81 protein-coding genes and 8 pseudogenes (1 of these 89 running past the window's edge) are annotated in these 51,290 nt (G+C 52.9%); 49 read left to right on the forward strand and 40 right to left on the reverse strand.

Annotation, left to right across the window (positions count from 1 at the left end):
* Positions 1-292 precede the first annotated feature (292 nt).
* Genes JCM10550_RS20655 through JCM10550_RS20670 form a run of 4 tightly spaced genes read right to left on the reverse strand, consistent with a single transcriptional unit; the run spans position 293 to position 2,122 of the window.
* Positions 293-1,009 carry a pyridoxal-dependent decarboxylase gene (locus tag JCM10550_RS20655; RefSeq protein WP_218185185.1) on the reverse strand — a complete coding sequence of 239 codons (717 nt, stop codon included), beginning with the start codon at positions 1,007-1,009 and terminating at the stop codon, positions 293-295.
* Between the two features lie 53 nt (positions 1,010-1,062).
* Positions 1,063-1,656, reverse strand: a complete 594-nt coding sequence (locus JCM10550_RS25085; RefSeq protein WP_062399165.1) for a pyridoxal-dependent decarboxylase — start codon at positions 1,654-1,656, stop codon at positions 1,063-1,065.
* Positions 1,617-1,850 (reverse strand): hypothetical protein, encoded by a 234-nt coding sequence (locus JCM10550_RS20665; RefSeq protein ID WP_062399167.1) that lies wholly within the window; start codon positions 1,848-1,850, stop codon positions 1,617-1,619. Before JCM10550_RS20665 ends, JCM10550_RS25085 begins: the two co-directional genes overlap by 40 nt.
* The gene (locus tag JCM10550_RS20670) at positions 1,847-2,122 is read right to left on the reverse strand and encodes a hypothetical protein (RefSeq protein ID WP_062399169.1); all 276 of its coding nucleotides are present in this window, start codon (positions 2,120-2,122) and stop codon (positions 1,847-1,849) included. Before JCM10550_RS20670 ends, JCM10550_RS20665 begins: the two co-directional genes overlap by 4 nt.
* Before the next feature lie 357 nt (positions 2,123-2,479).
* Between JCM10550_RS20670 and JCM10550_RS25090 the strand changes: the two genes are divergently transcribed.
* The gene (locus tag JCM10550_RS25090) at positions 2,480-3,214 is read left to right on the forward strand and encodes a CRISPR-associated DxTHG motif protein (protein WP_157200189.1); all 735 of its coding nucleotides are present in this window, start codon (positions 2,480-2,482) and stop codon (positions 3,212-3,214) included.
* Entirely contained in the window at positions 3,190-3,723 is a 534-nt protein-coding gene (locus JCM10550_RS25095; RefSeq protein WP_172673867.1) for a TM1812 family CRISPR-associated protein, read from the forward strand. The genes JCM10550_RS25090 and JCM10550_RS25095 overlap by 25 nt, the downstream gene beginning before the upstream one ends.
* Positions 3,724-4,084: 361 nt before the next feature.
* On the opposite strand, the gene JCM10550_RS11130 is transcribed toward JCM10550_RS25095, so the two are convergent.
* Both JCM10550_RS11130 and JCM10550_RS19725 read right to left on the reverse strand, forming a co-directional pair.
* Positions 4,085-4,315, reverse strand: coding sequence for a hypothetical protein (locus JCM10550_RS11130; protein ID WP_245619084.1), 231 nt, complete (start codon positions 4,313-4,315; stop codon positions 4,085-4,087).
* A gap of 60 nt (positions 4,316-4,375) precedes the next feature.
* Positions 4,376-4,585 (reverse strand): hypothetical protein, encoded by a 210-nt coding sequence (locus JCM10550_RS19725; protein WP_172673865.1) that lies wholly within the window; start codon positions 4,583-4,585, stop codon positions 4,376-4,378.
* Between JCM10550_RS19725 and JCM10550_RS20675 the strand changes: the two genes are divergently transcribed.
* The gene (locus JCM10550_RS20675) at positions 4,578-4,739 is read left to right on the forward strand and encodes a hypothetical protein (protein ID WP_172673866.1); all 162 of its coding nucleotides are present in this window, start codon (positions 4,578-4,580) and stop codon (positions 4,737-4,739) included. The genes JCM10550_RS19725 and JCM10550_RS20675 overlap by 8 nt on opposite strands.
* Before the next feature lie 24 nt (positions 4,740-4,763).
* On the opposite strand, the pseudogene JCM10550_RS23050 reads toward JCM10550_RS20675, so the two are convergent.
* The 10 genes and pseudogenes from JCM10550_RS23050 to JCM10550_RS11155 all read right to left on the reverse strand — a co-directional run.
* A pseudogene (locus JCM10550_RS23050) lies at positions 4,764-4,847 on the reverse strand (HRDC domain-containing protein); the annotation flags it as partial.
* Between the two features lie 131 nt (positions 4,848-4,978).
* The gene (locus JCM10550_RS23055) at positions 4,979-5,152 is read right to left on the reverse strand and encodes an RQC domain-containing protein (protein ID WP_245619102.1); all 174 of its coding nucleotides are present in this window, start codon (positions 5,150-5,152) and stop codon (positions 4,979-4,981) included.
* The gene (locus tag JCM10550_RS23060; RefSeq protein ID WP_245619104.1) at positions 5,145-5,225 is read right to left on the reverse strand and encodes a hypothetical protein; all 81 of its coding nucleotides are present in this window, start codon (positions 5,223-5,225) and stop codon (positions 5,145-5,147) included. Before JCM10550_RS23060 ends, JCM10550_RS23055 begins: the two co-directional genes overlap by 8 nt.
* 116 nt (positions 5,226-5,341) lie before the next feature.
* A pseudogene (locus JCM10550_RS23065) lies at positions 5,342-6,283 on the reverse strand (RecQ family ATP-dependent DNA helicase); the annotation flags it as partial.
* Positions 6,207-6,380 (reverse strand): hypothetical protein, encoded by a 174-nt coding sequence (locus tag JCM10550_RS23070; RefSeq protein WP_177326926.1) that lies wholly within the window; start codon positions 6,378-6,380, stop codon positions 6,207-6,209. The gene JCM10550_RS23070 and the pseudogene JCM10550_RS23065, both read right to left, overlap by 77 nt.
* Before the next feature lie 247 nt (positions 6,381-6,627).
* Positions 6,628-7,005, reverse strand: a complete 378-nt coding sequence (locus JCM10550_RS11145; protein ID WP_062399180.1) for a NifB/NifX family molybdenum-iron cluster-binding protein — start codon at positions 7,003-7,005, stop codon at positions 6,628-6,630.
* 83 nt (positions 7,006-7,088) lie between these two features.
* Positions 7,089-7,259 carry a hypothetical protein gene (locus JCM10550_RS23075; protein WP_245619086.1) on the reverse strand — a complete coding sequence of 57 codons (171 nt, stop codon included), beginning with the start codon at positions 7,257-7,259 and terminating at the stop codon, positions 7,089-7,091.
* Positions 7,260-7,272: 13 nt separating this feature from the next.
* Positions 7,273-7,479 (reverse strand): co-chaperone YbbN, encoded by a 207-nt coding sequence (locus JCM10550_RS23080; protein ID WP_245619088.1) that lies wholly within the window; start codon positions 7,477-7,479, stop codon positions 7,273-7,275.
* A 111-nt stretch (positions 7,480-7,590) separates the two neighbouring features.
* Positions 7,591-7,731 (reverse strand): hypothetical protein, encoded by a 141-nt coding sequence (locus tag JCM10550_RS17290; protein WP_245619089.1) that lies wholly within the window; start codon positions 7,729-7,731, stop codon positions 7,591-7,593.
* Entirely contained in the window at positions 7,719-8,258 is a 540-nt protein-coding gene (locus tag JCM10550_RS11155; protein ID WP_062399183.1) for a hypothetical protein, read from the reverse strand. Before JCM10550_RS11155 ends, JCM10550_RS17290 begins: the two co-directional genes overlap by 13 nt.
* 539 nt (positions 8,259-8,797) lie before the next feature.
* Here JCM10550_RS11155 and JCM10550_RS20680 point away from each other — a divergent pair.
* From JCM10550_RS20680 to JCM10550_RS11260, 26 genes and pseudogenes are all read left to right on the forward strand, one after another.
* Positions 8,798-8,980 (forward strand): hypothetical protein, encoded by a 183-nt coding sequence (locus JCM10550_RS20680; RefSeq protein ID WP_218185186.1) that lies wholly within the window; start codon positions 8,798-8,800, stop codon positions 8,978-8,980.
* The gene (locus JCM10550_RS20685; protein WP_218185187.1) at positions 8,980-9,387 is read left to right on the forward strand and encodes a DEAD/DEAH box helicase family protein; all 408 of its coding nucleotides are present in this window, start codon (positions 8,980-8,982) and stop codon (positions 9,385-9,387) included. Before JCM10550_RS20680 ends, JCM10550_RS20685 begins: the two co-directional genes overlap by 1 nt.
* Before the next feature lie 322 nt (positions 9,388-9,709).
* On the forward strand, positions 9,710-10,084 hold the full coding sequence (locus JCM10550_RS23085; protein ID WP_245619091.1) for a hypothetical protein: 375 nt from the start codon (positions 9,710-9,712) through the stop codon (positions 10,082-10,084).
* Complete coding sequence (locus JCM10550_RS20695; RefSeq protein ID WP_218185188.1) at positions 10,062-10,964, forward strand: type I restriction-modification enzyme R subunit C-terminal domain-containing protein; 903 nt, start codon at positions 10,062-10,064, stop codon at positions 10,962-10,964. The genes JCM10550_RS23085 and JCM10550_RS20695 overlap by 23 nt, the downstream gene beginning before the upstream one ends.
* A 62-nt stretch (positions 10,965-11,026) precedes the next feature.
* Entirely contained in the window at positions 11,027-11,932 is a 906-nt protein-coding gene (locus JCM10550_RS11165) for a hypothetical protein (RefSeq protein ID WP_062399185.1), read from the forward strand.
* A gap of 131 nt (positions 11,933-12,063) precedes the next feature.
* On the forward strand, positions 12,064-13,488 hold the full coding sequence (locus tag JCM10550_RS11170; protein WP_062399187.1) for an AAA domain-containing protein: 1,425 nt from the start codon (positions 12,064-12,066) through the stop codon (positions 13,486-13,488).
* A gap of 133 nt (positions 13,489-13,621) precedes the next feature.
* Positions 13,622-14,506: an AAA domain-containing protein gene (locus JCM10550_RS11175; RefSeq protein WP_062399189.1), complete on the forward strand. Its 885-nt coding sequence runs from the start codon at positions 13,622-13,624 to the stop codon at positions 14,504-14,506.
* A complete protein-coding gene (locus JCM10550_RS11180; RefSeq protein ID WP_062399190.1) occupies positions 14,503-14,820 on the forward strand; it encodes a hypothetical protein in 318 nt (105 codons plus the stop codon). Before JCM10550_RS11175 ends, JCM10550_RS11180 begins: the two co-directional genes overlap by 4 nt.
* Positions 14,783-15,478, forward strand: a complete 696-nt coding sequence (locus JCM10550_RS11185; protein WP_218185189.1) for a hypothetical protein — start codon at positions 14,783-14,785, stop codon at positions 15,476-15,478. The genes JCM10550_RS11180 and JCM10550_RS11185 overlap by 38 nt, the downstream gene beginning before the upstream one ends.
* Positions 15,432-16,130 carry a helix-turn-helix domain-containing protein gene (locus JCM10550_RS11190; RefSeq protein ID WP_172673868.1) on the forward strand — a complete coding sequence of 233 codons (699 nt, stop codon included), beginning with the start codon at positions 15,432-15,434 and terminating at the stop codon, positions 16,128-16,130. Before JCM10550_RS11185 ends, JCM10550_RS11190 begins: the two co-directional genes overlap by 47 nt.
* Positions 16,131-16,137: 7 nt before the next feature.
* Complete coding sequence (locus JCM10550_RS11195; RefSeq protein ID WP_062399196.1) at positions 16,138-17,082, forward strand: TrmB family transcriptional regulator sugar-binding domain-containing protein; 945 nt, start codon at positions 16,138-16,140, stop codon at positions 17,080-17,082.
* Complete coding sequence (locus JCM10550_RS11200; protein WP_062399198.1) at positions 17,079-17,399, forward strand: hypothetical protein; 321 nt, start codon at positions 17,079-17,081, stop codon at positions 17,397-17,399. The genes JCM10550_RS11195 and JCM10550_RS11200 overlap by 4 nt, the downstream gene beginning before the upstream one ends.
* A 107-nt stretch (positions 17,400-17,506) precedes the next feature.
* Entirely contained in the window at positions 17,507-17,827 is a 321-nt protein-coding gene (locus JCM10550_RS11205) for a hypothetical protein (protein ID WP_062399201.1), read from the forward strand.
* A 1-nt stretch (position 17,828) separates the two neighbouring features.
* Complete coding sequence (locus JCM10550_RS11210; protein WP_062399203.1) at positions 17,829-18,041, forward strand: DUF2997 domain-containing protein; 213 nt, start codon at positions 17,829-17,831, stop codon at positions 18,039-18,041.
* Between the two features lie 59 nt (positions 18,042-18,100).
* On the forward strand, positions 18,101-18,523 hold the full coding sequence (locus JCM10550_RS11215; RefSeq protein WP_157200191.1) for a hypothetical protein: 423 nt from the start codon (positions 18,101-18,103) through the stop codon (positions 18,521-18,523).
* A 359-nt stretch (positions 18,524-18,882) separates the two neighbouring features.
* Complete coding sequence (locus JCM10550_RS11225) at positions 18,883-19,128, forward strand: hypothetical protein (RefSeq protein ID WP_062399209.1); 246 nt, start codon at positions 18,883-18,885, stop codon at positions 19,126-19,128.
* A 57-nt stretch (positions 19,129-19,185) separates the two neighbouring features.
* A complete protein-coding gene (locus JCM10550_RS11230; protein ID WP_062399210.1) occupies positions 19,186-19,992 on the forward strand; it encodes a hypothetical protein in 807 nt (268 codons plus the stop codon).
* A gap of 204 nt (positions 19,993-20,196) precedes the next feature.
* Positions 20,197-20,724, forward strand: a pseudogene (locus JCM10550_RS11235) (AAA family ATPase); the annotation flags it as partial.
* A gap of 28 nt (positions 20,725-20,752) precedes the next feature.
* A complete protein-coding gene (locus JCM10550_RS20700; protein ID WP_218185190.1) occupies positions 20,753-21,061 on the forward strand; it encodes a type I restriction-modification system subunit M N-terminal domain-containing protein in 309 nt (102 codons plus the stop codon).
* Between the two features lie 5 nt (positions 21,062-21,066).
* Complete coding sequence (locus tag JCM10550_RS25100; protein ID WP_218185191.1) at positions 21,067-21,378, forward strand: N-6 DNA methylase; 312 nt, start codon at positions 21,067-21,069, stop codon at positions 21,376-21,378.
* A 19-nt stretch (positions 21,379-21,397) separates the two neighbouring features.
* Entirely contained in the window at positions 21,398-21,769 is a 372-nt protein-coding gene (locus JCM10550_RS25105; RefSeq protein ID WP_281175376.1) for a class I SAM-dependent DNA methyltransferase, read from the forward strand.
* A gap of 73 nt (positions 21,770-21,842) precedes the next feature.
* A pseudogene (locus tag JCM10550_RS25110) lies at positions 21,843-22,220 on the forward strand (N-6 DNA methylase); the annotation flags it as partial.
* Positions 22,217-22,801 (forward strand): restriction endonuclease subunit S, encoded by a 585-nt coding sequence (locus tag JCM10550_RS11245; RefSeq protein WP_062399214.1) that lies wholly within the window; start codon positions 22,217-22,219, stop codon positions 22,799-22,801. The pseudogene JCM10550_RS25110 and the gene JCM10550_RS11245, both read left to right, overlap by 4 nt.
* Before the next feature lie 182 nt (positions 22,802-22,983).
* The gene (locus JCM10550_RS11250) at positions 22,984-23,574 is read left to right on the forward strand and encodes a hypothetical protein (RefSeq protein ID WP_062399216.1); all 591 of its coding nucleotides are present in this window, start codon (positions 22,984-22,986) and stop codon (positions 23,572-23,574) included.
* A gap of 17 nt (positions 23,575-23,591) precedes the next feature.
* Positions 23,592-23,975, forward strand: coding sequence for a restriction endonuclease subunit S (locus tag JCM10550_RS11255; RefSeq protein ID WP_062399218.1), 384 nt, complete (start codon positions 23,592-23,594; stop codon positions 23,973-23,975).
* Positions 23,956-24,255, forward strand: a complete 300-nt coding sequence (locus JCM10550_RS11260) for a hypothetical protein (protein WP_157200193.1) — start codon at positions 23,956-23,958, stop codon at positions 24,253-24,255. The genes JCM10550_RS11255 and JCM10550_RS11260 overlap by 20 nt, the downstream gene beginning before the upstream one ends.
* Before the next feature lie 307 nt (positions 24,256-24,562).
* Here JCM10550_RS11260 and JCM10550_RS18885 read toward each other — a convergent pair whose 3' ends face one another.
* The 17 genes from JCM10550_RS18885 to JCM10550_RS25120 form a co-directional block, all read right to left on the reverse strand.
* Positions 24,563-24,727 carry a hypothetical protein gene (locus tag JCM10550_RS18885; RefSeq protein ID WP_157200194.1) on the reverse strand — a complete coding sequence of 55 codons (165 nt, stop codon included), beginning with the start codon at positions 24,725-24,727 and terminating at the stop codon, positions 24,563-24,565.
* 113 nt (positions 24,728-24,840) lie between these two features.
* Positions 24,841-25,476, reverse strand: a complete 636-nt coding sequence (locus tag JCM10550_RS11265; RefSeq protein ID WP_157200195.1) for a PD-(D/E)XK nuclease family protein — start codon at positions 25,474-25,476, stop codon at positions 24,841-24,843.
* 56 nt (positions 25,477-25,532) lie between these two features.
* Positions 25,533-25,835: a hypothetical protein gene (locus tag JCM10550_RS18890; protein ID WP_157200196.1), complete on the reverse strand. Its 303-nt coding sequence runs from the start codon at positions 25,833-25,835 to the stop codon at positions 25,533-25,535.
* 178 nt (positions 25,836-26,013) lie between these two features.
* Positions 26,014-26,604 carry a hypothetical protein gene (locus JCM10550_RS11275; RefSeq protein WP_062399226.1) on the reverse strand — a complete coding sequence of 197 codons (591 nt, stop codon included), beginning with the start codon at positions 26,602-26,604 and terminating at the stop codon, positions 26,014-26,016.
* A complete protein-coding gene (locus tag JCM10550_RS11280; RefSeq protein WP_062399228.1) occupies positions 26,580-27,158 on the reverse strand; it encodes a UvrD-helicase domain-containing protein in 579 nt (192 codons plus the stop codon). Before JCM10550_RS11280 ends, JCM10550_RS11275 begins: the two co-directional genes overlap by 25 nt.
* A complete protein-coding gene (locus tag JCM10550_RS25115; protein WP_172673869.1) occupies positions 27,107-27,328 on the reverse strand; it encodes a UvrD-helicase domain-containing protein in 222 nt (73 codons plus the stop codon). The genes JCM10550_RS11280 and JCM10550_RS25115 overlap by 52 nt, the downstream gene beginning before the upstream one ends.
* Before the next feature lie 10 nt (positions 27,329-27,338).
* On the reverse strand, positions 27,339-27,569 hold the full coding sequence (locus JCM10550_RS19740; RefSeq protein WP_062399230.1) for a hypothetical protein: 231 nt from the start codon (positions 27,567-27,569) through the stop codon (positions 27,339-27,341).
* An 80-nt stretch (positions 27,570-27,649) separates the two neighbouring features.
* Positions 27,650-27,826, reverse strand: coding sequence for a hypothetical protein (locus tag JCM10550_RS19745; RefSeq protein ID WP_172673870.1), 177 nt, complete (start codon positions 27,824-27,826; stop codon positions 27,650-27,652).
* The gene (locus JCM10550_RS11290; protein ID WP_083475467.1) at positions 27,823-29,577 is read right to left on the reverse strand and encodes a PD-(D/E)XK nuclease family protein; all 1,755 of its coding nucleotides are present in this window, start codon (positions 29,575-29,577) and stop codon (positions 27,823-27,825) included. The genes JCM10550_RS19745 and JCM10550_RS11290 overlap by 4 nt, the downstream gene beginning before the upstream one ends.
* The gene (locus JCM10550_RS17305; protein WP_083475468.1) at positions 29,553-29,828 is read right to left on the reverse strand and encodes a hypothetical protein; all 276 of its coding nucleotides are present in this window, start codon (positions 29,826-29,828) and stop codon (positions 29,553-29,555) included. The genes JCM10550_RS11290 and JCM10550_RS17305 overlap by 25 nt, the downstream gene beginning before the upstream one ends.
* Before the next feature lie 117 nt (positions 29,829-29,945).
* Positions 29,946-30,245: a hypothetical protein gene (locus JCM10550_RS18900; protein WP_157200198.1), complete on the reverse strand. Its 300-nt coding sequence runs from the start codon at positions 30,243-30,245 to the stop codon at positions 29,946-29,948.
* A gap of 92 nt (positions 30,246-30,337) precedes the next feature.
* Complete coding sequence (locus tag JCM10550_RS11295; protein ID WP_062399234.1) at positions 30,338-31,153, reverse strand: hypothetical protein; 816 nt, start codon at positions 31,151-31,153, stop codon at positions 30,338-30,340.
* Entirely contained in the window at positions 31,150-31,539 is a 390-nt protein-coding gene (locus tag JCM10550_RS11300) for a hypothetical protein (protein WP_062399236.1), read from the reverse strand. Before JCM10550_RS11300 ends, JCM10550_RS11295 begins: the two co-directional genes overlap by 4 nt.
* Positions 31,540-31,662: 123 nt before the next feature.
* Positions 31,663-32,202, reverse strand: coding sequence for a flavodoxin family protein (locus JCM10550_RS11305; protein WP_062399237.1), 540 nt, complete (start codon positions 32,200-32,202; stop codon positions 31,663-31,665).
* Between the two features lie 31 nt (positions 32,203-32,233).
* Entirely contained in the window at positions 32,234-32,656 is a 423-nt protein-coding gene (locus JCM10550_RS11310) for a DUF123 domain-containing protein (protein WP_157200199.1), read from the reverse strand.
* A gap of 67 nt (positions 32,657-32,723) precedes the next feature.
* Positions 32,724-33,101, reverse strand: a complete 378-nt coding sequence (locus JCM10550_RS11315; RefSeq protein WP_281175377.1) for an MBL fold metallo-hydrolase — start codon at positions 33,099-33,101, stop codon at positions 32,724-32,726.
* Complete coding sequence (locus JCM10550_RS25120) at positions 33,101-33,334, reverse strand: MBL fold metallo-hydrolase (protein WP_281175378.1); 234 nt, start codon at positions 33,332-33,334, stop codon at positions 33,101-33,103. Before JCM10550_RS25120 ends, JCM10550_RS11315 begins: the two co-directional genes overlap by 1 nt.
* A 26-nt stretch (positions 33,335-33,360) precedes the next feature.
* Between JCM10550_RS25120 and JCM10550_RS25125 the strand changes: the two genes are divergently transcribed.
* From JCM10550_RS25125 to JCM10550_RS11355, 11 genes and pseudogenes are all read left to right on the forward strand, one after another.
* Positions 33,361-33,801: a phosphomethylpyrimidine synthase ThiC gene (locus JCM10550_RS25125; protein WP_281175379.1), complete on the forward strand. Its 441-nt coding sequence runs from the start codon at positions 33,361-33,363 to the stop codon at positions 33,799-33,801.
* Positions 33,722-34,669 (forward strand): annotated as a pseudogene (locus JCM10550_RS11320) (phosphomethylpyrimidine synthase ThiC). The gene JCM10550_RS25125 and the pseudogene JCM10550_RS11320 overlap by 80 nt, the downstream one beginning before the upstream one ends.
* Before the next feature lie 308 nt (positions 34,670-34,977).
* Positions 34,978-35,049, forward strand: a pseudogene (locus JCM10550_RS23095) (hypothetical protein); the annotation flags it as partial.
* Entirely contained in the window at positions 35,050-35,472 is a 423-nt protein-coding gene (locus tag JCM10550_RS23100; protein ID WP_245619108.1) for a hypothetical protein, read from the forward strand.
* A gap of 64 nt (positions 35,473-35,536) precedes the next feature.
* Positions 35,537-36,301 carry an FMN-binding glutamate synthase family protein gene (locus JCM10550_RS23105; protein ID WP_245619106.1) on the forward strand — a complete coding sequence of 255 codons (765 nt, stop codon included), beginning with the start codon at positions 35,537-35,539 and terminating at the stop codon, positions 36,299-36,301.
* Between the two features lie 211 nt (positions 36,302-36,512).
* A complete protein-coding gene (locus JCM10550_RS11330) occupies positions 36,513-37,262 on the forward strand; it encodes a cyclic nucleotide-binding/CBS domain-containing protein (RefSeq protein ID WP_172673871.1) in 750 nt (249 codons plus the stop codon).
* The gene (locus tag JCM10550_RS11335; protein WP_083475470.1) at positions 37,171-38,352 is read left to right on the forward strand and encodes a PAS domain-containing sensor histidine kinase; all 1,182 of its coding nucleotides are present in this window, start codon (positions 37,171-37,173) and stop codon (positions 38,350-38,352) included. Before JCM10550_RS11330 ends, JCM10550_RS11335 begins: the two co-directional genes overlap by 92 nt.
* 86 nt (positions 38,353-38,438) lie before the next feature.
* Entirely contained in the window at positions 38,439-38,861 is a 423-nt protein-coding gene (locus tag JCM10550_RS20075) for a DUF5683 domain-containing protein (RefSeq protein WP_175020535.1), read from the forward strand.
* Between the two features lie 81 nt (positions 38,862-38,942).
* Entirely contained in the window at positions 38,943-39,443 is a 501-nt protein-coding gene (locus JCM10550_RS11345) for an MBL fold metallo-hydrolase (protein ID WP_172673872.1), read from the forward strand.
* Positions 39,401-39,823, forward strand: coding sequence for an MBL fold metallo-hydrolase (locus JCM10550_RS11350; protein WP_062399248.1), 423 nt, complete (start codon positions 39,401-39,403; stop codon positions 39,821-39,823). Before JCM10550_RS11345 ends, JCM10550_RS11350 begins: the two co-directional genes overlap by 43 nt.
* Before the next feature lie 38 nt (positions 39,824-39,861).
* Positions 39,862-40,044 (forward strand): hypothetical protein, encoded by a 183-nt coding sequence (locus tag JCM10550_RS11355; protein WP_062399250.1) that lies wholly within the window; start codon positions 39,862-39,864, stop codon positions 40,042-40,044.
* Between the two features lie 233 nt (positions 40,045-40,277).
* On the opposite strand, the gene JCM10550_RS11360 is transcribed toward JCM10550_RS11355, so the two are convergent.
* From JCM10550_RS11360 to JCM10550_RS11380, 5 genes are all read right to left on the reverse strand, one after another.
* Complete coding sequence (locus JCM10550_RS11360) at positions 40,278-40,583, reverse strand: response regulator (protein WP_062399252.1); 306 nt, start codon at positions 40,581-40,583, stop codon at positions 40,278-40,280.
* Positions 40,584-40,754: 171 nt separating this feature from the next.
* Positions 40,755-41,717: a sensor histidine kinase gene (locus JCM10550_RS11365; protein ID WP_062399254.1), complete on the reverse strand. Its 963-nt coding sequence runs from the start codon at positions 41,715-41,717 to the stop codon at positions 40,755-40,757.
* Positions 41,714-42,490 carry a hypothetical protein gene (locus JCM10550_RS23110; protein WP_062399256.1) on the reverse strand — a complete coding sequence of 259 codons (777 nt, stop codon included), beginning with the start codon at positions 42,488-42,490 and terminating at the stop codon, positions 41,714-41,716. Before JCM10550_RS23110 ends, JCM10550_RS11365 begins: the two co-directional genes overlap by 4 nt.
* Positions 42,474-42,788, reverse strand: a complete 315-nt coding sequence (locus tag JCM10550_RS11375; RefSeq protein ID WP_062399258.1) for a hypothetical protein — start codon at positions 42,786-42,788, stop codon at positions 42,474-42,476. The genes JCM10550_RS23110 and JCM10550_RS11375 overlap by 17 nt, the downstream gene beginning before the upstream one ends.
* Positions 42,789-42,895: 107 nt before the next feature.
* Positions 42,896-43,285: an AIR carboxylase family protein gene (locus JCM10550_RS11380; RefSeq protein ID WP_062399307.1), complete on the reverse strand. Its 390-nt coding sequence runs from the start codon at positions 43,283-43,285 to the stop codon at positions 42,896-42,898.
* 259 nt (positions 43,286-43,544) lie between these two features.
* Here JCM10550_RS11380 and JCM10550_RS11385 point away from each other — a divergent pair.
* From JCM10550_RS11385 to JCM10550_RS11430, 7 genes and pseudogenes are all read left to right on the forward strand, one after another.
* Positions 43,545-44,683: pseudogene (locus tag JCM10550_RS11385) on the forward strand (alanine--glyoxylate aminotransferase family protein).
* A complete protein-coding gene (ribC, locus tag JCM10550_RS11390) occupies positions 44,680-45,147 on the forward strand; it encodes a riboflavin synthase (protein WP_062399260.1) in 468 nt (155 codons plus the stop codon). Before JCM10550_RS11385 ends, ribC begins: the two are co-directional and overlap by 4 nt.
* 134 nt (positions 45,148-45,281) lie before the next feature.
* Positions 45,282-45,689, forward strand: a complete 408-nt coding sequence (ribH, locus tag JCM10550_RS11395) for a 6,7-dimethyl-8-ribityllumazine synthase (RefSeq protein ID WP_062399262.1) — start codon at positions 45,282-45,284, stop codon at positions 45,687-45,689.
* Positions 45,686-47,278: an aminotransferase class I/II-fold pyridoxal phosphate-dependent enzyme gene (locus tag JCM10550_RS11400; RefSeq protein ID WP_245619093.1), complete on the forward strand. Its 1,593-nt coding sequence runs from the start codon at positions 45,686-45,688 to the stop codon at positions 47,276-47,278. The genes ribH and JCM10550_RS11400 overlap by 4 nt, the downstream gene beginning before the upstream one ends.
* A gap of 153 nt (positions 47,279-47,431) precedes the next feature.
* Positions 47,432-48,278: pseudogene (locus JCM10550_RS17315) on the forward strand (cation diffusion facilitator family transporter).
* 99 nt (positions 48,279-48,377) lie between these two features.
* Positions 48,378-49,307: a cation diffusion facilitator family transporter gene (locus tag JCM10550_RS11425; RefSeq protein ID WP_083475473.1), complete on the forward strand. Its 930-nt coding sequence runs from the start codon at positions 48,378-48,380 to the stop codon at positions 49,305-49,307.
* Between the two features lie 23 nt (positions 49,308-49,330).
* The gene (locus tag JCM10550_RS11430) at positions 49,331-50,038 is read left to right on the forward strand and encodes an arsenate reductase ArsC (protein WP_172673874.1); all 708 of its coding nucleotides are present in this window, start codon (positions 49,331-49,333) and stop codon (positions 50,036-50,038) included.
* 436 nt (positions 50,039-50,474) lie between these two features.
* Here the strand turns inward: JCM10550_RS11430 and JCM10550_RS11435 are convergent, their stop codons facing one another.
* The gene (locus tag JCM10550_RS11435; protein ID WP_218185194.1) at positions 50,475-50,702 is read right to left on the reverse strand and encodes a hypothetical protein; all 228 of its coding nucleotides are present in this window, start codon (positions 50,700-50,702) and stop codon (positions 50,475-50,477) included.
* Between JCM10550_RS11435 and JCM10550_RS11440 the strand changes: the two genes are divergently transcribed.
* Together JCM10550_RS11440 and JCM10550_RS11445 are read left to right on the forward strand one after the other, a co-directional pair.
* Positions 50,692-50,994, forward strand: coding sequence for a hypothetical protein (locus tag JCM10550_RS11440; protein ID WP_062399277.1), 303 nt, complete (start codon positions 50,692-50,694; stop codon positions 50,992-50,994). The genes JCM10550_RS11435 and JCM10550_RS11440 overlap by 11 nt on opposite strands.
* Positions 50,979-51,185, forward strand: coding sequence for a helix-turn-helix transcriptional regulator (locus JCM10550_RS11445; RefSeq protein WP_062399279.1), 207 nt, complete (start codon positions 50,979-50,981; stop codon positions 51,183-51,185). The genes JCM10550_RS11440 and JCM10550_RS11445 overlap by 16 nt, the downstream gene beginning before the upstream one ends.
* A 68-nt stretch (positions 51,186-51,253) precedes the next feature.
* On the opposite strand, the gene JCM10550_RS18905 is transcribed toward JCM10550_RS11445, so the two are convergent.
* On the reverse strand, positions 51,254-51,290 hold the 3' end of the coding sequence (locus tag JCM10550_RS18905) for a hypothetical protein (protein WP_157200202.1). Its footprint extends 131 nt past the window's final position; 37 of the gene's 168 nt are visible here — the last part of the coding sequence; its start codon lies off the right edge, out of view; the stop codon is at positions 51,254-51,256.

A 51,290-nucleotide genomic window follows, 5' to 3' on the forward strand; every position in this document is an offset into this window, starting at 1 on the left:
AAAAGAGAAAAATCTGTTCTGTAACTGTTATATCAACGAGCGAGAGCTCTTGTCTGTGATTCTTTGCCTGCAATGAAAAACCATTCTGTTCTGTATATACGATACAAAAGAGCGTGAGTGGTTGTATTCATTCGCTGCAGGTGTTATGGGAATAACGGATATATGGGTGAGCGGAAGCGCTCGTTGAAATCGTTTATCTGCTCTCCGAAGGGATGAACTGATTTTCTTTGATCTTCAGATTACCTGTGCGGCTTCCTCAAGAGAGATCTCTGTGATGATTTTCTTCATTGAATCAATAAGCCTGCCCCCAGTATTCCACATAGGTGGATGTTCTTGCAAGATATGGGGGGGTCAGAACACATGAACGGAGAAGATATACTGTTTTCACCCTCTCCCACTCATCCTTTGACATCCCGAATTGTTCTATAAACGGTAACGGTGCCTCTCCATAGGTTTCTGCATCCAGTGATGTCTTTGACGTAATGAAATCATCCTGATAAACCGGTCCTGATACGTATGAACATTTTTCGTAGATCTTCCGGTTCAGATCATTCATCCTCTCCAGATTCGTATTGTCGGCCTCGTTGAACGCAAACATCACAATATTGAAATCCGGGCGGACAAGAGGATGAATACAAAATGGTATCCCTTCAATCTCGAATTCACCCATCTTTTTTATCGAGTGATATAACCGTGCCGCACCTTCGACACTTCGTGCAATAATCCTGCCATATCCGGAAACATTCAATGGAACCGCCTTATGGGATGCCCATACCGCCGCTGCCGTCGCACCGGGTTTTGAGCCCTCCAGAATATATGAACCGAGAAGCATCGGGTTGTCCTGTTCCTTCTCAAAGACATAGGCCGCAAAATAGGATATCAGATCAAGAATTCTTTTATCCCGAATAACGATTGCACCTGCAGCATACGGGACATACCCCATCTTATGAGGATCGATGGTGACGGAATTGCTCTTTGGGATTGCCCGAAATGCTGAATAGACTGGCAACTTCGGCCAATTTATATCCCTGTGCACCAGTTTTTCAGAATGGAGGGATTTGATCAGTTCATCGTATTCCATAAAGATTCCATCCTTGTCCAGAAAGATTGAGCGGGCATATCCCCCCCATAGGCGGCATCGATATGGAAATACCATGATACATCATCGCGTTCATATTCCTCCAGCATTTCAGCGATCAGATCCACATGATCGACTGCCCCCCCTCCTCGGTTGTCCCCGACAACGGCCACGACACCCATGATCGGGATTTTATCCGCAACAAATCCGTCAATAACTTGTTTAAGGTGCTTTAAATCCATCCTGAAGTGTTCATCAACCTGAATCGGCACCATGTTCTCCTGGCCGATTCCAAAGATATCCGCTGCTTTTACCCATGAATAGTGCTTAGACTGGGGTACCAGAAATTTGCCGCATGTGTTCCGATCAACACCCGTTACCCTGACGGAACGATCCTTTACTGCCTCGAATAACCCCTCCTTTTTGAGGACATCCAACATGTCGAGGCATTCACCGACAGGAATGTTCAAAAGTTCCCATTCACTCTTGCCATCTACCCGTTCCGGTTTTACCTCCTTTATCGCAAGCGGAATCGTTTTTATATTGCGGGCAAGCCAGAGTGCTTCGTAGTTTGCCACCGTTCCGTCACAGGTGATATGCCCCCCCAACTCTTACCGGGATCATACCCCCCCAGCATCCCGGCGAGCTGTTTTCCGGCTTCGATCTCCAGTGCGGTAGTGACGGGGGAGGCTTCATATGCAACATTGTTCGGATTGTAGAGAATGGTTGTAAGGTAGGCAAGGTTTGCAACTGCCAGGGTGTCGCTGTTCATATGACCGAGATACCGGGGGGGGAAGCCCATGGCATGGATGACTCCTTCAGTCTTGAAGAGAGCTCGTGAAGGGTCTCTGTCATACGCTCCTGGGTGAGCATGAAATCCTCGCTGTATCTCTCCCTGATTTTAATATATTCCGGATCATTGGGATGGAAATCTCTTCGCCAGAACAGATGTTCATCTACCAGAAAGTTCATCATCTCTTTGAAATAATCCCTGTTTTCTGATTTCGGCCCTATGAAGAGAGCATCGACATCGACGTTTTTCATGTTAATCACTCCTGCGGTATCTTCCTGATATCAGGATTTCACAGAATCATTCTGATTATACACCCTTCCCTGCATTACAACTCGCCGGCCCTATCTGGGACATCCCCCCCCTCTTTCCACGATGGCTTTTTAGGTGATAAATTGCAGAAGGCATGTTCTGAGATCGGAGTGACCTGATATATAGATGTCTGCACACATTTGCCAAACTCTCCGGATGATAGTCGTGCCTCAAATGAACCCTACCGAATCCCTCAGACTTTTTTTCATCCCACCTGAGACGAACAATAGATAACTGTTGAACCGGAAGAGAGATACAAAACCAGTCTCTTCTCCTTTGTGTCCCGAGCGGCACGCTGTGTGCAGCAGAAAGAGCTGGTCTACCGGAATAACCAAAGGCAGGGGGGGCAGTCTCTTACCATGAAACTCATATCATTTCTGGGCGGGCAGGAGGACGGGGGGGCCACATCGTATACCTGTGGTGGTTCCGCCTGTGAGACCCGGTTTGTGCAGGAGGCCATCTGTCGCCTGCTTGGAACGGTGGATCGTGCCGTCCTTTTTGCGACCGAAGGTGCCCGGCGGACTGCATGGGAACCTGTTTCAGCGGCACTCTCCGGGTGTGGTGTCACCCCCCCGGAACTGGTGATCATCCCCCCCAATGGTGAGACGGAAGAGGAACTCTGGACCATCTTCCGGGCGCTCGAAACCAGCATCGATGTGGGTGAAGAGATCGTCTTTGACATCACCCACGGGTTCCGTTCCCTCCTTCTGGTCGGTTTTCTCTCCGCAGCGTTCCTGCAAACAACCGGCAAAGCGGAGATTTCCCATGTCTTCTACGGCCAGTACCGGGATGACGGACAACCGTCACATCTTCTGGATCTGACGCCCTTTCTCTCCATTCTGGACTGGACTACGAGTGTGCACGCCTTTCTCCGGTCGATGGATGCGGCGGGCATCAACCGGCTTGCCAACCGGACGGCAAAGGAGGCCTACCTCTCCGGGCGCCGGATGCCCCGGAAAAACTCTCCCGGTTTGCCCGGACCCTGGACGGGTTTGCGGTGGCGACCCGGATGGCACGTCCGGTTGATGCCCTGAACCTCGCGTCCGGCATTGCCCGTGACATTGATGAGGTAACCGGTGAGATGGAGGTCTTCACTCCGCCCCCCCTTGTGGAGGTGCTTGATACAATCCGCATGGTCGGCGACCTCGGCATCCGCAGGCCGGATCCGGACGAAGGTCTCACCTGGGCCCACGTGGAAAAGGAGCTCGATCTGATCGGGTTCATGGTCGAACGGGGCCTTCTGCTCCAGGGGGTGACCTTTTCACGGGAGTGGATGGTGAATGTCATGCTCCTGATTCGTTACGGGGACAGCTATCCTGGGTGGCTAAATCCCGACACCCGCTATGAGATGTCACAGACCTTCGGTGCTGCCATTCTGGATCTGAAAGGTTCGCCGTATATCCGGACCATCTTCACCGACTGGTACATACAGCTTCCCTGTGAAGAACAGGCCACCCATCTCTGGGCGGAACTCTCCACCCTCAGAAACGATTTTGCCCACTGCGGGATGCGGGAATACCCCCCCCGCGGACGACACGGATGAAACAGAAGGCGCAGGAACTGTATGAGCATCTCCACGGGTTTTATGAGGTGGTGCGGGGATGACACCTCGAATATGGAGGTAAAATCTTCTTTGGTATTCAGGTACATAATCTATCAATATCTATCAAAATGTCACAAATTGATAAATAATGATAGTTGGGATTACATCAGGACACACTGTTCATCTCCGCCCGCGGTCCTTCTCATTTCCGGAGGGACGAAAGGATGAGGTCTGCCCGGTTGGGGGAAATGAAGGACTAGTAAAAAGGCGTGAGATATCTTTTATCCAAGCACCAGAAGTGCCTCTTCGCCGGTCATGCCCACTCGGACTCCCTTCTCTTCTGCCGGGGGCGTTTATCTCTTTAATGATTCCCCCCCGGAGGAGATCGTCTGCGGTTGCCACCGATCCCTGCCCCCTCCGGCGGGCGTATACGGGCCGCTGCGTATCCGAATCCGGAAAGTGCCGTTACATCTATGGCGCCACAGCCCACAAGGCCGCCTTCGTTTGCGGCAAAGACAATATTGACCGGGCCTGCCGGGATGACGGAGCAGACAAATTCCTTTCCTCCGACGGTGATCTTCTCGTCTGTCATGAGGGACACTATGCCTGCACTTTGATAAATATATGACGCCCGCTCTCCGGGCTGGTCGCGTTATCTTTTGGCATGCTGCCGGTCCCTTGCACAGGTGAGCCGGATGTCGATGTAGCTGAACCGTTCGCCGAGGACGGCTTTCAGCCGCCGGAGGTCCTGTGTCTGTTCCCGTGCCACCGCCTCCCGGATGGTTGCCTGCCGGTGGGGGGGGCACGAGGTCATCGATATCCACTGCTTCGCCGGAATCGATGGCTGCTGCGAGATGGGCACCGCAGATATCAGGGGGGGTCAGGGATCGTCTCTCTGCAATCTCCGTCATGGTGCACCCGGCACGATAGAGGCGCAGGGTCTCTGCCGCCGACCCGTCCGCTCCGTCTTCAGTTGTTGCGATCGCTGCCATAAAGGCCGGGCCGAACCGCTTTAGTTTGGTGGCGCCCACCCCTTTGATGGAGAGAAACGCTGCATCTGTTGTCGGGCGGGAGGCGATCATCGCCCGGAGTGTTGCATCCGAGAAGATCATATACGGTGCAATCCCCTCCCGATCAGCAATCTCCCGTCTGAGTGCCTTCAGCCTGAAAAAGAGAGGGTCGGCTGGTTCTTCCTGCCGGGTGGCGGGCCGTTTTGTCCGGGTTAAAAAGATGCCGTCTGCATGATTCCCTGCCGCTAAGAGTTCCCTGCCCGCATCCCCCCCACCGTGAGCACCGGGTAGACACCGCTCTCGCGTTCAAGGTAGCCGAAGCGGACGAGTTCACGGATAAAGGAGCGCCAGTCATCCTTTGAATATGCCTTGCCGGTTCCGTAGCCAGGGGGGGTATTTTGCTGCCCCAGTTCACGGATCTTCTTTGTATTCGCCCCCGCGGAGCAGGTCGATGAGGTGGTTGCTGCCGCAGGGAATTTCCAGACTCTGCACACAGCTGACGGCCGTCCGGGCAATCGCCGTGCCGTCAAAGCGTTCCCGCGGGGGGAGCAGCAGACATCACAGCTGCCGCAGCCGCCCGACGGGGGGGGTTCTTCCCCGAAATACTGCAGGATCATGGCCTGTCGGCAGCGGTGTTCCTCGCAGTAGGTGGTCATCTCCTCGAGTTTTGCATACGCTGCCTTCTGCCGGGCGGCAGATGACTCCTGCTGGATAAAAAACGCCTGCCGGTGCCGGTCGCCGGGGGGGGAATAGAAGAGGATGCAGTCTGCCGGGTCGCCGTCCCGTCCGGCCCTCCCGGTCTCCTGATAGTAATGTTCAGGCGACCGGGGGGGCAGGTCATGGTGAATGACAAACCGCACGTCCGGCTTGTCAATGCCCATCCCGAAGGCGACGGTGGCGACGATGACCTGCACCCGGTCGCGGACAAATGCCTCCTGTGTCTCTTCCCGTGCCCGCCGGGTGAGTCCCGCATGGTAGGGCAGGGCACGGATGTTGGAGCGGCGGAGGGTGTCTGCCAGTTCCTCCACCCCCTTGCGGCTGAGGCAGTAGATGATCCCTGTCTGATTCCGGTGATTCCGGAGGTAGGAGAGAATTGCCCCCCCTTTTGTGTCCTTCTTTGGCCTGACCTCATACCGGAGATTTTTGCGGTAGAAACTGCCCGTCACCCGGCGGGGGGGGCGGCGGAGGTGGAGCTGTGCGATGATATCGTTCTGCACGGCAGGAGTCGCGGTGGCCGTCAGTGCCACCACCGGTGCCTGCGGGAATTCACGGATGAGCTGGGCCAGTTCCCGGTATTCCGGCCGGAATTCATGGCCCCCCCACTGCGATATGCAATGCGCCTCGTCAACCGCGATGAGGCTGACCGATGTCTTCTTTAAGAGAGAGAAGAACTCGGCCTTCACTGCCCGTTCGGGGGATACGTAGAGCATTCGCAGCTCTCCGCGGGCGAGTGACGCTTCCGTCTCCCGTCGTTCAGCGTAGTTCTGTAGCGAGGAGATGCAGGCGGCAGGCACCCCGCATTCCCGGAGGGTGTCCACCTGATCCTTCATCAGGGCGATCAACGGCGATATGACGACGGTTGTCCCCCCCCGACATCAGCGCCGGTATCTGGTAGCACAGGGATTTTCCCCCGCCGGTGGCGATCACTCCCAGTACATCCTCCCGTCTGCGAGGGCACGGATGATCTCCTCCTGGTAGGGGGGGTACAGGGAATCATACCCGAAGTAGTGTCTCAGAACGGTGGTGACATCAGAAAGCGGCATGGAATATATTCAATAAGAGTTGGCAGAAGAGCGGGTTATGGCTTGTGATGCAGGCCGGGTGCCTGGAGGATATGCAGGATGAGGGATACCTCATCCTGATGGAGGGATGTGCAGTATAAATATTTGGTATCTTAACAGCCGCCGTTGTCGTGGCTGTGGCCGGCGCAGGCACCTGCGGGATCCATCTCACTGAGCATGCCATCGTTGAGTGCCTGAACATTCGCACCGACAGTGCCAGGTATGGCGCAGAATACTTTTATGCCTGCACCGTTGAGGCTCATGATGGCCCCCCTGCCAATTCCGCCGACAAGAACTGCCTCAACAGCATGTTCTGCCAGTTCCGCTGCCGGTGCGCAGCCACCACTACCATGGGTTGAACTGGTGGGTGGTATCTGTGAGCATACGCCGGTATCTGTATCGACCAGAAGAAATGCCGATGCTGATCCAAAATGGCTGTATGGAATGCTCTCAAGGCCGTTATCTTCGTTGATTGGTATACAAAGTTTCATAACTATTACACTGTCTCCTGTACTGTAATAAATATCTTATTACTCATGTGCGCATAATTGTAGTGGTTCCGGCAGGGCTCAGGTTATGCATATCCGCTAATTTCATAGTCAACCGCAGACGACATCTCGGCACATTCCGCTCCGTGCTGCAGCACCTCTTCAACCCGTGTCTTGATAATTGAAGGGTATACGGCACCGGAAAAACTCTGCACCGCTTTTCCGGCGCAGAAGAACCCGAAGGTCGGTGTCGCCATTATGCCATACCGTTCACCGATCCACGGACTTTCCGCCAGGTTCAGCCGGACAAAGAGCATCTTCTGCGTATTCCTCTGCGTAGGTGTGGAAATATGGTTCCATCGTTTTGCAGTGGGAACAGGTCGGGCTGTAAAACATCACGGCAACCGGGAGGCTGTTCTTTTCAACGGTTTTTTCCCAGTCGGTTCCCTTTAGTTCACGGACAGTTGTCTCTGGCATGTGCTCTTCCTCTTATGTCCGGAGTATTGTGGGCATACCCAAAAAGATTTCCGGGGGGGCCGGTAACTCCTGATCATTCCCGGCCGTTTTGTATCATCATGTCCGTGATGCTCACATCCGGGTGATGGTACCTGTTCCGTGCGGCAGTCTTTGTTCCCGACTGTATGGCATGTCGGGGGGGCAGTAGTTGATGCAGGCAAAGCAGAATGTACAGGCGTTGCCCCCCCATTCCGGCCGGTTCATACCGGACACGGTGATATTGTAGGTCGGGCAGACCAGTTCACAGGTACCGCAACCATCACAGGTATCATCCGCCGGAAACGGGGGGGCCCTGGGATCGCAGCCGGTTCTTCAGGAGCGGGTGGAGAACGCTGTTGCGTATATTCATCAGGAGGGGGGCCCTTCTCAAAGCTGTTGTCCCCCCCGTGGGTAATCTTTTCTGCAATCCTGTCGAGATCGGAGCGTGCAACTGAGATGACGGCAATCTCCTGGTCTTCGGGCAGCACATCCCCCCCTGACAGCAGGTAATTGGTGGGTGTCTTCACGCTATATGCTGCATCCATCCGGTAGGAACGTTTTTTGAGGATACGGTTCAGGTGTTTCCATGCCCCCCCATCACCACAGCTCCCCCCCATCGTGACAAGGGCAAAGATCTCCTCTGCGGCGTCCAGGTTTATCTTTTCGGCAAATGCTGAGACCAGAAGGGGGGGAGGGCTGCCGATGGAGACCGGAAACACGAATCCGACTCTGCTCTGGTGCGGGAATGTGGTCCCCGTCATGTATCCATTTTGCCATGGGCACCAGCTCGGTCTCCGGTATATGGCGGGCAAGTTCCCGTGCTGCCCAGAGGGAATTGCCGGTGCCGGTGAAGTAGTAGAGTGTTGTCTTCATCCTTTCCCTTTGGAAGAATACTCTCTCCCTGGTGATAACGGTGTTGGAATATTGGTGAACTTGTTTTGAAAATAAAATAATTTAAATTAACTGGTGGTGCCGCAACATACCCTGCATGCAGGCCGGGCAGGCATCTCACCGACTTTTTTGATCATGAGATCTGTGATGAACCCAGTGTTTTGGTATGGATGCCTCCGGTTCAGAGGGTGCTGTCATCGTATAACTAAGATATAAGTATGCAATCCTCGCATTATTATTAAAGGAGCGAAGATATTGCAGGGTTTTAACAAAAAGTCGATGAGTGAGAGTGAGATCCGCACAAAATATATCACTCCTGCAATTATTGATGCCGGATGGGATTTACATACGCAGATGAGAGAGGAGGTAAATCTTACCAAAGGGCAGTTCCTTGTGAGGGGGGGGCGTTTTGAAAAGAGGGACGCGGAAGTTTGCCGACTACGTGCTCTATTACCAGTCGAATATGCCTCTTGCCATTGTCGAGGCAAAAGACAATAAACACTCTGTTGGTCACGGGATGCAGCAGGCGATTGAATATGCCGATATGATTGATGTCCCTTTGTCTTCAGCTCGAACGGCGATGCTTTTTTAATGCATGATAAGACCGCATCCTCCGGCATCGAACGTGAACTGTCCCTGAACGAGTTTCCTGCCCCCCCGTCTGTTCTCTGGGAGAGATACCGTGCATGGAAGGGATTTTCTGATGAGGCGGTGTCGCTCTACACAACGAATTATTATCCGGATGGTTCGGGGAAATCTCCGCGATATTATCAGGTTAATGGAATAAACCGGACGGTTGAGGCCATCACAAAGGGGGGGCAGGACAGGATTCTTCTGGTGATGGCGACTGGAACCGGAAAGACCTACACGGCGTTTCAGATCATATGGAGGCTGTGGAAGTCAGGGGGGGCAAAGAAACGCATTCTCTTTTTGGCGGACAGAAACATTCTGGTTGATCAGACCAGAATCAATGATTTCAGCCTTTCGGCAATGCGATGACCAAGATCAAAAACCGAACGGTGGATAAGAGTTTTGAGGTGTATCTCGGTCTGTATCAGGCACTCACGGGTGATGACGAGTCCCGGAAGATATTTAAGAAATTTTCTCCGGATTTTTTGATCTGATTGTTGTTGATGAATGCCACCGGGGCAGTGCGGCTGAGGATTCGGCGTGGCGTGAGATTCTGGATTATTTTTCATCGGCAACCCATATCGGTCTTACTGCGACTCCGAAGGAGACGAAGTACATATCCAATATCCATTATTTCGGTGAGCCGGTTTACACCTATTCGCTGAAACAGGGGGGGATTGAGGACGGGTTTTTGGCTCCGTTCCGGGTGTTTCGTATCGATATCGATAAGGATCTTTCCGGTTGGAGGCCCGAGGCGGGCAAGACTGACAAATACGGAAATGAGATTGAGGATCGTGTCTATAATCAGAAGGATTTCGACCGGGAACTGGTGCTTGAGAAGAGAACCGCACTTGTTGCAGGCAGAATCGCGGACTTTATGAGGAAGACCGATCCTTATGGCAAGACGATTGTGTTCTGTGAGGATATCGATCATGCCGAGCGGATGCGCCAGTATCTTGTCAATGCACTGCCGGAATATGCGCAGAGGAGTAAGCGGTATGTGATGAGGATTACCGGGGGATTCCGAGGACGGGAAGGCCGAGTTGGACAACTTTATCATGCCTGAGGAACGGTATCCGGTGATTGCAACGACCTCAAAACTGCTGACAACGGGTGTTGATGTGCAGACCTGCAAACTGATTGTTATTGATAAGCAGATCTCATCTTTGACCGAGTTTAAGCAGATCATCGGCCGGGGCACGCGTATCAATGAGGAATTCGGGAAACAATTCTTTACCATTATGGATTTCAGAAAGGCTACTGAGCTGTTTTCTGATCCCGACTGGGACGGGCCTGCTCTCCCTGACGAGAATTTCGATCCGGATAATGAACGCCCGCAACGTGATGGTGCAGATAACGAGGAGGGGGGGGATGGCAGAACACGGTATTTCGTAAACGATGTGGAGGTTTCTGTTGTTGCCGAGCGTGTGCAGTACTATAGCGCGAATGGCAGAATCGTTACCGAGTCTTTGAAGGATTTCACCAAACATGCGGTAGCGAAGGATTATCCGACGCTTGATGCATTTCTGAATCACTGGACGGATGCGGAAAGAAAATCGGCGGTTGTCCATGAACTGGAGGAGAAGGGCGTTTTCATTGATGCACTCAAGGAGCAGGTGGGAACTGAGTATGATCCGTTTGACCTGATCTGTCATGTGGTGTTTGACCGGCCTGCGCTGTCACGAAAGGAACGGGCAAAAAAAGTGAGGAAACAGTCGTATTTTGATCGGTTCGGCAAAGAGGCCCGCGAGGTGCTGGATGCGATTCTGGACAAATACTCTGATGAAGGTCTTTTGGATATGGAGTCAATGGAAATCCTGCGGGTGGATCCAATAAGCAATTTCGGAACGCCGGTTGAGATTATCAACGGCATATTCGGTGGCAGGAACAATTATATGAAAGCAATCCGTGGTCTTGAGACTTGTCTTTATAGCGCTGAGTGCTGAATTTTCGATTAAACCGAAGGTTAGATGTATAATTGTCTCTAATTTTCATTTAGAGATGAAATATGAGTTCTGCTTTCAAGAAAAGTAATAAATATGGAGATAATAAATCTAGAGTTGGTAATGCCAACCTGTTTTTTCAGAATCTGGAGCAAAATAATCCGGACAGATATTACAAAGATACTGAGGGTGAACTCTATTATTTTAAGCAGTTCATACAAAATTCAATCGATTCTCTGGATGTTAAACGCTATGCCCTCAACTGGAGAGAAATAAAAAATTATGATTACATTATTGAACCTTATACCAGAATTAAAATTATTAAACCTGAGATCAGGATTTTCATCTCGATAAATCCCCCCCAGGATTTCGATCCCCCCCAAAAACAGTTTTTTGATGAAGCTGACCATATCATCAAATTTAAAGCGCATGAAAAAACAGGGGACGGAATCTATCTCTCATTACATCCGGATTTTAACCTGAAAAATGGTGACAATTTATACTATGGAAGAAAGGGAGTCGAATGGAGCATTGTGTCGTCTGCAAGGATTGAGAATATTAAGAATCTTCATGACTCGCAAAACAATGAATTAAAAGTATTAGGTGAAACGAAAGATTTAGGAGAATATTTTCTTCTGAACATTTCACAAACCCTAAAAAATAATGAGGCTTTGTTTCTGGACAAACAGAGGGTTGATTATGAAGTCCTTAAATGTGGTTTATCCGGTAGTAATTTACCCGATCTTCAGGACAAAAAGGGGAAGTTAAATTATTCGAATTTAAGGCAATATAATCAAAATCCTGTAATTCAGACTGAAAAAGAAATTACGGGATTTTATCTGATACTTCTGGTTTTATTTATCATTACCGTTCTAAGAATAATAAAAAGAATTCGGGCGTCTGGATTGAAATTTCTGAGCCGGATATCCGTTCAGATGAAAACAATCAGGATGGGGAACAAAGCAGCGTAATTGATATTTTCCTTGAACTTTCCTCATCAGAAGGTGAAATCTGGGAAGATCCCGATTTATCAAATGGTAAAACCAGGGATACGGACAAAAAAATACGGTTTATTAAGTCATATTCTGAAGAATCAAGGATATTGGTTGAAAGACTGCCAAAAAAACCTGTCATATATCCCCCCCCAAAGGCAACCGGACAGTTAATGAAGCAGCTGAATGCAGTTGAACTTTTAAAGACATATCCATCACCTGAACACAGAACCATACTTGATTTTTTTGAAAAATATGAAAACCTGAATTGGAATAATTCAGCTGAAAATTACCGGCAGAACGATATTGAATGGGAATATCTTACCGATCTGCAAAGGGAGGGTACCAAACAGCAACAGGATTTTGTAATAAAGGCATTGAACACTCCTGATGTTGCCATTCTTGAAGGCCCCCCCGGTTCAGGGAAAACAACTGCAATAAGTGAACTAATTTGTCAGTTGTTAAAAGACAACAAACGGATCCTGCTCTGTGCGTCCACCCATGTTGCAATAGATAATGTCATTGAAAAGATGGAAGAACACTGTCTTTCCAAAGGAACAAATCTTATGGATGAGGGTATTGTCCCTCTGAGAATTGGGAGGAACATAGGTGTAGTTTCTGAAAGAGTTAAAAAATACCATATTGATGAAAGAATTGATGAATTCAAAACAATAACCGGAAAAATTCCAGAAACCTGCAATGACCAGACGAGGACCAATACAGCAGACGAAGGCAGAAAAGAAAATCCTCTGGAAGAGATGGTTATTCAGAGTTCAAATCTGGTATGTGGTACAACCATGGGTATACCCAGTTATCCCCATATTTTCAATAAATTCAGGGATTACATAAAGCCTGAATTTGACTATCTGATCATTGATGAGGCAAGCAAAACCACATTTCAGGAATTTCTGGTGCCGGCCGTCCACTCTAAAAAATATATTCTTGTGGGAGATATCCGCCAGTTGTCACCAAGTGTTGATGAACTCAATGTAAGGGTAAATCTGGACGGAATTATTGATAACAAGGCGATTGAGACAGCACTTAAATTACATCTTGATCTGGTATTTGCCTTTAATAAATCAGGTGAGAACCAAAGAACTCCTAAATTTATCTGTGTTGAAGATAAGGCTGTTATCGAGCAGGTTTACAAAATTTTCTCAGATAAATATTTTGAAACAGAGAAGAAAAATGAAGGCAGATACAATAAGTTCAGAATTCCCAATACAGTGGTAATATCAGATTCTGTTAAAATAAATAAAAATAGTCCTATTGATGTTATCACATCACAATCCTTTAACTCGGAATATTTCCGCCTGGTTCTCTCTGATCTCATTTTTATCGATAGTCATACATACCGCAAATTTTACAAAAATCTGCCTGAAACACATATTTTCATCGAATTTAGTAATACAGAATTGCCTGATGTCCATGACTACAAAGTTTGTCACATGATGAATGCCATTGGGCAGCGGGGGGGGAATTCTACTCATATAAACCGCAAAAGTCTCATGGAACTGATAACCCATTTGAAATAAAGGAAAAAATCAAGGAAGAGATTAATAGCAGTAACTGGGCAGGAAAGATTGCTTGGAGGATGAAGCGTGTCTATGAGCTTGAGAACTCTATCGGTGCGGGGGGGGAGAGAACAGCGGCTATTATGAGGCCAGTATGCATGCACTTCTCCCGCCGGATTCTGACAGCCACAAAAAAATATGGAATCAGATAAACAAAGTGAAGCGTATCGCATTTCCTTCTGTTCTGACAAGCCTCCAGGTAGGAGTAAGTGGATTTAATCGCAAGGATGATGAGAAAACAATCTTATCACACGGAATTCCGGATGCTGAACTGAATAGCAGATATGAGATACTTCAGTATCAGCACCGGATGCACCCTGATATATCAAAGATTCCAAGAAGAATATATTACAAAAATGAAGCCCTGTTGGATGTTTCCTCTGTTATAGAACAATCAGATGGTGGTGAAGGTGGCAGGGACTGGAGTTACGACAACAACGGTAAATTCAGGTCCCGGTTCTGGTGGCGTGATGTAGCTGGAAATGATGACAAAAACGTCAACAGAAAGGAAATTGAAGCTGTTTTAGATGAGCTTGATTCCTTTGTGAAATGGGTTAATTCCCGTAACAATAGTGACCCGGAAAGAACGTGGGAACTTTTAATTGTCACCTTTTATGACGCCCAGAGAAAGGCAATCATGGAAGAACTCAGGAAAAAGGGAAAGGGAAATGAGAGGAATTATACCATTTTTGACATCAGTGGTGTCAGGGTTTACAACTACACGGTTGACAAGGTGCAGGGAAGGGAAGCGGATTTCGTAATTCTTTCAACGGTCAGAACCAGAAAGATTGGTTTTATGGACAATCCGAACAGGCAAAATGTTGCGATAACAAGAGCAAGATACCAGACACTTATCATTGGCAACAGGTGTTTCTTTGGGAGAAGGCAGAGTTCAAGGGAGTTTCAGATGATCACAGAACAATCCATGCCGGAATTTGATTTTAGCAGATGCGATAAAAGAAGAGGAAATATGAGATGACACATTTTGTTGCAGAGAAAAAGACAGCGGTAAAGAACATCAAAGCTGTTGTAACCGTATACAATCAGGAAAAAAGACCTGAGATCACATATCTTCTGAAGAATATTGAAGAATTTGATCTACATAGAGGAGAAATTGATAATCTGAAGAGGTATCTTTCAGACCTTGGATTATTTGATAAAAAACTGAACAGGATGACAGATGCCGGACATAAAGCGATTGGGAATGATATGGTCGCGGTCCCTCAATCCGGCCTTTACAGTCTCTCTTATGTTAATGACCCTGCTCCCGGGGGTGAATTCACAAATTGTTGATTTTAAACCTGAAAAACCTGTATGGCAATCAATCAACAAAGAAACACGGTCAATGCCCGATTTTCGCAATTTTGATGACGTTGAATTCATATCATGGAATAAGGACAGGCACTCTTTCAGAGTAAAATTTGAAAGACCGGACGGGAGTGATCCAAGGATAATCGAGAATAATGAATACCCGGCAGATATCAAAATATCCGGAAATTCAGGTGACAGTTGTTCGCTAAACATTATATCCGACGATCTTTCATACAAAGACAATAATTATGGAAATATTTCTGTTAAAGATAATATCTGCACGTTGGTTCCGGATTATGACAAAAATTTCGATGCTGTCAGAGTGAATTTCAGTGATATAAAAAATGACAAATCTGCAATTGAGAAGTTCAAAAAAAGCCATTTTGATCATTTTGATAGAAAATCTCTCATCTTTAATTCAGGTAATGACGACGACAGATGGGATGTCAGGATTGAGGATGTGGATCTGATTCCAAAAACCAAATCTGATGCAGAAGAATGGGTATTTTATCTGACTGCTGATAAATTAACCAAAAATATCGAGAAATTTTATTTTACCATGGATTACTGCAACGATGCATGCAGAAGTGTTTATGAAAAAAACGCCCTTTTCACGTGCATTTCCAGGTATGGAATCTGATATAATCCGGTTCAAAGAATTTCTATTGGAAAACAACCCGTCAATATTCTCTGAGATTCAAATCGCTGATGATCTTTATCCGGACAATTTCTCCCAAAAATCCAATTTGGAATATAGTTCCGGGGCTTGCACGCAAACTCCAGGACTCACTGAAGAAGAACTGGATGAAATAATTTATTCGGGAGAAAATGATAGGACTGAATTCAAGGAAACACTTTTTGGAATTAATACCGGTGATGAAAAGTACACTTCCATCTTCAAGGCAATGAAAACAATTGCTGCTTTTATGAATTCCAACGGTGGAAATTTGTTAATTGGGATATCTGACAACGGGAGAATCAAAGGGATAAACGGCGATTATCAGATTGTAAACAAATCCCTGAATAAGGACAGAAGAGACGCTTTCAGGCTTCGTTTTGATCAGGAATTTGAAAAATACATTGGAAACACGTTCTGCGATGATATAAAAATGGACATTCTTTCTGTTAATGGAAAGGATATATGCAGAATTAATGTGAAAGCACGGGAATCTCCCGTGCATATTAAGTCCCAACGCAATGATTCTGAGAAATTTTTTGTACGAAAAACGGCCTCAACTGTAGAATTGAAGGGATCTGAACAGAGTTCGTATGTAATTGGGCATTTCAGGTGAGATACTAATGATTTCAGATAACAACACACAGATTATGCCAAAAGATGTATCTTCAGGCATTATTGACAATTCAAAGCAGATTATCTCCGGTTTTTGGGAAAAGTCCGGGAATGCTCCAAATAGAATGAAGGAAAATAATGTACAAAGGGCACTGGACATTATAGGAAACAGCAGGGAAACCATCTTCATCTACACTCCAAGAATTGCAGCAGGGGATTTATTACTTGAGCTTGAAAAGAAGCAAAATGATGGTGTACGGATATATCTGCTTGTAAATAACCTTGACACTCATTACTCAAATAAAATTTTAGAACATTTTGGAATTGCAAGGGAAAGGGCTGACATTACGTCCACATTTGTGATAAGTGATCCAGAGAATGGGTGTACTGGTATCTGGTTTGAAGGTGACCTCTCTTCAAAGGGGGGGAATTCATCTCCTATCATTCTTGACCTGAATAATAAACAGGCATATGAGGCATACTGCCATTTCACTCATCTATGGTGGAAATCCGAGGGAGATGAAATAAAAGGGAACCGAAAAATAAAGACCAAAAAAATCCATCCAAAGGCACCTGAATATGCTTCACTAATCTCTTCCGCATTTCGTATTGATGCTCTTGATAAACTTGTATCTGAAGAGATTCAGGAAATATGTCTCTCTAATAATGCACCGGAGAGTGCGGCGGTATTTCTGGATGATTCAAACAGAGTTTCCTGTGTTGTGAATGAAAAATCACGGGAGTATATTGAAGATGCAGATGGGGGGGCTACCATAACGGGATATAATTACCTGCCGTTCAGTTTTATCTCAGACGTTAAAAAAACGATTGCATTCTCAGGAGATTTCGGATTTATCCTTGATGAAAGGCAGAAAAAAATGCCTCGCATTATACGTCATCTCCAGACTGGGATTATATCACCAAAAAAGAGATCGGAAATATCCAGGGAATGATTTTACCCTCGGATTCTGACTGGGATTCTAAGAACGCGATTTCTATTGAGTCTGAAAAAATAATTCCTCTTGATGATGTATTTGCAAACAGTATCGATGACTGGGTAAGAGGGGAATGCAGGCCTAAGTATCCGGACAAATTATGCTATGCAAACAGCATTGAATATACGTGGAAAATTGTCCCGCCTATTCTGCCTTTAAATGCAAAAAAACATGCATTATACAGTCAGTGGTCTGACTTTGAAATCAGAGTGAAAAGAGCTTGTCAGGAAATTTTATCGGAGATAGAGAGATATGAAAATCTCTCGAAGGGTTAAAGAAAATAACAAAACAAAATCTGATTTCAGACCAGAAAGGGCGCCTAAACTCCTTTTTAAAGACAGAATGGGCCAAAGAAACCGATATCCAGAAGGCATCAGATGCATTGAAAAAACTTGAGATAATAAATGAGGCAATCTTTCAGGAGTTAGAGGAACTGAAGAAGAACGATGTGAAAGAAAGTGAAACCAATGAATATTCTGAGTCTTCCGGTAAAAATAAGGAAATAAAGAAGAAGACCGTCTCTAAAAAAGCTAATCCAGGGAGCATCGCAATCCCGAAACATCCTCTGCCAAAAGCAGGTATCCTTTACCGGGTGGGTAATGATGATTACCTCGCAATTAAACGTACCGATGAGATTGAAACGGCAAAAAAAGAGATTCTAATCTATACCAACTGCAGGCTTGTTGCAGAAAAAACCTGGTGATATGATGAGTGAAGAGATAACCATTGAGATTGATGAGAACGGTGAGATTTTTATTGAAACCAATGGAATTAAAGGCCCTGCATGTATTGCTCAGGTTGAAGAATTACTCAAAGAACTTGCAATTGTGTCTGACACCAACAAATCTGATGAATACTATATGGAGAATTCCACCCTTGTCAGGCAGAAAGATATGCTAAGAAGGAGCCAGAAATGAGCTGCAGAATCCGGGCAAAAATAATTCCCTGCCAATTTTTTAATTCCGATTGTGTGAAGATGGCGCTTGAAGAGTGCCCCCCCTGCCCTGCGGGTCTGACACTTCAAAGCCGTGAGAATAAATTTATTGTTGATTATATTGATGACAACCGGGCACATCAAAAATTTCTTGAAAATTTCCCTAGAATCTATAACCAGAAAGCCGATGAGATGCTGGAGAGGTTACGAAGAGAGCAGGCAGACCTGAAGGAAAATTCAGCACTGGCAGCATTTAGCGAAGAGGACAGGCGCAGGAAAGAGATCAAGATTAAAAGAGAGATAAAGCGTCTTGAAAAGGAGAGAAAGGCCGAACAGGAAGAGCACAAAAAAGAGATCGAAAGTAAGGTAGAGATCATGGTTCAAAGGGCAAAAACAGCAGGCTTTGTTCCAAAGAAAGAACTGATAAACGGAAAGGTGCGAATTCAGCTTGTCAGAAGGTTGTGATGGCAATAGTGCTCGTTTGAATGTTGCCGCCTTTTTGGAGAACAGTGCTATTTACGGCCCGGGAAATCGTTTTGTCATCTGGTTTCAGGGCTGTTCTCTTAGGTGTGAAGGGTGCTGGAATAAGGAACTCTGGCCTTTTGAAGATAACCTCCTATTCACTCCTTGTGATATTTTAGAAAAAATCAGAGAAACGAAAGGAATAGAAGGCGTTACTTTTTTGGGGGGGGAGAACCTCTTGACCAGGCTGAAAATCTTCTTATTTTAGCTAAAATGCTCAAAAGTGATGGATATTCCATCATGCTCTATACGGGATATGCGGAGCCGAAATTTCCGGCACAGTAAAAGAGGACGTTTTCAGTATGTCTGATATTGTTGTCAGCGGGCGTTACGTTGAAGGTCTGCGTTCTGTCTATCTCAAGTGGAGAGGTTCGTTGAACCAGAATATTTCATTCAATTCGGATATTTACCGGGATTTTGAGGATAGTATTGACAAAAGAGAAAATGACGTTGAAATCCATATTGATGAAACAGGTGAGATAACGATAGCAGGATATCCGGAACCGGATGATTTGGAGGCGATATTATATGGCAAAGACAGTCAATGAAGAGATTTCTCTTAAAGTAAAAGCAGGAATCCCAATTATTCAGCTGATTTCATATGAATGGCGGAGAGTAATGGTTTTTGCATTCGGGCACAGAAAGACAACAAACGTTCATTGTATACATGGAATAACACATCCGGGATCTCAAAGTACAATGAATATGATGAAGTCTGGGATCAGGAAAATTCTGATATTCTTGAACCTTCGGGAGCTCTTGCATGGTTTGAAAAGACATGTGCAGAGAACAGCATTTTTCTGATGGAAGATCTGCACCTTTATTTTGATGCAGGAAATTACCGGGAAATATTTGGATATCTTCGAAAGATGGCCAAAAATAACGATGACCTGGATAATAAAAAAACCCTTATTCTATCGCAGCCTGTGAGATACCTACCTCCGGAACTTGAAAAGGATGTTTATGTAATTGACGTAGATCTCCCTGAAAAAAAGATTCTGTCCTCTGTTCTTGATGAAGTTGTTTCCTATCTTGATCTTGGAGATAATTGCCCGCTAAAATCCAGAGACCGGCTGGCGGAAGCGGCGAGAGGGCTTACGACAATTGAGGCAAAAAATGTATTCTGTGAAATTGCCCTTGATAAAGGAAGACTCACAGAAGATGAAATCCCATTAATTATCTGTGAAAAAGAGCAGGTCATAAAAAAGTCAGGTATCCTTGAATATTTCCATCCTTCTGAAAGTTTTTCAGATATCGGAGGGATGGAAAGTCTGATTGAATGGCTCCGGAAGAGGAAGAGAGGTTTTGATTCCGATGCAATAGATTTTGGAATGACCCCCCCCGAAAGGTGTTCTTCTTCTTGGTGTTCAGGGCTGTGGAAAAAGTCTTCTTGCAAAGTCCATTGCATCTGACTGGAACCTGCCGCTCCTGAGATTTGATCTGGGAAGGGTGTTTGGCGGAATTGTCGGGGGGGAATCTGAGAACAATATCAGAAAGGCCCTTGATACTGCAAAGGCAATATCCCCCCCTGCAATCCTCTGGATAGATGAGATTGAAAAAGGCCTTTCAGGTCTTGGGAGCTCAGGTGATACCGACGGGGGGGTACGACTGCACGGGTATTCGGAACGCTGCTTACCTGGATGCAGGAGAAGAAAGAACCTGTTTTTGTTGTCGCAACGGCAAACGACATCTCTTCTCTCCCGCCTGAACTGTTACGAAAAGGGCGTTTTGATGAAATATTCTTTGTAGATCTTCCCGGTCAGAAGAGCAGGCATGACATCTGGGGGGGTATACATCTCAAAAAGCGCCTTGGCGTGAGGTATAGCGATGGGATGTTTGATTTTACCCGGCTTGTTGAAAAATCCAGAGGATTCTCAGGTGCTGAAATTGAGGAAGCGGTAAATGAAGGTCTTTATCAGGCATATTATGACGGAAGAGAGATAAAAACTGAGGATATCCTAAATGCCATTGATGAAACAGTACCTTTGTCACGTGTTATGGGTAAATCGATCTCGTATCTGAGAGATTTTGCGAAATCAAGGGCACGGTTTGCAAGTGATGAAGCCCAGGAAGAGATCACTTCAGAGAATGTTGTTCAGACCGTTCAGGAAAAAAAGAAATGTCGGGCTTTATTTGAAGAATAGAGTCATATAAATATTTTAAGAGAATCATATGTCTGTCAGTGCAACAATAAAATCAATACAGGATATCATGCGAAAGGACGCCGGGGGGGTGGACGGCGATGCGCAGAGGTTGAGTCAGCTTGGCTGGATGCTGTTTTTAAAGATACTTGATGACCGGGAAAAGGAGTGTGAGGTCTTATACGATACCTATGTCTCACCGCTCCCGGAAAATCTCCGGTGGAGAAGCTGGGCGTCAGATTCTGAAGGGGGGGTTACTGGGGGGGACAACCTCCTTGATTTCGTGAACAATGAACTCTTTATTCAGCTGAAAGATCTGCCGCAGCAGAAGGGGGGGTAAATCCGATGGTGTTTGTGATCCGTTCCATCTTTGAGGATTCCTACAACTATATGAAGAACGGCACCCTGATCCGGCAGGTTATCAACAAGATAGAGGACGGTATCGACTTCAACAATACAACAGACCGGCACACATTCGGGGGGGACATTTACGAGAAGATCCTGAAGGATCTCCAGAGTGCCGGGAACGCGGGTGAGTTCTATACGCCGAGAGCGGTTACGCAGTTTATGGTGGAGCAGACCAATCCCCCCCGGCTGGGCGAGCGGGTGATGGACCGGCCTGCGGGACGGGGGGGGATTTCTGGCATCGGTTATTGATCTGGTGAGAAAAACGGATGTGAAATCGGTGGAGGATGAAAAGGTTCTGAAGCGTTCTGTGTCCGGGACGGAGAAGAAGTCTCTGCCGCATCTGTTGTGCACCACGAATATGATTCTGCACGGGATTGATGTGCCGGTGAATATTGTGCACGGCAACTCTCTTGCCCGCCCGCTCCGTGATTATACGGAGAGTGACCGGGTCGAGGTTGTCGTAACCAATCCTCCGTTCGGAGGACAGGAGGAGGACGGGATTGAGAAGAATTTCCCGGCGGCATACCAGACGCGGGAGACGGCGGATCTCTTTCTGGTGATGATTATGCACCGCCTCAAGGCAGGCGGGCGGTGCGCCATCGTTCTTCCCGACGGGTTTTTGTTTGGTGAGGGGGGGTGAAGACGAAGATTAAGGAGAGGCTTCTTTCGGAGTTTAATCTGCATACGATTGTGCGGCTCCCCCCAACGGCGTCTTCAATCCCTATACCGGCATCAAAACGAATCTTTTGTTCTTTGAAAAGGAGGGGAAGACAACCGATGTCTGGTATTATGAGCACCCCCCCTACCCTGCCGGTGCAAAATCGTATAACAAGACGAAGCCCATACGCATCGCCGAGTTTGAACCGGAGAGGGAATGGTGGGACAACCGGACGGAGACCGAACAGGCATGGCGGGTGCCGGTGGCAGAGATCATCAAAAACAACTACAATCTGGATATCAAAAATCCGAATGTGGAAGAGGTTGACCTCGGCAACCCGGAGGAGATTCTCGCACAGTACGAGTCGGCACGGGCTGCGGCGGATGAGACGAGAGCAGAGCTGTTGTCTGAGATCAAGGGTGCTCTGGAATGAGTGAATCCGTGTCAGTTGCAGAAATAAAGACTCTCCCGGCTGACATCCTGACAGAGAACTTCGAAACTCTTGCAACAGCAAAGGGCGGCATCCCGAAACTCCGGGAGACTATCCTCCAGCTTGCCGTGCAGGGCAGACTTGTTCCCCAGAACCCGGAAGACGAACCGGCATCCGTTCTGCTGAAAAAGATTCAGGCAGAGAAGGCAAGGTTGGTGAAAGAGGGGGGGACGATCAAAAAGCAGAAGGTTCTGCCGCCGGTTGATCTGGATGAGGTGCCGTATGAATTGCCGGAGGGGGGGTGGGTTTGGACGAGACTTGGAGATGTTTCAGAAATTGTAATGGGAAACAGCCCACCTGGTACTACGTACAATTCAACAGGGAATGGTTGTCCTTTGATAAACGGACCTGTTGAATTTTCTTTTGGTCCTTTTGGAAAAACTATTGAAACAAAATATACAACCGCTCCGACGAAAATGTGCAGAAAAGGTGACCTTCTTCTCTGTGTTAGAGGATCAACTACCGGAAGAACAAATGTAGCTGGATTTGATTCATGTATTGGGAGAGGGGGTTGCACTAATTAGACCTTATCGGTATAATTGGTACATATACCAGTTCGTTCATGCGAGTGAAAAAAATATTTTCGAAAAGGGCACAGGCTCCACATTTCCAAGTATTTCACAAAAAGATCTTACTGATTTAATTCTTCCCCCCCTTCCCCCCCCTCGCCGAACAGCACCGCATCGTCGAACGGGTGGACACCCTGATGCAACTCTGCGACGAACTCGAAGCCCGGCAGGACACCGAGTCGGAGCGGCGGCGGATGCTCCTCTTATCCTCGTTAAACGCCCTCTTTGATGCAAAAGAGCCGGACGAAGCTGCGGCGGCACGGGAGATTTTGCACGCAAACTTTGACCTCCTCTTTGACGACACAGAGAGCATTGCGGAACTGAGAAAGACCATATTGCAGCTTGCGGTGCAGGGCCGCCTTGTGGAGCAGCATCCTGAGGACGAACCGGCATCCGTTCTGCTGGAGAAAATTCAGGCGGAGAAGGCAAGGCTGGTGAAAGAGGGGGGGAAAATTCAAACTTTTTTCAGTAATAAAAAAATTCCACAAATCAAAGATGGAGAAGCACCATTTATAATTCCAATAAATTGGGAGTGGGCAAGGCTGGGAGATATGTGTGAATTGATTACTAAAGGTTCATCTCCAAAATGGCAAGGTATAAATTATGTTGAAGAAAGTGAAGGAATTTTATTTATAACAAGTGAAAATGTAACAAATTACGATCTAAAATTAAATAAAAAAAGTATGTTGAAGAGAAATTCAACAAGATTGAACCTCGTTCAATTCTGAAAAAAGATGATTTCCTGATGAATCTAGTTGGTGCTTCCATAGGAAGGACAGCGATATACAATGTTGATGAAATCGCAAATATCAACCAGGCTGTCTGTTTAATCAGAGTAATCAGTCAAAATAGGAATATAAATTTAAAGTATTTTCTTCATTTCTTCAACAGTCCAATTTGTATTTCATATATGATTGATAAGCAGGTTGATAATGCCAGAGCCAACCTAAGCATGAGTAATGTTTCAAAATTTCTTATCCCCCTCCCCCCCCTCGCCGAACAGCACCGCATCGTCGAACGGGTGGACACCCTCATGCAACTCTGCGATGAACTCGAAGAGCGGGTGATGGCAAAAGAGGATGCGGCAGAAAGGCTTCTGTTGTCCGTCTGTGACAGAATTTGTGGGTGACGAATACCGCCCGGAAGATGCTTCCCCTGCACACTCTCTTTTCGTGGTGGTATATTCAAGAGATGAGTTTGATACGCCCCCCCGATGTGCAGCCACGTCCGACCATGTTGCAGCACTTGCAGCCATGTACAACCACGGTGCAGCAGGTGCTGCAACCACACCGGCGGGAATACTCGGCCTGTTCGGCATTTCCTGCCCATATCCCCCCCCGAAGGCAAAATCGTGTGCAGCATCTGCCAAAGAGCATGCACACACCCGTACCCACACGGGAAATGGTTAGAGGCTGGGGGGGGTCTAATTATGCTGCAACCTCCTTCGGTATTGAAGAAGCGTCTCTCTATACTCTATTAGATCATCATCATTCGGCTGTAAATTCCTCTTTTATCGTTGCAGCAGGTGCTGCACATACGCTGCACATCCGCTGCCATGGTGCAAACGTCATTCCTCTGTCCTCATACAAATGACCCGCTAACCCAGTCTCATCAGGTGGTAGATGGAGGCATCTGACTTGATAGAGACATCTGATCTAAAGACAGATCCGCAGATAGGGAACAAGAAGAGAAGAGAGACACTATTCTGTGGGGGGGTTATTCCGGGAAGACTGAACTGAGTTTCTGCATGAACTCCTGGTTGGATGAGACGGTCTCCCATTCTTTTGAAATCTGGCACTGAAGGGTATCACATTTATTCTTGGTATACCGGTTGACGGAATCGTGTATCCGGTCAGCAAAGAGATCTGGACTTGTCGGCATAGAACTTCCTGACTTCTGTGGGTGGGTAACAACGAAATACTTTTGGGGGTTAATGCATAGGTATAAATATTAAATTAATTCGCAGGATATAATCTGCGGCAAAATCGTGCCGACTATGCATTAGATATTATATGCTGTGCAGTTGTTCTTGCCTGCTGATCCACCCATTGAAAATAAAAAAATTTAATGCGGTCTGTTTTCCGGTGGGCAGCACGTCTGCCCGCTCCGGGTATCTCACCGGTTCTGTTCCGCCTCAGCCGCTGCCTTTCGGGCCGCAGCGATATCGGGGGTGACCTGCACCATTCTCCCGGTCCGGTATAGTAGAGGCAGGTGTCGGGCAGCGATCCTGTCAGGGCACGGACCGCATCGGCATAGATGGAAAGCTGGATGAGATGTTCATCCCGACAGGGCCCGTCTCTTGGATCGGCTTCGGTCTTGTAGTCAATCACCACATACCGTCCGTCCGGTCTGCGCACGATCCGGTCGATGGCACCCCCCCGCACCTGCACGTCCCCCCCGAAGCGGTGGACAAATTTCACCTCACACTGCTGACAGGTGCTCTCACGGATGAGCGGGTGAGAGCAGAAATCCCGGTATGCCGCCTCACAGTCTGCCACGCGTGTGGCATCCGCAGAAAATCCGTGGAGGGCACAGGCACGGGCAGGAGCCATACCAGCAAAGACGGCGTGCAGGAGGTTCCCGTTTCGTGCCGCGATCTTTTCTCTCCCACCGGACTGCAAAAGGTCCACCGGATCCGGATCCCCGGTCCCCCCCCTTCCGCCGGAAGCATACCGGTGAATGGCCGTCACCGGCAGGGGCGGGAGGGACCGTTCGACCGCAGACGGTGACGGAGTTGTCCATGCCGCATCCGCCCTCTCCGCGGGCAGGGGGTGCGTTTATCGCTACCGGTGTCGGCGGGGGGTGAGCTTTTGACCGGCCTGTTGCTGTTCTCCGCCGAAGTGATCGTCACCCGCCACTCGCGGCCGTCGGGGGGGGTGGTGCAGCTGACTCCTCCCGCCTCAACGGCCTCCGGGGGTGACACCGAGGGCGGCAAACGTCCGGTGCATCCGGGTCTTCCCGCGTCCGGGCCGAGGGCGACCAGCTCCATTTTTGGCAGGGTGCCGGTGAACAGGATATGGTCACGGGCCGGGTGACCGCCACATAGAAGAGGCGTCGTGCCTCTGCCGCCTCCTTCTGTTTGCGCCGGTGCTGGATCAACAGCGAGATGGGTGCGTCAACCGGACCGTCCGGCCCCCGGAATCTTTACTGCCAGACCCAGATCCTCTTCAAACACACTTCCGTTCCTGCGGCCGCCGCTGTCCGCGTTGGTGAAGGGCAGGGCGACAACGGGGAACTCCAACCCCCCCTTTGAGGCATGGACGGTCATCACCAGCACCGCATCCTCCCCCCCTGCGGTCGGCAGGGGTGCGTCCTCCTCTTTCGGTGCGTCCCGTAGCGCCTGCCTGAGATCCGCTGCAAAGGCATCGAACCCATAGCATCCCCCCCGGTCTCACGGATCTGGCGATTTCGGTGATCTTCCTGAGGTTGGCGGTCTTCTGGTCGCCGTTCTTCTGCCCGGCGCAGACGGCGTACATGCCCGACTCCCGGATGATGCGGCTGACGAGCACCGAGGGCGGTTCCCGGCGTGCGTACGCCTGCCAGCGTGCGAGCATCCGGCAGGCATCCGCAACAGGACCGGTGGCATCTTCGCTGAGGCGGGAAAAGAGGCCCCCCCGTCCCCCCCGGCCGCCTGCGGCACGGAAGATATCCGCGTCCGAGAGGCCGAAGAAGGGTGAGCGGAGGGCCCCCCCGTAGAGGGCGATGTCATCGGCGTTATCGGCAAGGAAGGCGATCACCGCCCCCCCGCAGTCCCGCACCTCCTGGCGTTCATAATAGGCCGTGCCCCCCCGTAGATCCGGTAGGGCACCCCCCCGGCCCGGCAGAAGGCGTCTTCGATGAGGTGCAGGCGGCTCCGCGTCTCGATGAGTACCGCACAGTCCCCCCCGAACGTGACCGGCCGCTCATCCCATTCGCCGTCCGCATTCCGCTCATAGACCGTTTTTCGTTTGTTTTCGACCAGATCCGCGAGCCATGCGGCGAGGGCATCCGCTTCAGGCGGGTCGCGTTCGGCCGTGGTCTTCCCGGAAGGGGGGGTGATGAGGATCTCGGCCGACCCGGTATGGGGGGGCTGCCTGCTCTCGGTTACGCCGAGGGCATCGTATCCAAATTCCCAGGGCAGCCGGTCGGCGCCGAGTATGGCGGAGAAGAGGGTGTTGACCAGACCGATGATCTCCGGTGCACTGCGGAAACTGGTGTCCAGCGCCACCTCGCGTCCGCCGCGTTCTGCAAGAATCCGGTCACGGGTCGCCTTGAACTGCGTCACATCGGCGTTTCTAAAGAGATAGATCGACTGCTTCGGGTCACCGACCACGAAGAGCGAACGCTCCTTTCCTGCGGCCGTGAGAATATCGGATATGATGGCGGCCTGCAGGGGGGGTCGGTGTCCTGGAACTCGTCCACCATAATCGCCCGGTACTTGGCCGCGATACCGTTTCGTGCCGCAGCATTCTCTGCAAGCAGGGCCTGGGTGCGGATGAGCATGTCCCCGAAGTCAATCGCCCCCCCGCTGCGCCTTGAGCTGCCCGATGCTCTCCGAAAACCAGGAGAAGGCCGTCCCGAGCGCCTGCAGGGTGCGGATGGTCTCCGTTGTCTCCGGGTCATCAGGGGAGACGGTAAGGGTCAGCAGGGCCGGAGCGTTGTCGTTTTCCCACTCCTTCAGGGCGCTGTATGCGGTGACCAGCTGTCTCTTTGTGTCCGGCCCGAAGATTTTTGCACTCCCCATGCTCTTGCTGCCCTTGCAGGAGAGAATCGCTGAAAGGGCCCGGCAGGTCTCCGCGGGGGGGGAGTCCGGGTCAAGGGCCTTCAGGCCGGGGGGGCCGCTGCGGCAAGGTAGCGTGTCCCGGCATCGTCATCCCCGGCAAAGCCTATGGCCAGCTCCCGGAGCACGGCCGCGGCCTCTCCTGCCGGGGGGGAGGCAAAGAACTGTCTGCATATATCTGCCTGTTCTGCTTCTACCGCCTCCGTCCAGGCGGCGATCACCGTATCCGGTGCCTCCGTGACCCAGGAAAAGAACCGGTCGGCGTTCCACCGCTGGTCGTAGAGGGCGATGAGCGTCTTCTGCAGTTCCCCGGTACCAGGGTGCGCAGGCACCGGAGCACCGCGGTTCTGACGGTTTCCGGCAGAGGCGTGTAGAGCAGGCGGTAGAGGGTCTCTTCGGTCATCTCCGCGAGTTCATAGCTCTCGATAACGGCAAATCCGGGTTCCAGACCGGCTTCGAGTGCATACTCCCGCAGGATTCGTGTGCAGAAGGAGTGGATGGTGGAGATGCCTGCCCACATCAGGTCATCGCGGAACCGGGCGGTCTCATCCCCCCCTCCGCTGTGGCGAGGGCCTGACGAACCCGGTCCTTCATCTCCGCCGCCGCCTTCTCGGTGAAGGTGAGGGCGAGGATCTCCTGCACGCCTGCCTGTTCGTCTCCCTCCCGTTCGAGGAGGTCGAGGTAGCGGCTGACGAGGACATAGGTCTTGCCGGTTCCGGCCCCCCCGGCGGTGACACAGAGGCTGCCGGGACAGGTGATGGCAGTCTCCTGCACCGGAGTGCGCTGCGGCGGCATTATACCTCCCCCCCCGGTGCGGCGTATTTCGAGCGTTCTGAGTATGCCGTTCCGGCAGATGCGGGTATACGCACAGTAGCCGGGACAGGAATTTGCATCGTCCGCCAGCGGGAACCGTCCGGCACGAACGCCCGCGGTGGCACGGGCTGCCGCCGTCACCGCGTTGTCGATGATCTCCGGGGAAGGGGGGGGCTTCTTTTTTCATTTTTTTCAGCTTGTAGGGAGAAAGGGCGTCTGCGTAGCGGGCGTCATGCACCATCACGGTGTTTGTCACCTTCCGGCGTTTCATCGCATAGTAGGATGCACCCGCCCCGGCAGCACCGGTGATCACCTCGAGGGCCCGCACATAAAGGGCGAGCTGGAGGGCCTTGCCTGCGAGGATATCGGGCTGTTGTGGATGCGCACCGGTCTTATAGTCGGTGACCAGAAACGTCCCGTCCGGCATACGGTCCACCCGGTCGATAAAGCCCCGGAGCAGCAGTTTCTCCTCCTCTCCCGGCACCGGCAGGGCCACCGGCGCATCGTGGATACTGCCCGGACGGTCCGGGGGGGTGCCGAAGCCTGCCTCAAAGAGTTCCGGCACGAAGGGGGGGGACGAGCGGGTATCCGTCTCCTGCCGGATAAACTCCTCAAAGAGCCCCGGCCCCAGGTTGTCCGTGCCGAGCAGGGTCTCGGCTCCGGCCTCCCATGCGGCACCCTCGCGGGCGTAGCGGGCCAGCACCGTCTCTGCCTCTGCGAGGATACGGGCGGTGGCCTCTTTCTGTTCCTGCGGTCCCGGACCGGCGGGATGACTGGCCATCCAGCTGTGGTAGAAGAGCTGGCAGACCTCGTGGACGATGGTACCGTGTGCGCTGGCCGAGATATCCCGCTCCTCCTCCGGGAGGGGGGGTTCGGTGCCCAGCACATGCTGCATATAAAACCGGAACGGGCAGGTGACATAGTCCTCGAGCATGGTTGCCGACCAGACGGAATCTTCGGGGGGGTAGCGTTCGGTGAGCATACTGGGAATATCCGGGTCGGTGTATAGCATGCCGTCGAAGGCCGAGTCGCAGAGACCGTGGCGGTGGTACTCCTCGGCGGTGATGCGGGCGGCCACTGCATCGGCGGTGATGCCCTCCGGCAGCCAGACCGCAGGTGGCCGGAAGCCGTCTCTCACGGCGTGCCCAGCCCGTTCCATCCGGCTCTCCCTGAGGCGGGCATGGTGGGGGGGCAGATCCAGCTTTCATGTGCAAAGGCATCCGTTGCCGCGGCATAGAACGGCGAGGGAATGAGCACCCCCCCGCGTCCCGCTCCGCGTGGCTGAGCCAGAGTCTCTCCCCCCCGGCGCTCAGAAGGGCGGCGAGGAAGTAGTAGCGCTCTTCCCGCAGTTTCTCCCCGGCGGCGCATCGTGCCCATCGCCCGCTCCTCCTGTTCGGTGGTATAGGGCAACAGGGGGGCGGGATATCCGGCAGGCGTCCGTCGGTGAGATCGACGATGAAGACCATGGGCAGATGCAGTCCCTGCAGTTCCCGGATACCGCAGACCTGAACCGCTGCCGGGTTTGGTTCATGCTCGGGTCGTGTCTCGGTGGCGGCCCCCCCCGTGATCACCGCGGCGGCCTCCCGAATGCTCACCTTCGGCCCTTCGCGTCCGGGGGGGTGCCGGCCATCCGGTCCAGCAGGCGGTGGAATTCATGCAGGGCCGTCTGCTCGCGTTCCTCAATGGTTGCATCCGGTGCCGGCGGAAGGCAGGGGGGGCGTCCCATCGGGTGTAGAGATCCCGGAGTGCCCGGACATGGCCTGCCATCGTTTTGGGTTTCTCCAGAGTCCGGAGGTCACGAATGAGTACCGAGACGGCATCTGCCACCCGTGCTGTCGCCGCGAGGTCACGTGCGGCAGCCTTCTGCCGGTGGAGGGGGGGATTATCAGGGTTCTCCGTCTCTTTTGTCAGGCGTTCGGTCAGGTGGCCGAATCCTTCCCCCCAGCGGCCGCCCCTTCCCGGATGCCCGCCTGGCAGGCACAGCGGTTTATGTCACTGCCGGATACGCTCTCTTCGTTTGCATCTTTGAATTGGAAGAACGGCTGGGAGAAGAGCGCAACAATCGTCCGGCGTTCATAGTTGTCTGCGACCACCCGGAGTGGCAACAGCAGGGCCTGGATGAGCGGTTCCTGTGCGAGCGGCAGGGTGGCGGACGTGGCCGCAGGAATGCCGAAGTCGGCAAAGATGGCGGAAAGCCGTCCCTCTTCCGCCCGGATATCGGGCAGGGCGACCGCGATATCTCCCGGCGGGGGGGTACCGGTATGGATGAGGTCAGAGATCTGCTGGGCCACCGCCCGGAACTCGGTTCGCCGGTCCGGGAACGTGCCGCAGGAGAGCGGCACCGGGGGGGCCTGAGTGCGGTTGTTTCGGAAAAGAGCCACTCCGCCCCCGTCTCCGGTCTCTGCCGAAGAACATGCATCCGGCCCGAATATGGCCGGGTTTGCTCCGGTGGGAGTGAAGACCATCCATTCTCCACCGGTTTCGGTGAGTTGCCTCAGGAAGCGTTCGGCCTCCGGCAATGTGGCATGGATACCGTATATACAGCCGGAGAACCGGATTGGGGGGGAACGGCTCAGGGCGTCTGCCGCGGCGCTGCATATTGAGGAGCTGTCCACCGCATCCTCCGCGTTGAGACGTCTCCGGTAGTCGGCAAAGATCTCGCCGATGACCCGGCTCTTCTCTCCTCCGACGCTGCCGAGACAGGCGGGATACTCAATCCCGCGTTCGGTGATCACACCAAAGAGGCGAAAGAGATCCTGAACCAGACGCTGTCCCCCCCTTCCTTTCCGCCGGGGGTGAGGATGCCCCGGTTTGGATGGGCCCGTATCGCCTGGTGCATCATGACCCGTGCCTCCTCCGGGGGGATGATGCGCAGGTCAGGAGCCATCCGGGCAAGCACGGTTTTTGCCACGTCCGTGACCGTGCCTGCCAGGGCGGGGGGGATGTGGAGGATACCCCGATGGTTCATCAGGCTGCGCAGCGTGGAGGCGAGACGTATCGTCGGCAGACAGAGGACGGCCGAAAACGGATCTTTTGCCGCACATCCGGCAAAGAACCGAAGGCATTCCTCCTGTTGTTCTCCCGGCAAAACAGGTATTGTTGTCAGTCTGTCTGTCGTCATGCTCAGGCTCCCCGCTGGTACATGACAGTATCTTTGCCCTTCGGGGGGGTTTTACGTTTCCCGATCCGCATAGGGCACAAGAACAATCGTCCTGTGCCCTTGCCATCCTTCAGCCGAGGGTGGCTATTTTTTTCCGATGGTAACAGCGTTCTCCAGTGCCGCGGTGTCATCTTTGATATCCCCCCCCGGCAGAAACGCCTTGCCGATCACCGAGCCCGCAAAGATGAATTCATGGGCATTTGCAAAACCCTCGAGTGTCTCAAGGGCACGGTCTGCTCCGGTATCACCGTTCACGGCCACCGTGACCACATACTTGCCGGAGAGTCTGCGGTCGTGCCAGAGCGAGTAGGTCCGGTCGATGAAGTTCTTCATCTGTCCGCAGATGTCATAGTAATAGACCGGGGGGGTACCGATCACAAGCACATCGCACTCTGCCATCTTCTCTGCGATACCACCCCAGTCATCATTGGTGATGACGCACTCCTTCTTCTCTCTGCACTGGAGGCATCCGGTGCACGGGGGGGTGATGTAGTGTCCCCCGAGGGAAACAAACTCACAGGTTGCCTCTGCATTTGTTTCGGTCACCGCTTCAAGGATCTGTTTTACGAGATAGGCCGTATTCCCGTTTGCCTGCATGCTCCCCGATATACCCAGGACGTTCATACTGGTAGGTCGGATTCATCATATTTGAGCATTATGGCCGTACTAAATTCCGGTCCGGATCCGGGGGGGTGACGACCGTGACCTGTGGTCTGCACCCGCAGGCGGTGAGGGCATCGCCGCATTCCTGCTGCGGGTCGCTGTCACGACAGAACAGATGACTGCTGCACCGGCAGTCGCTGCACCCGAATCCCCCCCGGATGGTGTCTCCCCCGATTCGGTTGGCGAGCATGCACTCCTGTCTCTCGGTGGTCTCGCCGCAGACGGCTGCCGTGAAAACGAACCGGCGGTCAATAAGCAGGCGGTCGATATGCCACCGTGGCCGGTGCTCTGTTGTCTTTCGGTAGACCCGGATATGGCGCTGCACCCGTGCAAGCCCCCCCCGGTCCAAGGGCCGAACCCACGTATACGTAGTATCCGGCGGGGGAATGTCACCTCCCCCCCAGCGCACCCACATCAAGCACGGCGCCTCCGGTCTTCAGGATGAGACAGTATATGCCTTTCTCTGCCATCGCCGTTGGTCTCTAGTAATACCCGCACATTCGGCGTGCCGCCTCGATATGCCGGAACCCGTTCTCGGTGACCGGCATGCCGTGGCCTGGCCAGATTGCCTGCACGTCATAGCCTGCCAGCCGGTCAAGGGACTCCACCAGTGCCTCCTGTGAGCCGCCGGGAAAGTCTGTTCGTCCCACACCACCGTCGGAAAAGACCGTATCGCCGGATATGAGGTTTTCGCCCTCCGGGTCCCAGAGGCATATCGAACCCGGGGGGGTGTGGCCGGGCGTGTGCAGCACCTTCAGGCCATTGACGATGTCGCCGTCCTTCAGGGTGCCTGCCAGTGGTATTGCGGGCGTGCGTTCCCCGAACATCGCCGAGAGCGTCACTTCCGCACGTTCCTGCATCAGGCCGGTGCATCCGCCTCGTGGATAAAGACCTCGGCACCACACATATGGGCGATATGGTGGGCATGGGCGATATGGTCATAATGGTGGTGGGTCAGCACAATTTTCGAAATATCTTTCGCGAAGGCCTCCACCTGCATCGGGGGGGTGACCCCCCCCGCGTCTATCAGCACATCTCCGCAGATATAGGCGTTTGCCCAGTATCCATCTCCCGGAATCCATCTCACCTGCATGTAGGATAATAAGGATGCACCACCAAATGTTTGTTATGCAGACCCTTGTCAGGGAGTGCCTCTCCGGTGTGCCGGATGAGATTGACGCACTGGCCCGAAGAGAAGGGCTTGATGGACGAAAGATGGCACGTGATGTCGTGCGGGGACGCATCGTTGTTCCGGCAAACCCACGACGTGAACACCGCCTCTGTGCCATCGGGTCCGGATGCCGGGTAAAAGTAAATGTGAACATCGGGACATCGGGTGCCCGCTGTGACCCGGACCTTGAACTGAAGAAGGGCGAGGCGGCGCTTGCAAACGGTGCGGACGCCTTATGGACCTCTCCACCGGGGAGATCTTCACGCGATACGCAAGAGCATTCTGGGACTGGATACCACCGTCGGCACGGTGCCCATATACGATGCCGTGCGGCGTGCCGGGAGTGCTCCGGATATCACCGCGGACATCCTCTTCAACACCATCCGTGACCACTGCCGTGACGGGGGGGTGGACTTCCTCACCCTGCACTGCGGAGTCAACCATGAGACATTCGCCTCCCTGCGGCGTGACCCCCCCCGGGTGATGGGTGTGGTCTCACGGGGCGGTGCCTTCCATCTCGCGATGATGGATGCGACCGGTGAGGAGAACCCGCTCTATGCAGAGTATGACTACCTGATGGAGATCCTCCGGGAAGAGGATGTGTGTATCTCCTTGGGAGACGGGATGCGGCCCGGTGCGGTCGTTGATGCCGGTCGTCAGGCAAAGACGGTGGAATATCTCACCCTCGGCACCCTCGCCGCACGGGCACAGGAACAGGGTGTCCAGCGGATGATCGAAGGGCCGGGCCATATGCCGGTTGACCAGATCACCTACAATGTGAAGATGATCAAGGAACTCACCGATCAGGCACCGCTCTACCTGTTGGGGGGGCCGCTCGTCACCGACATTGTGCCGGGCTATGATCACGTATCCGCCGCTATCGGTGGGTCGATTGCCGCAATGGCCGGTGCCGACTTCCTGTGTATGGTATCCCCCCCCTCCGAACACCTCGCCCTGCCGGATCTGGCGGATATCGAGGAAGGGACGCGGGGTGGCAAAAGTTGCCGCACATATCGGGGGGGATACCACCCGTCGACCGGACACGTGGTACAATGAAGGGGGGGAGCGGCAGATGGCCGATGCCGGCGTGCCCTTGACTGGGATCGGCAGTTCTCTCTTTCCATGTTCCCGGAGCATGCGAGACGGATACATGAACGGGACGGGGGGGAGACAGATACCTGTTCGATGTGCGGGGGGGATCTCTGTGCCGTGAAGCTGGTCAGTGACATCCTGAGCGAGAACAAAGATCCTGAGTGATCAGAACCTGAATCACTTGGATCCTGTCCAATCCATTTTTCAGATCATTACTGTCGGATCATTTTTCCACCCCCCCACCTGCCCGGCTGGGCGGCCACGCTCGTCATGGTGGTGCTGATCGCTGTGGTATTGTATGGTCTGGAATATATTGGGTTATGATGGGCAGAGTATTAGATCCGCCCGTTCTCTTTTTCATTGGTGTGCGAATCGCTTTTCCAAGAGCCCGAGGGCCAAAAGACTAATGAAGGCGAACGGGACACTATCCAAGACCTGTTATGCGGGTGAGGAGGGTGGATATGTCGTGGTATATGTGCAATGTGTGTCATTCGTTTACGTATGATGATGACGTGGGATCTGTTGAGGGGAATATTCCTGCCGGGGTGGCACCAGAGAACCTGCCGGACGACTGGGCCTGTCCGGTCTGTATGTCTGACAAAACGCATCTGAAAAAGAAACCCGGTGCCGCAACGAAGGAGGAACGCACCCCCCCTCCGGTGGAGGCCGACCCGGCGACCCATATCTGCCGGGCACCGGATTATATCGAACCACATTTTGTCCATCTCAAGACGATGGCACAGACCGGAGTGCCGGTCATCGAACCGATGCGGACGGCCCGGCTGATGGTCTCATGGGATGAAATTCTTATTATGGCAGCGGCCCTGCGCCGTCTGCCCCCCCTGAACCCCCCCAATGAAGCGGTGGCAATGGAGACGGTCATAGGCCGAATGCCAAACAGCCGATGGTTTTGTCGCTTCCGTTCTATGTCACCCATATGTCCTTCGGGGCCCTCTCCCGTGAAATAAAGATTGCTCTTGCACAGGGGGGAGTGCCCGTGCAAAAACGGCATGCTGTTCCGGGGAAGGAGGCATTCTTCCGGCAGAGTTTGAACAGGCCTACCGGTATATCTTTGAGTATGTGCCGAACCGTTACAGCGCCACACCGGAGTATATGCAGACCGCAGACGCGATAGAGATCAAGATAAGCCAGTCGGCCAAACCGGGCATGGGGGGATTTTTGCCCGGTGCGAAGGTCACTGAAGAAATAGCCACTATCCGGGGATTCCCGCAGGGACATGATATCGAGAGTCCCGCCCGGTTTGATGACATCCGCTCCACGGAAGACCTGAAGGCAAAGGTGGATTACCTGCGGGATGTCTCCGGCGGCAGGCCCATCGGTATCAAGTTTGCCGCGGGTGATGTCGAAGGAGACCTCGAGGTGGCTATTGCGGCAGAACCGGATTTCATCACCATCGACGGCCGTCCGGGTGCCACCGCGGCCGCACCGAAGGCCATAAAGGACGCGACTGCTGTCCCGACAATATATGCACTGGATCGGGCCCGACAGTACATGGATGACCACGGGGGGGTGGAGGGCATCTCTCTGGTCATGACCGGCGGGTTTCGCATATCAGCAGATATTGCCAAAGGTCTTGCGCTCGGTGCCGATGCGATTGCGCTGGGAACGGCCCCCCTGATCGCTGCCGGGTGTGACCAGTACCGCATCTGTCATACCGGTGACTGCCCCCACCGGGGGGGTGACGACTCAGAAAGCGAGTCTCCGTGCACGGGTAGATCCAAAGGGTGCCGCGGATGGTGTCGCCCGGTTCTTTGCCGCCACACGGACAGAACTTGAGGACTTTGCCCGTCTCTGTGGTCATCATGATGTCCATAACTTCTCGGTGCGTGATCTCTGCACCATCAGTTCTGAGATATCGGATTATACCCGTATCCGGCATGTCTGAACCGATTCCTCAATTTTTGCACCATTTTTTTTGTTTTCCGATACAGAATTGTTTATATGAGAATGAAAGTTAATGGTTGAATACATACGAGCTGAGTCTGTTATGCCACCTGAAGATCATCATCACCCAATCTCCATTGCCTCCTGCGTACAGATAACAACGCTCATGACCCGTGATCTTGTCTCTGTCCCCCCCCGGGTGCGTCTGTCTCTGCGTCTGCGGCCCGGATGGCAGAACGCCGGATTGGGAGTTGTCTTGTCATGGACAACGGGGTGCTCAGGGGGTATCATCACCGAACAGGATCTCACCCGTAAAGTGGTGGCGGTGGGAGGTAATCCCGGGGGGGAAATTCCGGTCTCGGCAATCATGTCGTCACCGGTTGTCAGTCTTGGCACAGGCGCGACGGTCGGTGAAGCCGCCGACCTGATGATCCAGTACAATATCCGCCGCATTGTGGTGGAAGATGAGGGCCGGACGGTGGGCATTGTGACCGCACGCGATGTGCTTGGCTTTGCAAGTGATATGAACAACATTCTCCAGGATCTCTCGGGAATGTACGGGACACTGATGTTTCTTGACTCCGATATGCAGGTGCTCTGGGTCAACAAACAGTCGAAGGATACGGATGTCACAGGCGGATCTAAACCGGTGCACTGTTATGAACTCCTGCATTCCAGCACCCGTCCCTGTCATGGCTGTCCTCTCACACTTGCCGGTACCACTCCGGGAAAAACGGTGCTGACATCAGAAATAATCGATAATGATCACCGTATCTGGCAGGTGCAGTGCCATCCGGTCAGCTGGGGGGGAGGGGGGGCATGTCCTCGGGGGGGTGATCGAGTCGGCCATTGAGGTCACGCGGGAACGGGAACTGGAACTGGCACTCCGGGAGCACCAGGACCGCCTGCATGTTGCGGTTGAAGGTGCGGATATCGAGACCTGGTACTATCGTGCAGGTCTGGACAAAACGGTGATCGGGGCTGATGGAGGGGTGGTTTTTGCGCCCGACAGCCGGTTTTCCGGAACCGGAGAGATGTTCGGATACCTGCAGACGAGGGTGCATCCCGATGATCTGACGGTCTTCCGGGAGATGATGGTGTCCCTTGTTTCGGGGGGGGCAGAACACTTATGGGAAGGCCAGTTCCGCATTACCGTTCCCGGAGGCGGATGGCGATGGGTACGGGCGATGGGCCGGGTCATTGAGACTGCGCCTGACGGGACGGCCGTGGCCATTGCCGGGGGGGTCAATATTGATATCACGGATCTCACCAACTATCAGGCGGCCATTCACCGGGCAAACAAAAAACTCAATCTGCTCGCATCGGTCACCCGGCACGATATTCTCAACCAGGTGAGCGCGATTATGCTTGCCGGTGAACTGCTGGAGATGGATGGGTATCTGGACGGTGACGGCGAACTTGCGGAGACAATCAAACGGATTATTTCCTCTGCAGGCACCATCGAACGCCAGATCCTCTTTACGCAGGAGTATCAGGGCCTTGGGGGGGAGGCCGACCCGGAGTGGCAGGACGTCTCTCTCCTTGTCGGAAAGGCTGCAAAGGAGTTCGAGCAGAATGGTGTCACGGTTGCCTGTGCATGTGAAGGGCTGGCTGTCTATGCAGACCCGATGTTTGGGAATGTCATTTTTAATCTCATTGATAATGCCATCCGTCACGGCACCGGCACCACCCACGTTTCCATCGGGTTTAGAGATACCAAAACAGGAGGGATACTCGTTGCTGAAGACGATGGCAGTGGTGTGCCTGTGGATCTCAAGGAACGAATTTTCAACCGTGGCTTTGGAAAAAATACCGGATTTGGTCTGTTCCTCTCCCGTGAGATCCTGGAGATCACCGGTATTTCAATCCGTGAATGCGGAGAACCCGGCGAGGGAGCCCGGTTTGAGATGTTGATTCCGCATTCTGGATATCGTATCGCCTGAGTGCAAAGAACCCGGTTTATCAGAGAAAGGTATACCTGCCGGGAAGATGATAACAGGATATCAGACGGGGGGGAGATACAGAAGATATGCCAGAGAAGATACCGGTATGCCCGGAATGCGGGAATCCGCTTCCCGAAGGAATGACGGGTCTTTGCCCGACCTGCAGGGAATGGAAAAAGTCCGCACCTCCCCCGCCGCAGAAGAATGTGCATGCGGCAGTGGTGCTCTCGTTCTTTTTCCCCGGCTTTGGTCAGGTCTATAACGGTCAGTACAAAAAAGGCATCCTTGTGCTGGTGGCAACGATATTCGGCTTATATTTTTTCCTCGTTCCGGGTCTTGTCATCCTCTGTGCCGGGGTGTATGATGCCTACCGGACGGCCCTGCGGCAGAACGACGGTAGCATGCCGTTTTGTGAGATGCATGTCTACCACATTGTCCTGTATGTGATCATCTTCATTCTCGTCTGCTTTGCCGCGATGTCGGTCTCATCCATCTTTATGATACCATGAACCCCCCCTTTTCTTTCGTTGCATTTTTTAGTTCAAACCCTTCTTTTAATATGCTGACAGGCAAATATCCGGACAATGGCGATGGAATGCACAATACTGGCTGACAATACCGCTCTTACCGACCGTTATCTTCTCTCGGAATCCGGGTTCTCCGCATTCATCCGGGACGGAGATGTGCGGGTGCTTTTTGATACCGGATTTTCCGGTGTGTTTCTGGATAATGCACGACGGATGGCCATTGAACCGGCGGATGCTACCCATATAATCTTTTCCCACGGGCACCTGGATCATACCTGGGGCATGCAGGCCCTGCTGCCGGAACTCGGCAACGAGACGACCGAGGGTGAAGGTCACCCGTCTCCAATATTCCTCTCCCACCCGGAAGCCTATCTGCCCCCCCGCAGGCGTCCGGGGGGGAGTTCTGAGATCGGCACGCTCTACCATGCGGATATTCTGGCTCGGTTTGGCACGGTGCAGCTCTCAAAGGAGCCGGTCTGGCTCACGGACCGTCTGGTTTTTCTGGGTGAGATCCCCCCCGGGTGCATGCCTGGGAGTCCTTCACCCCCCCGAATGCAGAACTGACGCTTGGGGACGGCACCACGGCACCGGATCATCTGACCGATGACACGGCACTTGCCTACAAAAGTGACACGGGCCTGGTGATCATCAGCGGCTGTTCGCATTCCGGGATTGCAAATATCATTGACCATGCCCGGACCGTCTGCGGCGATGACCGTATCCGCTCGGTTATTGGCGGCCTTCACCTGATGTACGCCGACCAGGATCGCATTGACCGGACGACCCGCTTCCTTGAGAATCTGAACCTCGAATCACTGCACGCCTGCCACTGCACTGGGTTTGCAGCCCTGCACACCTTCTCCAAAACCCTGCCCCCTGAAAGAGACCGGCACCGGGCTGAAGACGGTGTGGTGATCCTGACCCTCTTCATCTTCTCCCCCTAACAGAAAAGGTCATGGCATGAGGGCTCATAATCCAGAGTATGAAAAACGTTGAGATGACTCTTGAAGGCACCATCCTTACGATGAAGATTGATATATCCAAAGACTTTGGGCCGTCCAAATCAGGAAAGTCCATCACGATTGCATCGACCGAGGGCAACATCTCCCTCCCTGACGCTGAAGATGTCAAGATCGGCCTGAACGTGTATAAAAGTAATAAGTAGAGAGTTTGAATTGACCTCTGGCAAAGGCGGGTCCGGTTATCAGTCCGTTTTCTGTTGGAGCGTATGCAGGGGGGGGATTGCCATTCTGAAGTATCGGCCTGGTATGCCCCCGGCACGCCGGTTACACAGAAAATATCACGAGAGTATCGTGCCCACCTACCCGGTGATACCGTTGTTCAGGGTAGTGATGAGCATCTGTTTATTGATTGGTTTCGGGAGGAAGGCATATGGTCTCACTTTCTCCGCCCGTTCCTTTGTCCGGGGGGGTCCGTGTATGCGGTGAGGAATATAATGGGTATGCTGGAGAACTCCCTGATTAGGGTTGCTGCCTCAATGCCGTCCATATCTTCATCCAGGTTGATATCCATCAGCATGATATCGGGGGGGTTATTCTCCCGGACACAGTCTACCGCTTCCCTGCCGGTCTTTACCGTGCAGACGACGTTAAAATCCTCGCGTGTCAGTAGTTCACGTAGGAGCATTGCAATCATTCCCTCGTCTTCAACGATGCCGACGGAGCGCTTCTCATTCTCTTTCATGTTGTATCTTTTTTCTCCCTGACTGTTTCTGAAGAATCATGTGGTGTCGGGTGGGAACCGTATTGTCCATGTGGTTCCTCCAGGACCGGTTGTTATCTCGTAGCTGCCGTCAAGCTGATACTCAACAAACGTTTTTACCATCGTATCCCGAGAGATGTCGCCTGTTCCGGTTCAAATCCTTCCGGAAACCCAACCCCCCGAATCCCTGACGATGAGCACGGTTTTTGCACCGTCACATTGCATCTGTATGTCGATTATACCTTCTGTCAATCCGGTAAAGGCATACTTCATCACGTTTGTGAGGAGTTCATTGATGATGAGGCTCACCGGAATCGCCTTGTCCAGCGAGAGTGTGCAGGTCTCAGCCTTCACTACAAGGCTGGCCTTTGCTGCATCCGGGAAGGTGCAGATGATGTCGTGGGCCAGGTGTTCAAAATGGTGCTGGACATCAATTACTCCAAAGGAGTCCGAACGGTAGAGTTCTTCATGAACCGCAGCCATTGAGCGTATACGGCATTCGGCTTCGCGTATCTGGGCCGCCACGTGGGGGGGTTCATTCTTCTCTTCCTTGATTGCCTGCATCTCAAGCATGGAAGAGACAACCGCGAGGTTGTTTTTTACCCGGTGGTGTACCTCCTGCAGGAGAACGGTCTTCTCCTGCAGGGAACCCTGAATTTTTTCTTCCGCCTCTTTTTGTTCGGTGATATCCATACCGACGGACTGGTACTCGATCACTGTCCCGTCTTTGTCACAGATGACGTGATCATCCCAGCGGTGCCAGCGGATATTGTCATCGCTGAGCACAACACGCTGTTCAATCGTCCGGTGTGCAGCGCCGGAACGTAGGGAGGCAAAGTGTGCTGCGACCCGGTCCCGGTCCTCCTCATATATCCGGGTACGAAACTTCATCCCTTTGGCTGCATCCGGGTTCAGACCGAAGTAGCGTGCATAGGCGGAGTTGATGAAGATGATGGTGCCGTCGACCCGGAACCGGGTGATCATCTCGGTCTGGCCCTCCACCACTGAGCGGTAGAGAGTTTCGTTTTTCGTGAGCAGTGCCCGGGTATTTGTGAGTGCCACATTCTGGACGATGAGGATAATTACCAGAACGCCGAGGATGAGCGCAACCGTCATGATACCGATCGCAGCTCCACGGTCAACGGTGATAAAATCGGGCGGCCGGTTGATAATGGTTGAATCCTTGGGCAGGGCCGATTCCTGGATACCAAAGCGCTGCATCTCCGTATAGTCAAAAACAGGTGTAATATTCGCGGTGTAGATGATCGGGTCTGTTTCCCGGCCCGGTGCCTCATCAAGCACCCATACTGCCTGAGTGCCGGCATCATATCCCAGATCATAGGGTGAGATCTGCACCCCGCCGACCACACCGATGTTATTGAACATACTCGATGTGGAATAGATGGGAACCGGGCTCGCTGTAGAGAGTTCAGCAGAAATCTCATCGATATGGTAGGGGGGGTGAGGTCCCGGTCACTCAGGTAGTAGGTGAGGATCAGGACGGCTGCCGTCTCCGGCAGGTCTGCCAGGTCTGCACTGATGGTACTGATGTCAGCACCCGCCTCCGGGTAGAGAAAGCTGATGGTGCCGGTATATTCGCTGGCCTGTTCATCGATCCGGTCCCGGATGGCACGGCCGGTGTAGGTATTATCCAGAATCACATAGATGGTGTCGGTCACGGGGGGGTTGATTGCCCGGATTGCATCGACCATCTCCTGCAAGGGCACTTCCTCCAGTGTCCCGATATAGAATGGCGTATCTTCACCTGCCTCTGGCAGGTTGGATGCATTGTTTATCCCCCCCGTGAAGACGACCGGGACACCCGAAAAGAGCCGGTCGCCGTATTCGTCCATAAAGAGGAGAGCGGCGTCATCAGAGGCGATGACCACATCCGCTGGCGGTTGCATATTTATGGGCGAAGGTATGGTAGAGGTTTTCAAAATGGGTTGCGTCACTGATGACCTTTGCGTCCAGATATTCGATGGATAACTGGAGGTGTGTGCGTTCGGAATCTGCGATGGCCGCCTCTATGCCTGCTTCAATCTCCTGGTTCCAGATGTAGCTCGGGCCGTATGAACTGATATAGATAATCTGGTCCTGTCCTTCGGTCTCAGCCGCAGCCGCGGGCAGGATGAGGAGTGTAATAATAAGAATTCCTGCCGCCAGGCTCCAGGGTTCCGGTCGCATCTATAGATGCGTGGGGGGGTGCTTAAGAGGTATAAATGGATTTTATTGTGCACGTATTTTCCGGAGAATATGAGCCGTAAAGATTGTTTTTGAATGATAAATGGGGATTATGCCTTCAGGATACGCACCGCAAGGTGGGCGGCATTGGCCCCCCCGTTTCCGATACCGACACAGGCCACCGGGACACCACGGGGCATCTGTGCGATTGCAAGGAGGGCGTCAATACCGCCGAGGGTGCCTGCCGCAACGGGCACACCGATCACCGGTTTTTCCGTCAGGGATGCAACAACTCCGGGAAGTGCGGCGGAGAGTCCTGCGACCGTGATGAATACCCGTGCCTCTGAATTCTTCACGTATGCGGAGAGTTCCTCTGGGTTCCGGTGTGCGGAGAGTACCTGAAAGTCATAGGTGATGCCCTCTTCTTCGAGTACACTCGTTGCTTTGCTCACAATTTCTCCGTCTGATGCCGATCCGGCGATCACAGCTATGTCTGCCATTGCCAGAGTGTATCGAAGTCTCTGCATAAAGAGGTTGACTTTGGTGGAGTTCAGAGAGGTAAAAAAGTGCGCCGGGGAGACATCGGGGCACCGTCTGCCGGGAAGTCCCGGCCCTGCAGATGGTATGTACGGGAGTGACGCCGGTGTCATACGGCCGGTGATCAATAGGTCTTAGGGTAGCCAGAATCATGCCTGAATACCGGCCACCCTGCATAACCTCCATATGGCATTACCGCTAAAAATTATCCCACTGATCAATATGCAAAATGAATCACTTCTCATGATGCCGGGCCCTGTCCCGATGCCGGAACGGGTGCGGTTTGCGATGGCACGCCAGGCAATGAATCACCGCGGTGCAGAGTTCGGTCAGGTCGTTGAAGAGACGACAACGATGCTCAAGGAGATCTTCTGCACGAAAAACGATCTTCTGACCATCAGTGGCTCAGGAACGGCCGGTATGGAGGCTGCCATATCAAACTTCTGCCAGGGCAAAGAGATTGCCTGCCTCGTCAACGGTAAGTTTGGTGACCGTCTCTATAAAGTGAGCCAGCGCTACGGTAATCCGGTGGCACTCACCTCAGACTGGGGTACTCCCCCCCTGCCCCCCCTCGAAGCACTGGAACGGGCACTCGAAGAGGGCGCGGAGGTCGTCACCCTCGTTCACAATGAGACCTCGGCCGCCATCCTGAACCCGGCAGAGGAGGTCGGGCGCCTTGCAAAGAAGCACGGCGCTCTCTTCATCATGGACGGTATCACCTCCATCGGTGCCGATGAGGTATACCCTGACAAGTGGGGGGGTGTGGATGTGGCCATCACCGGTTCACAGAAGTGCCTTGCCGCACCCGCGGGCCTTGCGGCGATCTCGGTCTCACAGAAGGCCTGGGACGCACAGTGCGAGAACCCGCCGTTCTACTTTGACCTCCCGGCCTACAAGAAGAGCGCCGCCAAGAACCAGACGCCCTTCACCCCCGCCGTGCCGCTCTACCTCGCCCTGCGTGAGGCCTGTGCGATTGCGCTCGAAGAGGGTATGGAAGCTCGGATTGCACGCCACCGCCAGATGGCAGATGCCGTCCGTACGGCAGCAGACGTATGGGGGGGTCTCTCCCTCTTTGCACAGCCCGACGCCCTGCACTCCTACTCCAACACTGCCACCGCGATCTGCTACCCTGAGGGTATCACCGACGCAGACATCCGCGGAAAGGTCAAAGACCTTGGCATTGAGGTCTCCGGTGGTCAGGACCACATCAAGGGCAAGATCTTCCGTATCGGTAGCATGGGTGCCACGGGTGCACCTGAACTCCTCGCGGTTCTCGCATGGTGCAGGGTGCGTTCAAGGCAGCAGGATACTCCCTCAAGGGCGACGGAGTCTCTGCCGCCTGCGAGGTGCTGATTGCATGAAGGTCGGGGGGGTCGCTGACACCACCTTCGCCCGTGTCAACATGGGCGCGGTCGCGGTGGACGAGCTCAGACGCCATGCGTCCGTTGCCATCGAGCGCTACACCGTGCCCGGTGTCAAAGACCTCCCGGTTGCAGCAAAGATTCTTATCGAGGAACGGGGGGGCTGTGACATCGTCATGGCCCTCGGTATGCCGGGCGGCAAGGAGAAGGACCGTCTCTGCGCCCATGAGGCATCCCAGGGTCTGATCCAGTGCCAGCTGATGACCAATCATCATATCATCGAGGTCTTTGTCCACGAGGACGAGGCAAAAGATGACGCCGAGCTTGCCTGGCTGGCGGAACGGCGGGCACGGGAACATGCGGAGAACACGGTAAAACTGATTCTCCGGCCCGATACCCTGATCAAAGAGGCGGGCACCGGTCAGCGTCAGGGATTTGAGGACGCGGGCCCGGCCCGACATTAATACTTTTTTAAAATCCCGTGTTCATCCCCTTCCTCTGTCTTCCGTCCTGCCCCCACTTTCGGGAAGCATCACTTTTATGGGATAACTGCCAATCTCTATTTACCTGAAACGTACGATACGGAGCTGAAGAGAAGATGGGAATTAAACTCGGATTTGTCGTCGCGGAATTTAACCGCGACCTGACCTATATGATGGAAATTGAAGGCGAAGAGCATGCAAAGTTCCTCGGTGCGGAAGTGACCGAGAAGTTCTATGTACCTGGCGCCTACGACATGCCGCTTGCCATCAAGAAGCTGCTTGAAGACGGCAATGTCGATGCCGTGGTGACCATCGGATGCGTGATTGAGGGTGCCACCCAGCACGACGAGATTGTCGTCCAGCACGCCGCCCGGAAGATCATCGATCTCTCTCTGGAATACAACAAGCCGGTCACCCTCGGTATCTCCGGACCCGGCATGTCCCGCCTTGAGGCGCACCAGAGAATCGATTACGCCCGCCGTGCGGTTGAGTCGGCAATCAAGCTGGTTCAGCGGTTAGCATGAAATCTCTCTCCCGGAAAGTGGCGGAGATCGCACCCTCCGCCACCATAGAGATATCTGACCGGGCAGCACAGATGCGGGCACAGGGCATCGATGTCATCGGCCTCTCCATCGGAGAGCCGGACTTTCCTACCCCCCCGCCCACATCACCCGGGCATGCATCGACGCCCTCGAACGCGGGGGAGACCCACTATGCCCCCCCGTCGCCCGGCATCCCGGCACTCCGTGAGGCGATCGCCGATAAGCTGCAGACGGAGAACCATATCCCCCCCTGCACGCCGGGTCAGGTCATCGTCGCCTGCGGTGCCAAGGACTCCATCTATGAAGCGATGGAAGCCGTCATCAACCCCCCCGGTGATGAGGTCGTCATCATCGATCCTTCGTGGGTCAGCTATGAACCCTGCGTGCAGCTCGCAGGCGGAACGCCGGTGCACTGCAAAGTTCGTGAGACGGACTTCCAGGTGGACGACAGCTTCCTTGAGGCCATCACCCCCCCGAAGACGAAGATGATCGTCTGCAACAGCCCGTCGAATCCGTCGGGTGCGGTGATGAACGATGCATCCCTCCGGCTGATCGCTGATGCAGCCATCGACAACGACTGCTATGTGCTCTCCGATGAGATATACGAGAAGCTCATCTACGGCAAGACGCATGTCTCCATCGGGTCGTTTGACAATATGGCAGACCGGACGATCACGGTGAACGGCTTTTCCAAGGCCTATGCAATGACCGGCTGGCGTATCGGCTATGCGGCAGCACCCGAACCCGTGGCAAAACAGATGATCCGGGTGCAGCAGCACACGATCAGCCACCCGGCCACCTTTGCGATGCACGGTGCGGTGGCCGCTCTCACCGGGGGGGACCAGCAATGCGTCGAGGCGATGCGATGCGAGTTTGACACCCGCAGGCAGTATATCATCGGTGCCCTGCACGAGATGGGTTATGAGACCGCACCCGCAGAGGGCGCCTTCTATGCCTATGTAAAGACCGGCGGGGGGGATGATATGGCAGTCTCCGCCCGGTGGCTTGCCGAAGCCCATGTGGCTGTCACACCGGGCACCGCCTTTGGCACCCCCCCGGATGGTCCGTCTCTCCTACGCAGCATCCCTCGACCGGCTGAAAGAGGCGATGCGACGCATCGCTGCTCTCTCAGACTAATACCTTTTTTGGTGGCTGTGATGACTTTTGATCTGCACCGTGTGCTCTTCGTCTGCACCTATAACTCGGTCCGTTCCCCCCCGATGGCCGCTGCCATTCTGAACGCCATCGCGGGTGAGCGCTACACCGCAGAGAGTGCGGGTCTCTTCCCGTCCCCGGTGGACTCGGGTGTGGTGGCCGTGATGCGGGAGAAAGGCATCGACCTCTCCTCCCACCAGCCCCCCCGATCCTTGGTGCCTGTTCGGAGACTGCTACGGCACCATCATCTTTCTCTCTCCTGCGGTGCGGGAGCGTGCCTACCACATCCCTCCCGCAGAAGAGACTCACATCCTGAATATCCCTGTTCCCGGCATATCGGGGGCGGACGGACGGGACGGATACCGGCAGCTCTGCCGGACGCTTGCAAAAGCCATTGTCGCATGCTTCCCGGATGACGCCGACCTGCAGCGGTCAGGGATTTTTGAGAAAGCATTATAGAATGCCGGATGCCTAAGGTATCCTGATTGTCGGTGGATTACCGGAACGTACGGAAAACCCTCATCATCACTCTTGTTCTGAACATATCCGTCTCCGTTGCAAAGGGAGTGGTGGGTGCGTGGGCAGGCTCGGTGAGTATGGTTGCAGATGCAGCCCACTCGCTCTTTGATTCTGTCTCCAACATTGTCGGTCTGGTTGTGGTCCGTTTCTCCGGCATGCCCCCCCCTGACGGGGAACATCCCTATGGCCACGGCAGATATGAGACCATAGGGGCACTCTTTGTCGGCGCCCTCCTCTTCCTTACGACCGGTATCGTTGCCTGGGAGGCATTCGGACGGTTCCTGTCGGGAGCAGTGCCGGAGATCACCCTGCTCACGGTCGCGGTGATGCTTGCCACCATCGGTATCAACCTCGGCGTTACTCTCTATGAACACCGGGTGGGGGGAAAAAAGAGGGGGGAGTGCCTTTCTGCTCGCTGACGCGAAACATACCTTCAGTGATGTCGCCGTCTCCATATCGGTTCTCGTCGGGTTCTTCTTTATTCGTCTGGGCTATCCGGTGGCTGATGCCGTGGTCGGTTTTGTGATCGCTCTTTTGATCGGGAGGATGGGCGTTGGAGTGGTGAAAGATGCGATGGGTGTTCTCATCGACACCCCCCCGCCTGATATTGATTATGAACGGTTTTCTGTGATCATCCAAAACACGCCGGGAGTGGTCGGGTATCATGATCTCCGGTGCCGGGGAAAGCCCGGTGAGATATTTTGCGATTTCCACATCATTGTTGATGCTGGTATCACGGTGCGGGAAGGACATGAGATTGCAGACCAGGTGCGTGACCGCCTCATTGCCGAGTACGCAGGCGTCACGGATGTGCTCATCCACACCGACCCTGACGATGGCTCATGTATACCGACAGACCTGCCGCCGCACCGGCGTCCCGGTGGCGGACAGGGCTGAATCCCGCAAAAAACCCATCCGTTTTGCTCTACGGGAAACTCTGCGTTGCACCGTAAGAAAGCCTTATCTGATGCCGATTCAGAACTATTCTGATTATCTGTGAATTACCCGCGTGTCCGCAGGACTCTCATTCTCACCTTTTTCCTGAACCTGTGCGTATCCCTTGCAAAAGGGATCGTCGGGGCGCTTGCCGGTTCGGTGAGTATGGTGGCTGATGCGGTTCACTCGCTCTTTGATTCCGTCTCCAACATCGTGGGCCTCATCAGTATCTACGTCGCCGACGCTCCCCCCCCGGATCCCCCCCGGCACCAGTACGGCCACGGCAAGTTTGAGACCATTGGCACGATGGTGGTGGGGGGGACGCTCCTGCTGATCACCGCGGTTGTTGTCGGATACGAGGGGTTCGGCCGGTTCTTCTCCGGAGCGGTACCTGATATACAGCCGCTCACCGTTGCGGTGATGGTCGTCACCATCGGGGTGAATATCACCATCACCCTCTATGAACGCCGCGTGGGCAGAGAAGAGAACAGTTCATTTCTGCTGGCTGATTCACAGCACACCGCAAGCGACATTCTTGTCTCACTCTCTGTTCTGGGCGGGTTTGCCTTCGTCTGTCTGGGGTATCCGGTCGCCGATGCCATCATCGCACTTGGGATTGCGGTTCTCATCGCAAAGATGGGGATGGAAATCCTCTATAATGCGCTGGAGGTGCTTGCCGATGCATCCGCTCCGATGGATTATGACAGAATTGATGTGATTATGCAGACCACCGCAGGCGTTTACAGCTACCATGATTTCCGCTGCCGGGGGGGAAAACCGGGCGAAATATTTTGTGATTTGCATGTCGTGGTCGACCCGGAGATCACCGTCCGTGAGGCCCATCTCATCGGCAACCGGGTCCGCGATCGCATGAAGGCCGAGGTGGAAGGGGGGGTGGTGGATGTTATGGTGCATATCGACCCGTTCTTTGGGAATGCCGGGCCAGCGGAAGCAGAGAAAGATAATGGTGATGATAGAATACAACGATAATTATGGGGGGGAGATATACCATCATGACACAGGAGATTCTTTTTGTCTGCAATCATAATGCAGGCAGGTCACAGATGGCCGAGGCATATCTGAATGCCCGCTATAGGGACCGGTATGCTGCCTTCTCGGCAGGCAACTATCCCAGTGCATCAATGAGCGAATATACGGTCCGGGTGATGGAGGAAGCAGGCATACCGATGACAGGGCATGCACCGAAATCGCTTGCCGAGTTCATGGACCGACAGTTTGACACTATTGCCCGGCTCTGCGACTGCTCGGGCACCTGTCCGGTATTGCCTTCTGCCCGCCGGGTGATTGACCACCCGATCTCTGACCCCCCCTCACGATTTGTGGGGGATGACGGTGATATCATCGAGGGATTCCGGGAAGTGCGTGACGAGGTCTTTGCATGGGTGGACGAGACCTTCGGTGCCGCTGCAACAGGAGTTGCCATCACCTGGCAGCGACCGGACGGACCGATGCCCCCCCCTGTTGTGCTCTGTTCTGATACCAACCGCCCATTGCAGGAGGTCATCCGTGACATCCGGTCTCTGCTGGAAAAGCGAGGTATTCCCTGCACGATCACAGAAGAAAACGGTCCGATGCAGCTCTCCTTTAATGGAGTGCCCTTCGAAAAGATTGTCCCCCCCTCTACGTGCCCAAGACCTGTTCGATGTGCGGCAGCTGTGACGGATCCGAGGGGGGGAGTGTTCGGGCGGCAGGCGCTATGAGGGCATCCCTGAGTCCGTGGTCCGCCTTGCTGCGATGCGGGCGGCCGGGCTGAAATAATCCGGACGTTCCTTTTTCCATTTTTTCTGTTCCTTGTGGTGCTGGCCGCAGGATGGTAGATATTCTGGAAGTCAGCTCGTATGCATTTTATTTTTAGGATCTGTTGGAGAAATTAGGATGTCACATGGTTGGTGTCTGGATATTTGCTTTAATTATCTGAAGTCTTCACCGAATTATAGAAGTCCCTCCCCCCCCTGTTGTAATATCAGATGCCGGATAGGTATTTATGTGCGTAATATCCAACAATATGTTAGAATAGTATAACATTATGTTAGGTGGATCTCATATGAATGAAAAAATAACATGACAAAAATGTGGTGGGGGGGCATAGCATTTGGCCTCCTGGCTATCGCGGCTGCCGTTGCAGCCTGGTTAATCTCAGGAGGTACGGCAGATACTCAGGCCCTTGCCATCTTGGTAGTCCTCGGAATTTTGATGATTGTCCTGACTGTGGTGAAAGTCCATGCAGGACGCCGCTATTTCCTTGTCATGACTGTACTGGGTGCGGGGGGGATGGTGGTGGTAGGTCTTCTCGGAATTATCTCGGGCGCTATCCCTGAAGAGGGGGGGCTCCCTTATCACCGGCGGATTTATCATGGCATTCATTGGCGGTCTCTGGCTTGTACGCTCAGAGGACAAACGGATCGTTGATGAACGCTCACAGAAAATTGGCAGTTACGGGACAGCATACTCCTGGTATGTCACCTTCATGGCAGTCATTCTCTTCTTCTGGATGGATATGCTGGATCTGTTGAAGGTGCAGATATCAACTATCCTTGGCGTACTGATGTTTCTGATGATAGGATCCGCCCTCTTCTTCCAGTGGTATTACAACCGGCGGGGGGGGACGTCTACTGATGAAAAATGGGGGGGGATGGTTGTGTGCAGACACGCATGAAGGAATTTCGGGCCCGGACGAACATGACGCAGGCAGCTCTTGCGGAGGCGGTTGGCGTCCGGCGTGAGACCATCGTCTTTCTCGAGAAGGGGAAGTACAATCCATCACTCAGGCTTGCCTGGCAGGTTGCACGGACTCTCGGGACATCCGTTGATGAACTCTTCATATTTGGGGGGGAGGAGGATGAATGAATTGTAATGCACCCGTTTCAGAGATCATCGTACACAAAGAGGATCTCGTCATCGGTGATCTCCTGTTCCTATTCATTGTACGTTGCCGGTATTGCCTGCAACGCG

The organism is Methanogenium cariaci JCM 10550 (genome assembly GCF_001315945.1).
Classification (GTDB): domain Archaea; phylum Halobacteriota; class Methanomicrobia; order Methanomicrobiales; family Methanomicrobiaceae; genus Methanogenium; species Methanogenium cariaci.

Excerpts from the sequence above, each read along its gene's own strand:
- JCM10550_RS20665 (WP_062399167.1), bottom strand. The coding sequence starts at position 1,850 with ATGAACAGCGACACCCTGGCAGTTGCAAACCTTGCCTACCTTACAACC.
- JCM10550_RS20670 (WP_062399169.1), bottom strand. The coding sequence starts at position 2,122 with ATGAAAAACGTCGATGTCGATGCTCTCTTCATAGGGCCGAAATCAGAA.
- JCM10550_RS25095 (WP_172673867.1), top strand. The coding sequence starts at position 3,190 with ATGGCACGTCCGGTTGATGCCCTGAACCTCGCGTCCGGCATTGCCCGT.
- JCM10550_RS11130 (WP_245619084.1), bottom strand. The coding sequence starts at position 4,315 with ATGACAGACGAGAAGATCACCGTCGGAGGAAAGGAATTTGTCTGCTCC.
- JCM10550_RS20675 (WP_172673866.1), top strand. The coding sequence starts at position 4,578 with ATGGGCACCGCAGATATCAGGGGGGGTCAGGGATCGTCTCTCTGCAAT.
- JCM10550_RS11145 (WP_062399180.1), bottom strand. The coding sequence starts at position 7,005 with ATGAAACTTTGTATACCAATCAACGAAGATAACGGCCTTGAGAGCATT.
- JCM10550_RS23075 (WP_245619086.1), bottom strand. The coding sequence starts at position 7,259 with ATGGCGACACCGACCTTCGGGTTCTTCTGCGCCGGAAAAGCGGTGCAG.
- JCM10550_RS23080 (WP_245619088.1), bottom strand. The coding sequence starts at position 7,479 with ATGCCAGAGACAACTGTCCGTGAACTAAAGGGAACCGACTGGGAAAAA.
- JCM10550_RS11155 (WP_062399183.1), bottom strand. The coding sequence starts at position 8,258 with ATGACGGGGACCACATTCCCGCACCAGAGCAGAGTCGGATTCGTGTTT.
- JCM10550_RS20685 (WP_218185187.1), top strand. The coding sequence starts at position 8,980 with ATGCATGATAAGACCGCATCCTCCGGCATCGAACGTGAACTGTCCCTG.
- JCM10550_RS11165 (WP_062399185.1), top strand. The coding sequence starts at position 11,027 with ATGAGTTCTGCTTTCAAGAAAAGTAATAAATATGGAGATAATAAATCT.
- JCM10550_RS11175 (WP_062399189.1), top strand. The coding sequence starts at position 13,622 with ATGCATGCACTTCTCCCGCCGGATTCTGACAGCCACAAAAAAATATGG.
- JCM10550_RS11180 (WP_062399190.1), top strand. The coding sequence starts at position 14,503 with ATGACACATTTTGTTGCAGAGAAAAAGACAGCGGTAAAGAACATCAAA.
- JCM10550_RS11185 (WP_218185189.1), top strand. The coding sequence starts at position 14,783 with ATGACCCTGCTCCCGGGGGTGAATTCACAAATTGTTGATTTTAAACCT.
- JCM10550_RS11190 (WP_172673868.1), top strand. The coding sequence starts at position 15,432 with ATGAAAAAAACGCCCTTTTCACGTGCATTTCCAGGTATGGAATCTGAT.
- JCM10550_RS11195 (WP_062399196.1), top strand. The coding sequence starts at position 16,138 with ATGATTTCAGATAACAACACACAGATTATGCCAAAAGATGTATCTTCA.
- JCM10550_RS11200 (WP_062399198.1), top strand. The coding sequence starts at position 17,079 with ATGATTTTACCCTCGGATTCTGACTGGGATTCTAAGAACGCGATTTCT.
- JCM10550_RS11210 (WP_062399203.1), top strand. The coding sequence starts at position 17,829 with ATGATGAGTGAAGAGATAACCATTGAGATTGATGAGAACGGTGAGATT.
- JCM10550_RS11215 (WP_157200191.1), top strand. The coding sequence starts at position 18,101 with ATGGCGCTTGAAGAGTGCCCCCCCTGCCCTGCGGGTCTGACACTTCAA.
- JCM10550_RS11225 (WP_062399209.1), top strand. The coding sequence starts at position 18,883 with ATGTCTGATATTGTTGTCAGCGGGCGTTACGTTGAAGGTCTGCGTTCT.
- JCM10550_RS11230 (WP_062399210.1), top strand. The coding sequence starts at position 19,186 with ATGGCGGAGAGTAATGGTTTTTGCATTCGGGCACAGAAAGACAACAAA.
- JCM10550_RS20700 (WP_218185190.1), top strand. The coding sequence starts at position 20,753 with ATGTCTGTCAGTGCAACAATAAAATCAATACAGGATATCATGCGAAAG.
- JCM10550_RS25100 (WP_218185191.1), top strand. The coding sequence starts at position 21,067 with ATGGTGTTTGTGATCCGTTCCATCTTTGAGGATTCCTACAACTATATG.
- JCM10550_RS11245 (WP_062399214.1), top strand. The coding sequence starts at position 22,217 with ATGAGTGAATCCGTGTCAGTTGCAGAAATAAAGACTCTCCCGGCTGAC.
- JCM10550_RS11250 (WP_062399216.1), top strand. The coding sequence starts at position 22,984 with ATGCAACTCTGCGACGAACTCGAAGCCCGGCAGGACACCGAGTCGGAG.
- JCM10550_RS11255 (WP_062399218.1), top strand. The coding sequence starts at position 23,592 with ATGAATCTAGTTGGTGCTTCCATAGGAAGGACAGCGATATACAATGTT.
- JCM10550_RS18885 (WP_157200194.1), bottom strand. The coding sequence starts at position 24,727 with ATGCCGACAAGTCCAGATCTCTTTGCTGACCGGATACACGATTCCGTC.
- JCM10550_RS18890 (WP_157200196.1), bottom strand. The coding sequence starts at position 25,835 with ATGGAGCTGGTCGCCCTCGGCCCGGACGCGGGAAGACCCGGATGCACC.
- JCM10550_RS25115 (WP_172673869.1), bottom strand. The coding sequence starts at position 27,328 with ATGCTCATCCGCACCCAGGCCCTGCTTGCAGAGAATGCTGCGGCACGA.
- JCM10550_RS19740 (WP_062399230.1), bottom strand. The coding sequence starts at position 27,569 with ATGGGGAGTGCAAAAATCTTCGGGCCGGACACAAAGAGACAGCTGGTC.
- JCM10550_RS11290 (WP_083475467.1), bottom strand. The coding sequence starts at position 29,577 with ATGGAACGGGCTGGGCACGCCGTGAGAGACGGCTTCCGGCCACCTGCG.
- JCM10550_RS11300 (WP_062399236.1), bottom strand. The coding sequence starts at position 31,539 with ATGACGACAGACAGACTGACAACAATACCTGTTTTGCCGGGAGAACAA.
- JCM10550_RS11305 (WP_062399237.1), bottom strand. The coding sequence starts at position 32,202 with ATGAACGTCCTGGGTATATCGGGGAGCATGCAGGCAAACGGGAATACG.
- JCM10550_RS11310 (WP_157200199.1), bottom strand. The coding sequence starts at position 32,656 with ATGTGGGTGCGCTGGGGGGGAGGTGACATTCCCCCGCCGGATACTACG.
- JCM10550_RS11315 (WP_281175377.1), bottom strand. The coding sequence starts at position 33,101 with ATGCAGGAACGTGCGGAAGTGACGCTCTCGGCGATGTTCGGGGAACGC.
- JCM10550_RS25120 (WP_281175378.1), bottom strand. The coding sequence starts at position 33,334 with ATGCAGGTGAGATGGATTCCGGGAGATGGATACTGGGCAAACGCCTAT.
- JCM10550_RS25125 (WP_281175379.1), top strand. The coding sequence starts at position 33,361 with ATGTTTGTTATGCAGACCCTTGTCAGGGAGTGCCTCTCCGGTGTGCCG.
- JCM10550_RS11330 (WP_172673871.1), top strand. The coding sequence starts at position 36,513 with ATGCCACCTGAAGATCATCATCACCCAATCTCCATTGCCTCCTGCGTA.
- JCM10550_RS11335 (WP_083475470.1), top strand. The coding sequence starts at position 37,171 with ATGATCACCGTATCTGGCAGGTGCAGTGCCATCCGGTCAGCTGGGGGG.
- JCM10550_RS20075 (WP_175020535.1), top strand. The coding sequence starts at position 38,439 with ATGCCAGAGAAGATACCGGTATGCCCGGAATGCGGGAATCCGCTTCCC.
- JCM10550_RS11345 (WP_172673872.1), top strand. The coding sequence starts at position 38,943 with ATGGAATGCACAATACTGGCTGACAATACCGCTCTTACCGACCGTTAT.
- JCM10550_RS11355 (WP_062399250.1), top strand. The coding sequence starts at position 39,862 with ATGAAAAACGTTGAGATGACTCTTGAAGGCACCATCCTTACGATGAAG.
- JCM10550_RS11360 (WP_062399252.1), bottom strand. The coding sequence starts at position 40,583 with ATGAAAGAGAATGAGAAGCGCTCCGTCGGCATCGTTGAAGACGAGGGA.
- JCM10550_RS11365 (WP_062399254.1), bottom strand. The coding sequence starts at position 41,717 with ATGACGGTTGCGCTCATCCTCGGCGTTCTGGTAATTATCCTCATCGTC.
- JCM10550_RS11375 (WP_062399258.1), bottom strand. The coding sequence starts at position 42,788 with ATGCGACCGGAACCCTGGAGCCTGGCGGCAGGAATTCTTATTATTACA.
- JCM10550_RS11380 (WP_062399307.1), bottom strand. The coding sequence starts at position 43,285 with ATGGCAGACATAGCTGTGATCGCCGGATCGGCATCAGACGGAGAAATT.
- ribC (WP_062399260.1), top strand. The coding sequence starts at position 44,680 with ATGAAGGTCGGGGGGGTCGCTGACACCACCTTCGCCCGTGTCAACATG.
- ribH (WP_062399262.1), top strand. The coding sequence starts at position 45,282 with ATGGGAATTAAACTCGGATTTGTCGTCGCGGAATTTAACCGCGACCTG.
- JCM10550_RS11400 (WP_245619093.1), top strand. The coding sequence starts at position 45,686 with ATGAAATCTCTCTCCCGGAAAGTGGCGGAGATCGCACCCTCCGCCACC.
- JCM10550_RS11430 (WP_172673874.1), top strand. The coding sequence starts at position 49,331 with ATGACACAGGAGATTCTTTTTGTCTGCAATCATAATGCAGGCAGGTCA.
- JCM10550_RS11440 (WP_062399277.1), top strand. The coding sequence starts at position 50,692 with ATGGCATTCATTGGCGGTCTCTGGCTTGTACGCTCAGAGGACAAACGG.
- JCM10550_RS11435 (WP_218185194.1), bottom strand. The coding sequence starts at position 50,702 with ATGAATGCCATGATAAATCCGCCGGTGATAAGGGAGCCCCCCCTCTTC.